Here is a 57,369-nt window from a genome sequence, read left to right as displayed (position 1 = left end):
TTGAAACCCAAAAAAACCTTAACCATAAACCATTAACCGTTAACCAAAAACCATTAACTAATATTGATAGTAGTAATGCGTGCGAAGAAAAAAATTCTTTTCCACCGATTCAGTTTTCTCAATATCAAGTTGAGGATCACAAACGCTATTCGATTCTTGAATGCGTACATGTATATCCAATTCATTACGATTTCATAGAACTTGGAAAGCAGCGTAATCCTGGTCTACCTGAACAAGATCTGATTGCCATGTTTACAAACTTCGGTGATTTCTTCTCAGCTAAGTCGGATAGCAAGAACACCCCAAGCTTATGGCTGGTGAAATGGTTTACCTGGATTCAAAACAACAAGGATGAAGTACGCCGTCTACGTGAAGCTAAGTCTCTTCCTAAAAAACAAAAGTCTTTTTCAAATTCAGCAGGTCGCACCCAGAGCGAAGTAAGCGACTGGATGTCTGAGATCGGCGGTGATGATCAGCCTGCGATGCGTGATGTGCACGAAGTGGAGGGCGGTAAATATGCGTAATGAATTAGCTCAACATGAAAATACTCAGGCCCTCCAGCAATTCAGCGAATCGGATGCACGCAAGCTGGTTGAAGACATGCTTCTCATGTACGGCAAGAAATTTACTGATCAATGGTCAGGTCTCAAGAAAGGTCAGGTTATTGAGAAGTTTGTCGAAAAACTTTCAGGCCTAACTTATGAGCAGTTTCTTCGCGGCTTAAAACGTTTGGATACAGCTGAATGGCCGCCATCAATTCCTGAGTTCAAGAACTGGTGCAAAGGTGTTTATGAATATCAGACTCCAGATGAAGCATGGTTGCAAGCTTTGAACTACGAGAAATCAAACCGTGTTTGTCGCATCAATCGTATTGCCCAGGAGGCATTCTATGCAGTGGTTGGGCCGTATGGCAGCTTAAAGCCTACCGATACTGTGCATAACGTGTATTGCAGTGTTTACAAGAGACTGATCACAGAAGCGAAAGAGCGTGGCGAACCTGATGAAGAACTAAAGGCAGTTAAGCAATTGGCCGAACCAAAGGAGCCTGATGATATTGATCATCAACCCGTGCCGAATGCAGTGGCTCAACAAGCGCTTGAAGAACTTAAAAAACGCATGAATGTGAAAAACCGTCATGTGCCAAAGCCTCAACGTCTCCAGTGCCAGCCGACTGCAATAGCTGATCCTTGGCCAGATCCTTTTGAAAACCCTGAGTCGTACTTGGAAAAATGCGAGATGGATGGGGTGAAGGTGCCTAAGGTTATTCGTGAGCAATTGGGAGGTCACTGATCATGTCAAAAGAATATGACTTTCAAACCATGGATTGGTGCCCATCGATGCATGCCGTAACCCAAGGCGAGAAAATGATTCGTATATTGCGTCAAATGATGGCTAAACGGGGCAAAACAAGCGTTTCTGATGTGATGGTACTAATGGAGGGTAATCGTCGCACTGTACAGCGTTATTTAGGTCAGTTGGAGCATGCTGGATATATCCAGAGAGATGGCGCTACACCTGCAGGCTTCACCGTAACTGAAAAGACTAAGCAGATTTTCACAGTGAAGGTGGCGGCGTGAAGGATCTAAACAAAACATTGATGTTTATTTTCATGGCAATTGGCGCCGTCGTTTTGAGGATATGGTGTGAATGACCAGCTACTCAATCGCTGAATACAAGAAAATGGTGAAAGCCACCAGACCGAAAGGGCGCTCTACACGCCCTAAGGTTAAAGGTGAAAAAGTATCAAATGAGTTTGAAGCGAAGCTGGCCAGAGAATTAAAGGCATTAAAAATCGATTTTGAGCAGGAATTCGAGTTTCACCAGGCACGGAAGTGGAGAGCAGATTTTCACTTAGTGGGTAAAAAGATATTGGTTGAGGTGGAGGGTGGGATCTGGAGTGGAGGAAGACACATAAGGGGTAAAGGCTACCTCGGGGACATGGAAAAGTATAACGCAGCAACAATGATGGGTTTTCAGGTAATACGGTTTAGTACAGATCAAGTGAAGTCAGGTCACGCGATCCAGCAGATAGTGAAAATGGTAGGGGATTTGGGATGAATGCGATGGTGAAGGTTCAAAATATTATGCAGGTGGTTGATTGGTCAAAGTACTCACTGGAAGAGTGGCTTTATCAATTTGGGGCTTGGATGAATAGCGTTTCTGGCACATGCGGTAAAAGCATAAATCCAATTGCTGTTGCTATGGATGAGGCGATTGTAAAGCAGCGCAAGTTTAAGTTGGGTGTGAGAAAGACTCGTCAAATTATTGCTGATTCCATGTTGTCAGAGGAAAAGCCAAAATTATCCAGAGTTGGGGTGGTTTGTGAGATTGATGACAATGAGGCTCGGGCAGTTCAGCGTTTAATTTTAGATATGCAAGGCCAGAGCGAAATCATGGATGAGTGGATGGATGCGATTGTTTGCCGGTATTTTTATGGGAACTCGTGGTCGCAGATGGTTACCGAAGAGCGATCTAAGCATGCGGCTGAACAAGATGTAAAGTGTGGGTTGGCTGCACTGCATTGCCGATATAAATTTATTGAATATAAGTGATTAGAACTTGACCTTCCGGAAAGCACCTGTTAAATTCGTGTTATAGTGGCGCGAAGTGTAAGTAAGTCGCACTACTGATAGAAGGCTCATCGAAAGGTGGGCTTTTTGCATTATGGCGGTTTCATTAATTTCTAGTGGTTTGAAATCGGATGCCGCCACCCAGATATAGCAACGAAAGCTCGGTCAATTGATCGGGCTTTTAATTCCCAAAATATTGCCATACCGTGAAAAGAAAAATAACTCAAAGTGGACGGTTGAAAACAGTTTCTACACATTCCTTATACTTTGTTATCGAAATTCAGGTGCTATATTTTTACTACTCCAAGAAGTTAAAGCAGTAAAAATAACTAAATGGTAAAGCAAATATTGGCCCGCCTAATTCCCCAATTAAGCGGGCTTTTTATTGTCAGGAGAAAAGTCATGCTCCGTTTATTGATGTGTTTATTTGGTCTTCATGGTGCAACTGAAATCGATTACACGATTGATGATGAAGAAATCAAGGTGTGTCGGGATTGTTTGAAGGAAGTTAAATGATCAACCATTCGTCTGAATACGCAAGAGAATGCTAGGCGGTTAAATAAATTATTTGCTAGGATTTTGTACATAAAAAGAACAATAAAATTACCGCACTGACATGTACCTGCTTAATTTGGGATAGTTAAGCAGGTTTTTTTTATTTCTAAATCGCCGGACGTATTACGGCACATAAGGCCCCGCTCAATTCTGGAGATTTGAGTGGGGTTTTTCTTTTCTTATTGGTGGTACCCATGACAGATAAAGTACAAGCTAAACAAGACTTAGAATTTTGCAGTACTGAGCTGTCTAAGTATCAGAATCTCAGCAGATCTGGATTGACGCGTCATCAAATGATAGTAATCGATGAAATTATAATTAAGCTGAAAGAACGCATTAATAATTTACGGTTCACTTTGTATGGATGAAAAGGCTTATAAACTTTTCACCCAAAAAATCCCGCCAAAAAAGAAATCGCGTGTCAGACCCCTACCCAAAGCTGGTGAAAAATACTTAGAAGCATTCGATCGATTAAAAGAAATCTTGGATCGGATGGAAATCAAATACGAAGAATATTTTCACTTTAAAAGTACGAAGCACTGGCGTTTTGATTTACACCTGGTTGGCTATCTCACATTAATTGAAATTGCTGGTGGGCCTTGGTCTGGTGGTCGAAAAGGTAAATTAGCCACAAAAGCCTGGAGTATGGATCGCTATGACCATGCTGAAGAAATGGGTTACCGCTATCAGCGTTTTGAAGTCAATGATATCAACATGGGCCGTGCAACTACCTGGCTTAGAAATTTAAAGGCATCTTATGGAACAGTTCAGACCATTCCCGCCGACGGAGCTGATTGATCAGGCTGAGGAAGAGGAAGCCATACGTTTGGCACCGGCACCAGAGCTTAAAGAATGGGTTGTGAAGAATTGGCTCACTTTAGGTGGTGAACTACATAACCCCGATCATGATCATATTGCTGAATTACTGCATGACAATGAAGAGTTCCTTGCATTCGCCTGGGCCTCATCTGCCGCCGTAGCGAAAAAACGTATGGTGCTGGGCCAATGTGAAAAGGTCATGTTTAACGTAGGTGGCTGGAAGAAAGCACGCCAGGAACAACAGATGCGAGATTGGTACGGCTTTGTACCTCAATATCTGATTACTGTGGATGCTGCTTTCTGTGAGCAAGCCTCAGATCGTGAGTTTTGTCGGCTGATTGAGCATGAGCTATATCACATCGGTGTAGAGCGTGATGAAGATGGCGAAATCATTTATAGCGATATGACTGGTTTACCTAAGCATTACCTGGCTGGCCACGATGTCGAAGTGTTCTTTGGTGAGACTAAACGATGGGGTGCAGACGAATCTGTAAAACGGCTTCTGGAAATTGCCAGGAATGCGCCGTTTGTATCTGAAACGAATATTGCTGCGTGTTGTGGTAACTGTGTGATTGGTTAATTTTTTTGCCTAGTTACCCTTACGTACTCTTACAAAGGTGAGTTTATGGCAACCCTAAAAGAGCCTGTAAAAATGTTTATAGTTCAGTCTCTTGCCTGCTTTGAAACACCTCAACAAGTAGTAGATGCTGTAAGGGAGAGATATGGGATTGAAATTGATCGTCAGCAGGTAGCCTCTTATGATCCAACCAAAGCCACGTGCAGGGGAATCAGTAAGGCTTTAAAGAAGCTATTTGAGGATACGCGCAGAGACTTCAGAGCAAATATTGAGAATATTGCGATTGCAAATAAAGCGTTTCGGCTTATGGAGCTTCAAAAGATGTATGAAGGCTCTGGCAAGAACAAACGCGCCAAGCAGAATTTACTCAAGCAAGCGTTCCAAGAGACTGATGGCCGTGTGACCAAACAGGAAATCACTGGTCCAAACGGCGGTTCAATCAAAACAGAAAATACTAATACCAATACGCATCAATTCACACCAGATGAGCTTAACGGATTATCCGCGCAAGAGCTTTCGCGTTTAGCAATTAATGGCAAGTTATGACTTATGCAATCGAAGATATAGCGCCACTAATTAAAGAGTGGACGATCAATACACGTCTGCCTGAAATCATTGAAGAAATGACCCGGCGTTACTACTACCGAATGTTGATAGAGCAGAATGAACTAAGTCGAGAGGCTGAAATCTACAAATGTAAGAATGATCCGGCTCATTGGTTTAATCACTGGGTATGGACTTATGATCCACGGGGCATGCCTTTTGGACTGCCAGCGAATATTCCTTTTGTTTTGCGTCCAGGTCAGGTCGAACTCGTTGATTGGCTGATTGAACGTGAAAGTACCCAGACCCATGGCTTAATTGAAAAAAGTCGTGATGAAGGGATGAGCTATGTAGTCCTGGGCTTTTATTTGCACCGGTGGTTATTCGTTGAAGGTTTCGCTGGTGGCGTCGGTAGCCGTAAAGAAGATCTGGTTGATAAGAAAGGCGATCCAAAAACGTTACTGCACAAATTCAGGGATATGTTTTCCAAGTTGCCGGACTGGATGAAGCCTAAAGGCTTTGTTGAGAAAGTGCATGATAACTATATGCGGATCATTAATCCGGACAATGGCGCAACGGTTACGGGTGAGGCTGGTGACAACATTGGCCGTGGTGGTCGTACCACAATGTACTTTCTGGATGAATGGGCATTCGTAGAGCGTCAAGAGGCAGTAGACGCTGCAATTTCTCAAAACACCAACGTGCACATCAAAGGATCCACTCCAAACGGTATTGGGGATAAGTTTCACCAGGATCGTTTTAGTGGACGTTACGCCGTATTCACAATGGCATGGCGTGATAACCCAGATAAGAATTGGCAGGTCGAATTTAATGGCAAGCTAATTCATCCCTGGTATGAAAAACAATTGGCCACACTAGACGATATTGTTTTAGCTCAAGAGGTTGATATTGACTATGCCGCCTCGGTAGAAGGTGTGTTGATTCCATCAGCATGGGTGCAAGCTGCAGTTGATGCTCATCTTAATTTGAATATTCAGCCTTCAGGCGAACGTATGGGTGCGCTTGATGTGGCAGATGAGGGTAAGGATAAAAACTCTTTTGCCGCACGTCATGGCATCGTACTGCAGTATTTAGATACTTGGTCAGGCGTTGGTGATGACATCTTTGGCACGACTCAGAAAGCCATTGACGCTTGTCTTGATCTACGTTTGAACTCGTTTTATTACGATGCCGACGGTCTTGGTGCTGGTGTACGTGGTGATGCCCGAGTCATTAATGAGCAGAATAGAACCAAAGGTATGCCGGAGATCGAAGCAAATCCATTCCGTGGCTCAGGTGCGGTACACAATCCTGAGCAGGAAATGGTTGAGGCGCGTAAAAACGTAGACTTCTTTGCCAATCTTAAAGCTCAGATGTGGTGGTCATTACGCATAAGATTCCAGAATACTTATCGAGCCTTACAGGGTATGCAATATGACCCAGATAATCTTATTTCGCTCTCTACTACAGACATAAACAAGCAGGAACTTGAACAGCTTAAACGAGAGTTATCACAACCCACCTATACAAAGAATGGCGCAGGCAAAATCCTAGTCAATAAGCAACCGGATGGAGCTTTATCTCCAAACCGAGCGGATGGCGTCATGATTTGCTTTAGTGATATCCGAGAGCGAAAACGGAAAAAACCCGCAGGTGCAGGTAGTCGAACCTATTAATAAGGAAAAAACATGGCAAAGTCTAAAAAGGACAAAGCGTCAAAAAAGGCTTTGTCTTATGGCAACTTATACACTCAAGAGGCAGTTACTCAATTTTTGGTGAACTTTGGCAAACAGCCAGATACAGATGAAGTGCTTCGCAAAGCAGGCATTACCCGTCATAGATTGCGTGTACTGTTAGACGATGATGAGATTGCACAAACCGCCGAAACCCGAGTGGATGCACTTCTAGCTACGCCGTTGAGAGTTGAGCCAAGTGATACCAAAGAAGCAGAGATGCTGAATTTAGTATTGAAAGAATGGTTTCATGAAATTGCTACTGGTGCTATGAATGCATTGTTCTTCGGTTATTCGGTTCAAGAAGCTGTATATGAGCTAAAGCCAGAAGGCTATATCGGTTTGCAGTGGATTGGTGAGAAGCCAATGCAGTGGTTCGAGCCTAAGAATGACGGCCGTCTGATTTATCGAACAGATGTAAGCAATGCAGAGTATGAGGTGGATCAGGTCTTCAAGTTCTTTCTAACACGTCGTAAAGCCACATACGAACAGCCATACGGTAAAGCACTATTAGCTACGCTGTATTGGCTGTTCTTCTTTAAGCAAAACGGTTTCAAGTTCTGGGCAAAATTTCTTGAACGTTTTGGGACGCCGATTTTACTGGGTAAGTGTAAAGATACTGAAACGGATGATATGAGTAGAGCCTTGTTAAATGCCCATGCTCAAAGTGTTCTATCGATTGATGCAGATGATGACGTTCAGATTCTTTCCGCACCAGGAACAAACGGTTCAGCGGGTGCAGCATTTGAGGCATTTAATAATCAGCTAATTCGCCAGATTCAAAAGGTCGTATTAGGGCAGACGCTTACCAGTGGTAATGATGGGGGTGGTAGTCGTGCATTAGGTCAAGTGCATGAAAATGTACGGATGGATAAGCTCAAATCTGATATTCGATTGGTGACACCAACACTTCAGGCTGTGGTCAATGCTTTGTGTAAGTTGAATGGTTGGGGTGCTTATGAAGTGATGCTTGGGGAAAAACCTAAACCACTGAATAAAGAGCAGGCCGAGCGCGATGCTCATCTTAAAAATGCAGGTGCTAATCTTGCCCCGCAATATTTTCAACGAGAATATGGTCTACAGGATGGTGATCTTGCTGAGTCTCCTCAATTACCAGCTAATACCCAATTCACCGCTTTACCTCACCAGGCATTCAGCTTTAAGGCAACAGCAAATAAGCTTTCACCAGAGCAGCAAGAAGTTGAAGAGTTGACTGATGCACAGGATGAATTGCAGCTATTAAAACCGGATCAGGTCAAGGAATTGGTATTCAAGTCTGATAGCCCTGAAAGCTTGGCTTATAACTTGATGCAATTGATACCTGATGCAACTCAGACGCAGTTCACGGCTAATCTAGATCAGGCTTTGTATGCAGCGGATGTGCTGGGATATGTGACGGCGAAGGATGGGCAGTGATGACTAATCATAAATGTGAATCATGTCGTAAAGGCTTTAATGGGCAGAATGGTAATGGGTACATGCCTTGCGGGTGTAGAAAAGCTATTTATGCTAAACCCCTCACACCAACAGAAAAATCTGAAGCTTACCAAAAGCTGAAAGATGCAATGGAAGTGGATTTATCTAAGAATCCTCTTTACTCAAAGCGGAATAGAATTGAGCCTATGCCTGAATTTGTTCCACCACCACCATTGATCCCTTGGAATGATACCGGGCTAAAAGTAATTCACCCATGGTTCTATCGAGCAAGTATTTACTTTGCTATCGGGGTGATGGTTGGAATTACGGGGTGTCTATATGCAACCAGTCACGTTTCTTGAGGCGCTTCGGTACGCTCACAGTAAAAAGATCGTGCTACCTGATGAGTTTTATTCAATGGACCTCAAGACCCGGCAGATGGCAACCACGGTTAGCTTTCTATCGAGTCTTGAGCAGATTGAGACAGTCATTAAGGCTGTGAATAAATCCATTGCCGACGGCGGTACTTTCAAAGATTTTCAGAAGCTGATTGAAGAATCTGAAATCATTCTGCCAAAGCACTACCTGGACAATGTTTTTCGTACCAATATCCAAAGTGCTTATGGACATGGACGATGGCAACAACAGCAACGGAATAAGGCCAAACGACAATATCTAATGTATTCGGCGATCAATGATAGTCGAGTGCGTCCTGCTCATTTAGCTTTGAATCGTATCGTACTGCCGATTGATCATCCATTCTGGCTAACACATTATCCTCCAACGGGTTTCCGCTGTAGATGCACGTGCGTAGCTTTAACAGAGAAGCAGGCATTGAAATACGGCATTACACCTGATGATCAGTTGCCTGAAATTGCCGAGGCTTTGGATTGGAGTTCTCACCCATTGCAGTTTGGTGAACTTGAATCACTGGTGGATAAAAAGATCAGTGCCTCAAGTTTGGATAAGGAATATCTCCTGGAGCAAAAGGAAGTTATTAAGGCTGAATGGACGGCGAGTAAAAAGCTGACCAGTCTGTTTGCTCCGATGGATGATAAAACTCGAGACCTGTTCGACACGGTGGCCAACACGGTCATTCCACTTGATCCAAACATTCGTCCAAGTGCGATTCGTACTTTTCTGGATTATGTGCAGGGCAATGATGCTGCACTGACCAGCTATTTAAACTCTGCTACAGGTTCTCTGGCCGATGATGTGCTTAAGCGATGGCTTAGTGCCGATATGGCAGCAATTCAGGCTGTGGCAAGCAATACGGCTTCAACCGTGGTCGGTGCTGCGACAATTCAGCAGGTAGCGGCTTATCAGATCGGACAAACAGTCCAATTGAATGCGCCGTTGCTAATAGTCGATACGGCTTCAGATATCGTGATTAAGATTGAAAATGCCAAAGGGCTAGGTATTGATCTGGACATGCTGAATGCTGGTAACGGTGTTCTCATGCCAATGGGGCTATCTTTTGAAGTGGTTTCGATTGAGGCCATTGAAGGGCAGATGGTTTATACACTAAAGCCTTTGTTGAACTAATTTTAAAATGAATATGACCGCCTTTTGGGCGGTTTTTTTATGGAGCATGAAAAATGCCAAAAGAAGAGGAACATAAGCCGAATCAGTATTGCTTCCAGATTGGAAATTTAAATGTTGACCAAGCTGAAGAAGGCAAGAAGAAGCGTACTTTCTCCGGTGTTGCATACAGTGGTGAAGTTATTACCGATCATTGGTATTGGGATCGAATCGTCTTTGATCTTGATTCAATGCAAATTAAAGGTCGAATTCCTGCGTTACTGGATCACTCAACTCGGCAACGTGCTGGAGCCATTAATAGCCATAGCATTGATCACCAGAACGGTCTAACAGTTTCAGGTGACCTAATGAGTAATGAGTTCGGTACTCAGGTTGCCCAGGACTCTGACGATGGCTTTCCATGGCAGATGTCAGTGCGCATTGAACCCTCCGCAGTTGAAGAAATTCAAGCAGGTGCATCAGTCACTGTAAATGGAAAAGTGCATCAAGGGCCTATCACGGTTTTCCGTGGTGGTCGTATTCGTGAAGTGTCCTTTTGTGCCTTAGGTGCAGATGACAATACAAACGCCGTGGCAGCCAGTCACTCCCCAAAAAACTTTAATCAACCAGAGGACACCAACGTGACCGAATTAGAGCAGGCGCAAGCCAAGGCAAAAGCATTACAAGATCAAGTTGATGCTTTGACCGAACAAAACAAACAATTTGCAGCTGCAAAACGTGAAGCTGAAATCAGTGCACTGGGTAAAGATCTGGGCAAAGAGTTTAGCGCTGAAGATGTTGAAGAAATGAAAAAGCTTGATGATTCTGCATTTGCATTCTCGGCTAAGCAACTTCGTCAATTTTCTGCAGGTAGCCAGCAACCACCAGCTACACCACAGACACAACAAACACCAAGTGTGAATCCGGCATTTGCTCACTTGTTCACTCATCAAGCCAATCCGGGGCAGGGTGGTCAAGCTCCACAAGGCTCGGCTTTAGATCAGGCATTCAATCAGTTTATGGCAGCGCAGCAACAAGGAGCTAAATCATGAGCCAAGTATTAACAGGCACTATTGAAAATAAACAGCTAGTGGTCGGTGACGGCGTACGTACAGAAAATGCCAAAGTAAAAACGGCTACAGCATATAAGCGCGGGGATTTGCTAATTGTTGGTGCTAATAATGTAGCTGACCATCCTGCGGTCACTGAAAGCGTAGTGGGGGATTGGAATGCTATTGCTGTTTCAGATTTCACAGTAGAGCAAGCTACATATCATGCTGCAAACAACCTTGAAATGCCGCTCTATGTACAAGGTGCATTTGATATTGCTGTAGTCACAGTGAATGGAACGCCGTTGGCCACTGCTCAATATGATGCAGTACGTGCACAAGCATTAAAAAACAAAATCGAACTTCGAAAAGTTGTGGGGAACTAAGACATGAGTCAAACTTTTACATTTCAAAATGCACCGGTTGAATTGCTGGATGTGCCACAACTTGTATTGTTAACAGATACCACTCAAAAAGTTGATACCTGGTTGATGGATCGCTTCTTTCCACAACGTGTTTCATACACTAAAAAAGAAGTACCAGTTGGTGAGTTAAATACAGCGACTCCACTTGCGCCGTTTGTTACCCCAACTGCAGCAGGTCGTCAAATTAAAGTGGGTGAATCTGGCAACGTGAAATTCGTTAAGCCGGCTTATCTGAAACCAATGATGACGGTGATGCCAAGTGAAGTGCAGAACACTGCTCTTATCGCACGCTTACGTCAGTTTGGTGTGATTGCCACCGGTTCAAATCGTTTGTCTGATGCGGATCTATTGCTGATTGATCAGGCTCAAAAGGCTTTATATCTTCGTCAGTCAATTGAAAACCGAAAGCTATTAATTGCGCGTGATGTGCTTCTCTACGGTAAAACTACTTTTGCTTCTGCAGACTTCCCGATGTACGAAGTGGACTATGAGCGTAATCCAGCTTGTAACTACGCACCATTAATTAAATGGGGACAGGTTGGTGCTACTCCAGTGAAAGATATTCAAGCCATGATTGACTTGTCTATCGAGCACTCAGGTACATCACCTATCATGGCCTTGACCACATCTAAGGTATATAACACCTTAACCAAGGATCCAGAGTTCAAGGAGAAGTTCATTGCGCCGTATGCTGGTATCAGTGTTCCATTAACTCCGACTTTCGATCAAGCTGATAAGCCCCAATTCCGTGGCACAGTGGATAACATTGAAATCTGGACTTATGACGTGAGTCACAATATGGGCGGCTCCTCTGATCGCTTTATTCCTGAAGACTTTTTTGGTCTTGTTTCGGATGCTAATGGATGGATTGCACATTGTGCATTGCAAAATGTTGAAGCATTTGGCCAAGCTCTGGAATTCTATTTGGGTCAATGGCAGGAAAAAAACCCTTCAAGCATTCAATTGCTTGCTGAATCTTCTCCACTTGCTGTTCCAAATAACAAAAATGGCTTAGTCGGCGGTCGTGGCTTCGTTTAAGGGGAATCAAATGCCAAAGTACATTGCAAAACAATCGATCGGACACTTTCGTCCAGGTCAGGAAATAGCGGGGCTTGAAGCTAAACAACTTCAGGCCCTTTTAGCATCTGGGGCTATTGAAGAATATCAAGAGCCGGAAGAACCTAAGGCAGACAATACCGCTGCACGCTTGGCTGAGCTTGAAAAGGCTAATGCTGAGCTGACAGCAGCAAATAAAACCTTAACCGAAGCCAATCAGACAGCAGCTGCTGACAAGGCAAAGGTAGATCAAGAAGTTACCGAGCTAAAAGCAAAAGTGGCTGAAATGGAAAAGGTGAAACCTGCTGCAAAACCTAAAGCAGACTCTAAAGCGACTGACGAAACCAAGTAGGTGATCTATGTATGCGACTAAAGATGATTTAGTCGCCCGATTTGGTAAAAACGTACTTAACCTTGCGCTCATGTTTCCTGCTGATGTTCCAGATCCATTAGAGACAGCATTGCAAGACGCTTGTGAGGAAGTGGACGGATATCTAGCAGTACGTTACCCATTACCCTTGCCCAATGTGCCTAATAATTTAAAGCGAATAGTGTGTGAAATTGCTCGCTATAAACTTTATTTCGAGGAAGCACCTGAAGCTACCGAAGTCCGTTACAGGATGGCGATAGATTTCTTAAAGGGTGTGCGTGATGGTAAAAACTCACTGGCAATTCTAGATACTAGTAACCAAATCAGCGACGACCAACCCAAAGGGCGACCTTCGACAGCGCCGGTCGGCACTTCATATACCGGTGGTGTATTTGGAGATTCTATCCTGGATCAAATGCCCAGCATGAAGTGAGGTGCTTATGGCTTTTGCAATAACCATTCAGGCAGATAGTTCACCGATTGAAGCGGTGCTTAATCAATTAGGTAACTTTGATTCTTTAAAGAACCAGTTGTTTGATGAGATTGGTGCTGGGCTTGTGAATAGTGTTCAGCATCGGTTTTTAACCGGTACTGGTGTGGATGGTAACCCGTGGAAGATTTCATGGAGAGCCAAGCTGAAAGGTGGCGAGACGCTACGTGATACTGGCCGCCTAATGAACTCCTACACACACAATGTACTTTCAAGTGGTGTGGAGGTGGGTACAGATGTTGCGTACGCACCACATCTGCATTACGGCGCAACAATCCTACCCAAGAATGGCCAATACATAACTTTTGCAGTGGGTGGCCAATATCGGAAAGTTAAGCAATCCATTATTCCGCCTCGGACTCAACTCGGCCTTGATGCTGAAGATGAAGTTATGGTTTTGGATATTGTCGGGAGTTTTATAGATGAGCACCTTCTTCGCGGTGCGTGATGAGATTGCAGAAAAGCTGAAAGAAATTCCAGAATTTCTAAAGATCTATACGCCGTTGAATTCAGTCAGTGTAACTGAGATGTCGCAGGTCACGCCGTCGGCACATGTTAATTTTGTCCGTATAGACAAGAAAGCCAGTGCAGGTCGTGGAAGCATCAACCAGATCGGCCAGCAATGGGCAGTCACGGTGGCATGTCGCAATGCTCAATCTCAAATGACCGATGGACGTGCTGTAAGTGATGAAGCGGGGCTTTTGACTGAGAAGGTGATTCAACTGCTTTCCGGTTGGCAGCCTCAAGCATCACGCACGACACTGGATTTCATATCGGTTCGGGATGGTTATAGTCCGGGCTTTGCATACATCACGATTATTTTTGAATCACAGAAATTCATTTAGGAGCCAGTCATGGCGAAACAATACAAGGCAACTCAGCCTGTCGGTCGCTTTAAAAAAGGCGATGTCATTGGCGGATTGGGTGATGCTCAGATCAAAAAATTACTGGCAGATGGTGTGATTCAGGAAGTACCTGAAGTTAAAGCTGCTCCAGCCAAGAAAACCACAGGGGATGAAAAGTAATGGCTAAAGAATATATCTCGTTGCAGGGTAAATTCTATTTATCCAAGCTAACCAATGGTATTGCTGGCGCTATGCGTCATCTGGGCAACGTGCCCGATTTTGAGCTTGAAATTAGTGCAGATGTTATTGAGCATCAGGAATCAACTTCTGGCAATCGCACAACCGACTTCACCATGGTAAATACAACCTCTGTGAATTTCTCTGGAACACTTGAAGAAGTAGACAAAGACAATCTGGAGTACATCGTATCTGGTACCAACTCTGAAGTTGTAAGCAAAGCGATTGCTGATGAATCATTAGGTACTGTGGTTGCTGGTCAGGAAATTCAATTAAAGGGTTATAACCTGTCAGAAGTGACATTTAAGGACTCTACTAGCGGCACACCAAAAACACTTACTGATGATCAGTACACCGTGGATGCTAAGTTTGGCACTGTGATTTTTCATGATGTAGCAGACCTCACGATGCCGATCCTAGCAACATACACAACTGGTGCTGTAACACATACCACTCTGGCCAATAACTTCAATGAAGAATATGAGTTGTTCTTTAAAGGGGTGAACACGGCAAATGGTAAGCACATGGCTGTGCGCTTATGGCGAACTAAAAAGTCACCTGAAACCACTTTCCCATTAATTCATGAAGAATTGGGTCAGTATGAAATCTCTGGTCAGGCCTTATCTGATGTGGGTAAAGAAACAGACCCAACACTTGGCTTGTATGGTCATATCGTAACGATTCCGGCAGCGACGGCACCTTAACCCATACAGGCACAAAGAACTCCACGGCGCTATGCGTCTTTTTTTGTGCCTGTTTTATGGTTTCCTCTCTGATCTGGATAATCAGTATATTCATGAGGCATATAAGAAGATGAGTGAGATAGCAGTGTGAGTTGGTTTCTTTTTACTTTTAGACATATGAGAAACTGTAAATCCATTTGTATAAAAAGGTTAACCCGCATAAAATGCATACAAATTTATAATATTTATTGTTCTTATGACTGCGCCTAAGCCCAAAAGCAAATTAGATGAAGTTTCGCAGGTTATTTTTAATAACCCCGATAACGTCTATTTGTCTGAGTTTCAAGCAGCACGACTTGAAAAAATGACTAGAGATGCGGAGTCTGTGGATTTTTTGCGTGCAAAAAAGCAGAGAATGCTAATTTATTATCAATCTGGACAGTATTCCAAAGCTAAGGCGGAGTTAACCTCCTTAATTCCATATATTTCAGGAAATGGCAATATATATATAACCTTGGTTGGAATGGCGGTTCGCATAGGTGCTTTTGCACAGCTAAATAAAATATTAGCCAATCTAGATGCTGAGGCGGTTTTAAGTTTGCCACAGGCTTATCGATTTCCTGTTTTAAAAAATTTAAGCACATTTTCTTTTTTTACAGGCAGGTTTGAGGAAACTATTATGAACTTTAGCCGTATAGTAGAAAGATTAAAAGTGATATCTGATGACTTAGAGTATTTAAATCTAGAAGATATTCAATATCAGATTGAATCTTTTTCAAATGCTTATGAAGCCTTAAATATTGACAGTTTTCAGATAGAAAAATTGACCATCACTTTAGAAGAATTTATTGAAAAGCATAATGTTAGAGTGCTTGGCCTAATGACATCAATGCCTAGCGGTGAATTTTTGATTGATTTGGGTATTAATAAATCTATTGAAGATATAATTTACCTCAATGATAAGTTGTTTGATGCGGTGTTTGAACAAGGTGTAATTGATGAGTTTAATGCTTTTTCTATTAATTTTTCACCAATTAATGAGGAACAATTGAAAGATGTCCTCGTGTGAAATTTTAGATTTAGCAAAAAAGTTATTTCATCAAGTAGACCACAGCGATTTACCAATGATAAGAAATATTGTTGGTAGGGCTTATTATTCTAGCTTCCATAAGGCTCAAGAGGTTGCTATTGAGCGCTATTCATGGCCGGAATCAAATAACATAAAAGGAGGCATGCATGAAAAACTATACAGCCGATTTAACAATCACGGTCTGGTAGATTTAAATAAGTGTAAAACTATTGCTCAAATCAAGAGTGACTTAATTCGTCTAAAAAAGAAGAGAGTGAATGCTGATTACAGCCTAAATGTTGTCATGACCAAGTTAGATGCAGATTACTGTATACGCACGGCTGAGTTGATTAATAGTAGATTAGAAAATATTTAACAAGACCACTCTTCGGAGTGGTTTTTTAACCCAAAAATTTGGAACTTTTCCCCCTTGGTTTTGACTATTTTGGTTATATAAAATGTACCTGCCAATAATAAGACAGAGTACTTTGCGATGACTAAAATAGAAATATTTGTCTCCATCCTAGCCGTAATAATTATTTCTACTATTATTTATCTTGTATGTCAGTAAGTTAGGAAGCTAAGAACCGCCTTTGGGGCGGTTTTTTGATAAGTGGGAGTTTCACCTGGCTATATAAGTTGAATTTTAAAAATACTTAAAATGGTTAAACATAACTTTACAAATCCACTCTCCCTAGGCTTTAGATAAGATTGAAAATTAATGTAAAGTGCTGCCCTTAAGACATGGAGAAGTTATGAAAAATTTAAGCTTATTATTTTTTATTATGATTTTATCGGGTTGCGGACACAAGGAATCTAACGGTCAGCAGCTTGATCTAGAGACAATCAAAAAGGAACAGCTTGAATTTGCAAAAGAAGCTACAAAAGAATTCATTCCCAATCCTGATTCAGCTAAGTTCCGCAATCAAATAGGAGAGTGTGGAGAGGTAAGCTATAAAGAAGCAGACGGTACAGATATTGGTTTTCAACGTTTCATTGTGCTTCAGAAAAATATAGTGCTTGTAGAAAATCAGACGGATCAAAAGCAATTTGAGTTGTCATGGAAGAGTGCTTGTACGCCAAGCTGGAAGTAATTAAAAAGCCCTTTAATTAAGGGCTTTCTTTTATTCACCAGATGATTCAGATTTTTGATCTTTTTCATTTCCATACTCTAAAGCAACCTGTTGTGCTTCAGCTGCAGCAGTGGCTTCAATTGGTGGTTCTGATGCAATAGCTACGGTGCCAGTGAATCCGAATAAAGCCAAGATTAGAATTTTCGAATACTTTTTCATTTGAATTTCCTCTACGTTTCTAAGACTTAATTTCAGTCTAGAGAATGATTTAAATCGTGGATGTAGCAGCTATGTCGGGATATGTAAGATATTCAAGGCTAGAGTTAGAAGGATCTAGTTTTGCGTAAGAATGCTTTTCTGATGAAACTTTTTGTTGAGTTGCTTAACGAAATGTTTGAATGCTTCAGTAGGTAGCTACACTCTAAAGAGCTTTCCTTAACTTCTAACTCTTTGTAACATCCAATAATTTTATTGTAATATTTGTGTTATTAATTGTTTGCTTTGCTTATCATATGAATGATGAAAAGTGGAGCACCGAAAATGCTAACAAAAACAGAAATCGTTGTTGTCATACTAATGGTACTAGCCTTAATTTTTATCGTTTATGAGATGGGACAAGGTGGTAGTTGGACTTTATAGAATTCAGCCTTTATCAAAGTTAAAAGAAAAGCACCTTCGGGTGTTTTTTTAATGTCTAAAATTTATCTCGGGATTCCACCATGAATGATTTTTTCTTAGCAACAAATCGAAGTGTCAGAGTCAATGACATCGAAGTGCGCCAGATCCAGATGAAAGACTTTGACACCTGGGCGGTGCATGCTGAAGTTTTGAAAAACTTCATCAAAGACCAAAATCATTCAGATGAGATTTTGACAGGGCTATTTAAAGCTCACGGTGTGCAAGTCATTTCGACCATGGCATGCGTTACTGATCTGGATAATGAATCACTGGTAGAACTTGCCGCTGATGAACAGGGATTTAAACAGCTACTTAAGGCAGTGCTTCTCGTTAATCAGGCATATTTCAAATATGAAAAGCCAAAGCGTGGGATCAAAAAGAAAGATGACTCCACCTGGTTTGATTCATTCCAATTTTTGGTATCAATGGGCCATCAGCATAGCGAAATCATGGAAATGACTTACGGTGCATTTCAAGGCTATATCAAAGCAGCAAACAAGCTGTATAAGCAGGGAATCTTCAACTCCGCTATTGCTGGACGTGTAGCGCAGTCCGATAAAAAAGGCTTTGAGTCATTCAAGAAAGAAATGGTTTCTGATTGATCAAGTAGCACCCTAAAGTTATGATGCGTAAATAACTATTTAGGGGGTTAGTGTGAAAAAATTATTATTAGCTTTATGTTTGGCGTCGGGGTTCGCATATGCAGATAGAACAACCACTAGCATCCGTACACCATCTGGGGATCTAGTAAAAATCGGGGATAGCCATCAGGCACTTAAAAGTAAACTTGAAGTAAGTAAACCAAGATTTTACGTTCTAGAAGATGGGCGACTTTACTGTGCAGCTACCGAATATGTAAAACAGGTAGATTTACAGGAATATACCGTCATTTTATGTCGAGATAGAATTGTGAAAATTCTTTGGCGTAATCTTTAAGCGAGATATCAAATGAAGTATTTAATTATTGGTATCTTAGTTCTGGCCTCCGGTATGTTTTATTTCATGTATCAGAGCAATAAGGCATCAGCTGAAAGATTACAACAGGCTGAAATTGCTCATCAGCAAAAATTAGAGCAGGAAAAAATTGATGCTGCAAACGCTGCCAAGTCTGCTGCAGAAAAGAAAGCTCAAGCTGAATTAGATCGCATTAAGCTTAATGAGGCTAATCAAAAGGCAGAACAGGATAAAGAGCGCGCTCAAATTGAAGTTGCCGCCCAAAAGGTTAAAGGTGGCTTAATAGATTCCGATTCAGCTAAATTTAGAAATCAAAAGGGTAGTTGTGGTGAGGTAAACGCCAAAAACAGAATGGGTGGATATACAGGCTTTTCGCGCTATATCTACTTCCCAGAAGATAAGAGTGTAATCATTGAGTCTGATGCAAAAGATGCAATATTTACACCTCAAATAATGGACAGACTTTGGTCTTCCAAGTGTAGTTAACAAAAGCACCTTCGGGTGGTTTTTTAGTACCAAAAAAGCAAAAAGCCCGTGACTCGTAATCATGGGCTTTTTTGTTTCCAACCCAAAAGGATTAAAAACCATAAATGAGCGACAAGGATAACAAATTTTCATTAAAGTTTCTAGGAGCAACAATGGAAGCAATGAACTTAAAACCAGAGAATTTTGTGAAAGTATTTTGGCACTTGGCCTTTATTGCAGTTTTTATAATGGCTGCATCTTTCCTGATACAGGTCGCCAAATTTTACTTAGGAATGTAATTGTGAATTCAATTAAATAAAGCCGACCCAATAAGAGGTCGGTTTTTTTATATCTGCTGCGCCTCTAGGCGCTTTTTTAGTACCTAAAATTTAGAGGTCAGCATGTCTGGTAAGAATTTAACATTTAAGCTGGTGATGGATGCGGATACAAAAGCTTTTGTTTCCAATATGCATCAGTCAGAGAAAGCAGCAAAGGATGCATTTGCAGCACTTAAGAATGGATCAGCCAGTGTTGTAGGTGATACCAATAGTGCAACAAAAGAGGTAGATCAGCTTGGCAACCAATCTCAAGAGACAGCTCAACAAGTAAAGCAGCTTGATAAAGAATTAGAAGCAACATCACAAGAGTTACAACAAACAGAGCAGGCTTCAAAAGGTGCGTCAGGGGAGTTGCAGGGCTTAAAAACCGGCTTTAATGCCCTAACCGGGGCTTTAGCTGCTCTTGGTATTGGCACCACGGCAATGGAAATTGCACAGACTGCCGATGAGTATAAAAACCTATCTGGTCGTCTATCAATAGCAATTGGAGAGCATGGCAATCTACAAAAAGCCATGGATGATGTTAAAAATGTTGCCATTAATACCAACTCTAATTTAACCGCAACTGGTGATCTATATTCTCGACTAACCAAGATTGGCCAAGAGATGAAGTGGCCGCAAGAACAGGCGCTTTCTTTAACTGAAACAATTAACAAAGCCATTCAGGTGGGCGGTGGATCTGCCGCATCCAATGAAGCAGCTATTACTCAACTTAACCAAGCATTAGGTTCAGGTGTGCTTCGCGGTGATGAATTCAACTCGATCATGGAGCAGTCGCCACGATTAGCTCAAGCGTTGGCTGATGGGCTTGATGTAACCACCGGTAAATTGCGCGAAATGGCTGGTGAGGGGAAGCTTACAACTGATGTTGTAACAAAGGCTTTATTAAGCCAAAGCGAAGCAATTAGTGCTGAATTCGCTAAATTCCCCACAACAATCGGTGCATCAATTGAAAATCTTAAAACTGCATGGACGGTTTATATTGGTGAGGCGGATGCTGCAACAGGGGCTAGTGCCAAGGTTGCAGAAGCAATTAAATTTGTTGCCGAGAACCTAGATACAATTGTCTCGACGCTGACATTAGCAGGGCAAGCATTTATTGCCTACAAAGCCTTGAATATCGGCATGATGTTCTTGGACAAAGCAGCTGGAATTAGAGTGGCTTCTACAGCGATTGCACAAGAAACCACAGCTGTTGTAGCCAATACTCAAGCACAAATCGCCAATGCCGCAGCAACCCGAACAGCTGCTACCGCAAAAACTCAGTTAGCTGCAGGTTCAACAGCCGCAGCCACATCAGCAGCTGCGACAGGTGGTTCCATTATGACTCTTGTGAGTCGACTGGGAGCATTAGGGGTTGCTGTTACGGCATTTGGTGTTTTGGTTCCCACAGTGTTCCAGCCAATTGGAACAGCCATTGGTGAAGGTGCAGCCAAGCTTATGGGTTATGGCAAAGCCATCGAAGAGCTTGAAAAGCAAATGGCCTTAGATGAAGCCAGAACCAAGGCTGCGGCTGAGGTAAAAGCTTCATTTGCTGCCGCCGCAGAGAAAGCGCGTGATAAGACCTATCAGCTCACTGAAGAATCCAAGAAATTAATTGCTGAATTTGATGAGTTGATTAAAAAGGGCGAGCCAACTAAAGAGGCATTGGAGAAAATTTCCAATGCCATGAAATTTGACTCAACTCAAGGGATTAACGACTCCATTACAGCTCTGATCGCACTGAAAGATCAGGGTAAAATTACAGCTGACGAATTACAAGTAAGTCTCAGAAAAGCGCTGGATGGCAAAGATTTACTTGTTTTTGAGACTAATGCGCGTGCAGCCTTTGCTGGAACATCAAAGGAAGCGGAAAAGAATGCTCAAATCACTGAAGCTGTAATGAAAGCAGCTTTGGAGCGCACAGGCTTAAGCACAGAGCAGCTACAGGGTAAATTCTCACTTGCCTTTCAATCCGCGACCAATGATGTTCAGATCATTCTCAGCAATCTTGATCAGTATAAGCAAAAAGGTATTGATACTGGATTGGCTCTAGCATCCAACCTTAACAAGGCGATTGACACCGCTCAGACTCGTGCTGAACTGGATTATGCAAAAAGCTCATTAATTGCACTTGAGAAACAAGGTTTGATTACTGGTGAGCAGGTTGCATTCGGCATAAGTTTGATTGAGAAAAAAGCTGCACAATTGCCAGCTGCCTTAAATCCTGTGGAGGCTGCATTTGCAGCACTTGGCATAAAAACTAAAGAGCAGCTAAATGATGCTGCTATTAGTGCTCAGCGAAATTTTGATGTAGTAAGCAAGAGCGGTCAAGCAACTGCTGAAGCCATTAAGCAGGCTTATATACAGATGCTAAATGCTGCTATTTCAACCGGAGATAAAGCTCAGATTGCAACAGTTCAAGCCAAAGCTGCAAGTCACGGTTTACAGGTTGAAATAAGTGAGACTGGCAAGGCCACAGTTAGGGCTAGTAACGACATGGAAGAAAGCTTACACCGTGTTCGTAATGCCACAGGAAATGCAGGTGACGGATTTGATGATCTAGGCCGTCGTGGTGTAGCCAGTGGTAATGCAACACGCGATGCATGGGAGGAAGCGCGACAGGCAGCAATGGCAGCAGTAAATGCTAATTCTGTAACTGAGCGAGGCATGGCGGGGCGAAAATCGCGTACTGAATATACGCTTGAGGGTGTGAAGCAGGCATTGCGCTCGCAAGGCTTTAGTGATGAAAAGGAAATCAACCGTAAAGCAAATGAGCTATTTAATGCGTCTGCATCGACTCGTAAAAATGCGCTTATGCAATATCAGTATGAGGCTGGTAAGAATATTCCTGGATTCGCCGTGGACTTTAAAGCTGTAAATCTAATGGCTGCAAACAACAAGGACTATATTGATCTAATGTTGAAAAATATGAGTCCATCGGTTGGCAAGACTAGCTCCAGTAACCTGAATGACTATGCGCCGTCCATTCCTTCTGCACCATCAGTTAGGGATATTGACTCTACTCCAAAGACCACAATTCGGATCGAGGCAGGTAATGGACAATATGTGGATGCTCAGGTTAATGCTGATCAAGTAAATCCATTAACCCAGATCCTTAAACAATTAGGAACACTTAAGGGTTCAACATGAAACTTATTCGCTTAGCAACATCAGAAACCGTCCCATTAGAGGACGGTTTTTTATGGCCTGATGAATTCTCATGGAAGGCCATTGAGCAAAGTCAGACCTACACCATGGATGGCACTTTGATCATTCAGGAAGGTAAAAAGAAGTCTGGTCGACCAATTACCTTGCAACCGGCAGATCCACAAATGGGCTGGATTAAGCTTCGTGAACTGCGGACTGTCCTGGAGTGGTCCAAGCTGCAGGGAGAGAATTTCAAACTGCAGTTTGAGCAGCCGCATGACAGCCGGCAATTCACTGTCAAATTTAACCACCAGGATGGCGCTTTAGAAGCCGATCCAGTGAAAGGAATTCCAGCTGTATCACTGGATGATTATTACAACGTGACCTTACGCTTTACGGAGTTAAACGATGGCGATTGAAACTAAAGATTTAGTGATTTACAAGTCTGAACGCTTGACTGATAACACGGACGGTGGCGGTAAATATTCTGGTGTAGTGGTTCAGGATGGCATTAGCAACAACCTGTTCAATGATGTGTCCGAGATGGATCGAACCATGGGTGATGTCTCCATGCGTAAAGTCTTTCCGGCGGTTACCACTGAAGACACTGATTTATTGATGGGTGCAACGGTCTTTGTATCTGAGCTGCCTGCAGATCCAAACGTCTCCGCACTGCTATTCAGCACCAAAAACTGGATCGATGAACGCCAGTCTGCCCAGAACCGGGTGGAAAACTATCTGGCAAAAGGCGGACAGATTGCCGGTACGCCTCTTGATACACACTGGCAGGGCATGTCATCACTGCAGGTCGTGATGTGGCCACAGGAAGTTGAGGCATCGGTAGGCGATACTATTGTATTGATTTCGGATGAAGGTAAAACCTTGGAGCGCGAGCAGTATGTGCGGATCACTAAAGTAGAGACACGCATTGCCAAGATGGTGATTGATAAAGAAGAAATTGAATATAAGGTCGCAACCTACGCTATCAACGACCCACTGGAAACAGACTTTGTGGGGCTATCCGCAAAACAATGGTATGAATTGCAGGCATCAAAAACCATTATCCGCGATACCCTGGTCGCTGATACCGGCCTGTATTACTCATCCACAGCGTTGGCTTCTGATGCGAATGTGGGCGAATTTACGGTAAATGCCAAAAGCATCTTTGCTCAGTTGATTCCATCAGCTCAGACCGAAACACCGATCATTGATGTGAACGCGGCTGGTGAAAGCGTGGTGCTAGTTGCAGGTAATGAAGGTACCATCACGGTCAACTATCCCGGCATGAATGTTGGTGTCAGTCAGAACCTCTATATCGGTTCAGCAGTGATTCCTTCCAGTGTGTCATTCACATTGCAAGGCCAACAGATCACCGATCAGGGTGGCCTGCTGAAAAATACTCAAGGTACTCAAGTCGGAACGATTGATTATCAGCGTGGCTTAATTCAATGGACCGCATCAGCACCAACAGGCACCGTAAGTTTGAATATTACTTTTAAACCAGCAGCTGCACCGAATCAGTATTACCAGAGTCATGCCATTCCGGTGACTCAAAATAACCAAAGCACCAACTGGACCGGAGTTTTAATTCCAATTCCTGCACCTGGTGCACTTTCGATTTCATACATGTCGCAGGGCAAGTTCTATGAGCTTAAAGATGATGGTTCAGGCCAGTTAAAGGCTGCCAGTCCATCTTTTGGTTCGGGCATGATCAATTACGAAACTGGCTCTTGGTTACTCACCACAGGTGCTTTGCCGGATGTAGACACACCGATCCTGCTGAACTGGGGTACACCGATTGCAACCTATCAACGAGCTGATTTACCTGTGCTGCCTGCAAAAATTCCATTTGAACTGGATCATCAGGCAGTGGCAGCAAATAGCCTGACGATCAGCTGGATGCTAAATGGTGTGGCCAAGTCAGCAACATCGAATGCAATGGGAAATTTAACTGGTGATGCAACTGGTTTTGTGAATAGCGCTCTGGGTATTGGTGAAATCATACCGAATGAGTTGCCGCAAAAAGGCACAATATTCACCATCACTTACGATTATGGAGACAAGAAAGAGCAGGCGGTACCGCCAGTTATTCCAAACGCAAGTCAACAGATCAATTTTACCGTAGGAACCGGCAATGCATTACAGCCAAACTCTGTGATGCTAGAAATCCCGTTAACATCAAATTTAGGTGATCAGGTCACACTAGTTGTTATTGATGATGGGCTCGGAAATCTGAAAGATGGCTTTGGTGCCACGCAGGGCACAATAAATTACACAACAGGCGCTGTGGTAATGACTCCAAGTATTGTCACTGGCTACTTCTATGAAAAAGAAGTAGCTAAGCCACCGGTAAATAGCGCAACTACCGCGACCGTTAAAATTGGCTCTAGTAGCAGTTCTGGGTCCTCATCAGCAATCCCATCAGTAACCGGAACCGCTGTAACGCAATACAAAATGCAAGTCAACCCGTGGGTTGGCTATGTTTCAGCATAATAGGTGAAATTATGACAATTTATCAGTCGCAACCAAGTAATGTGGTGCTTTCAAGTACAACATATAAAGCCTATAGCGAAACTACTGGGATTAAGGCGCATTATCGAGACACATCGGGTACCAATAGCTCAACCGAAACTGTGCAAGCAGATGCAATGAAATTTGATCTCACCTATGGCTTTAGTGAGCAGATTTTATCTGGATCGGTTCGCTTTAAACTCGGTGACAGCACCTTCATTGATAGAGATGGTTTGATTTATCGTGATATCAATCCGAGCAATGGTAGTGGTATTCAATCGGGTTTAATTCGACTTGGCACTGGTGAGATTGAACTGAGCTCATGGACACCAGGGCAAGCCAATTCACTGACACTTGAGTCGCTAATTACTACGACCGATTTACCACCAATTAATAAAATCAGCTTTAGAACACCAATTATCCCAGTTCGCCCACAGTCAATGACTATTATCGTGACATCGCTTGAATACGGTCAACTCACACTGACTGCTGATGAAAACGGTGTGATTGAAACCAGTCGTGCGCATGGTCAGGTCAATTGGGATAATGGCTTTGTCACGATTTACTTTTATACCAAAACCAAAATCACCGAAACCAACCGAGCAGACATTGAAGCAAATGATTGGTATGACCCGCTGCTGGAATATCAGGAGGGAGTCGATACTTATATCAATGTGCCGGTCTGGGTTGATGCTTCATCCGTACGCTATAACGCAGTCGCTTATACGTATATTCCACTGGATTCTGAAATTTTAGGCCTATCAGCAACTCGTTTGCCGATTGATGGCCGGGTGCCAATCTTTCGGGTGGGTGGTATTGGTATTGTCAGCTCAAGTAAAGCGCAAGAGTTGCCAAGTGCAATTGCAGGGACCACATATGACCTGAACGATCAGCGTATTTCATGGGCTGAGCTTGAAGATGCTAACGGAACGAAAGTAGCTTTCGATTTGTACACCGTTGATTATGATTATGGCCGTGTGACGTTGGGTGGTGACTTTTTGCTGGGTAATCTGGTTGCACCACTGGCAGTGAAATATCGTTATCAGGATATGGGTTTAATTCGTGATGTGCAGATCAATGGTCAGCTAACCTTCACCAAGCCCTTGACTCATAACTATGATTCAGTAGATACCATTGTGGGTTCTGCTTTAGTTATTGGTGATATGCAAGCGCGTTATACCCGTAAGTTTGTGCAGCAAGCCTGGAGTAGTGTCTGGAATGATGAGCCAACAGGATCGGGGATTTCTGCTAACTACAATGATTCACTGTATCCGCTGCAAGTCACAAACAAGGGTGCGATTCAAGAGCGCTGGGCAGTTGTTTTCACCAGTCCGGAGAACTTCTATTGTGTGGGTGAATACACAGGACGATTAACGTTAACAGGCTCGACTAATGCTGACTATGCGCCGGTTAATCCAGTGACTGGTGTGCCGTACTTCACCATTAAAAAAGAAGGTTGGGGTACAGGTTGGGCCAATGGCAATGTCTTGCGCTTTAATACAGTTGCTGCAAACTTCCCGGTATGGGTGATTCGTACAGTGAAACAGTCAGAGCCAGCGGTGCTGTCAGATCAATTCCAGATCATGCTACGCGGTGATATTGACCGCGTTGTTTAAAATTCAAATTAAAATCAATGTGACCGCTGTTTGCGGTCTTTTTTGTGGGTGAATAAAAATGGCAATGAAGCAGACGCAAACTAAATTATTTGCTTTCTCAGATGTCGGTATCGATATATCTACAGGGTCACGCGCACTTTTCCCGGATCGTTTCAAGCGTATGTTTGTGCAAGGCTATAATGTACAGACCGTTTCTAATGTCACGGTATCTGGCAATCAAGTCACACTGACTTATGGTGGTTCGCATGGCTATGTTGCAGATCGTGTTTTAAAAATTGATAGTGGTAATCTGGCAGCAATTAACAATGGTGAGTTTCACATTGATTCTGTCACAACCAATACCGTGACAATGACTATTGATGATGCACCACTATCAATTGCAGGCGGTTTTGCCACACGTGTTGCACCCTTAGGATGGGAATTGGTGTATGAGGTGGCGAACCACATCCACCTGTATAAACTAAAGCACAAAGATAATAGTGATTTGTACTTGCGCCTAGTATTTCAAACGCTCACAAATGCACGACACGGTATTGCTGTCTGTGTAGGTAAGACTGCTAATGAAGCCACAGGTGTTATCACTGATCCATTTGCATATACTGCAAACGCTGCTCGTGCTGATGCCAATAGTGACTTGGTATGGGATTTTAGATCAAATATTAATAACGATAGTCACGCCAACTGGACATATTCGCAGGGCGCATCAACCTATGGTGATGGGTATGTAATCGGCAGTCTTTATCACGTTGGTTTTACTTATAATATGTCGGTTGGTTCAAATAGAGGGAATTTTTGCGGTGTATTCCCGGTGAGCGTTCTATCTTATGATCAACTTGATTATCCGCTTGTAATAGGCGGGTATTTCGGCAGCCCCCATACAACGAATGTTTTATCCCCGACGTACTTAACTAACCAGCGAGGTTTTATTGGTCAAGTTGAGGTTATTGATGGTTCTAGTAACACAAACTTTCTTTGGTATGCTGCTGCTGCGGAGAATAGTTTATCTAGTTTTCTCGATAGTATAGGCACGTTGGCCGCCCAACCATTGCCTTTATATGAGAAATCTACAAGGCAGTTTCTTGGGGTTGCAAAAGGCATCTATAAACTGAACCTTAAGGCCAGTGTGAATTTAGTTGGTACGGGAACTGCGGATATGCCGCGCATACTAGAGGAAGCGGACTACAGCAATAAGATTCTTCATGCGTATGTAGCCAATTCTGTAAGTGCTGGTACTCAGGCGCATGTGATTATGCCAATGGAGCCAGTGTTATGAGAATTAAACTGTTCAGAGGGCAAGAGGTTAGGCGATTGCGCTTATCTCCCCCGACGCTACCTGTTCATGGTTTTGGAAAAATAAAGGGTTTAACCAAAAAAGTTGGAAATACTTTCCCGCGAGTTCAGGTCACTGCTTATCAGCGTGAAACCGGCAATAAAATCTGGCACACCCACTCGGATAAAAACGGTCAATATGCGATTCGGAATCTAGCGATAGGGCTTGAGTGCTTTGTAGTTGCACTTGATCCAAATCGTAAATATAACGCAGTAATCAGTGATGGGGTAGTGGCAAAATGATTCAAACCTCTTTAGCTGCAGGACTGGCTCAACTTCAGGCGCTGGCCAACTTTTTAGATCAAGGTAGCGCAAATGCTACCTTTGTTTTTTATGAAGATGAGAAGCCTGTAAACGTCAGTGTAGCTCCAAATAATAGCGCCAGACTGGTGACATTGACGCTGCCTAAGCCCTCAATCAAACAGGTGCATACTGATCACATAGAGTTGAATCAGACGGACGCAGCGACAGTTATCAAATCAGGTACCGCGGTTTGGGCACGTTTATTTAACGGTGAAGGGAAAGCAGTTGCTGACTTTGCAGTTGGATCCGATATCATATTGGCCAATCCTGATCTGGTGCTGGGCAGCACACTCATGATGAATTCACTGATCCTACGACCATCAACATAAATGAGGTGGACATGTGTCGAACTATATTCCACCCGATGGCCACCAGGTAAATCTTAACTTTAAAGATCCCGTCACAGGCTCTACCGATCTTAACTTCGGTGGTGATGTTCAAAATCTTGCTTCTCTCGATTCTGTAATCAGCACAATAGTCATTGCTGAGTTTAAGGCAGTCAGCTACAGCAATGATGTATTGGATGCACGGATCAATACCGGGTTTAATGCGGAATTCAGTGCGGTTACAGGCCAGATGGCTCAGCTAAATGTACAGCTGCAAACCGGCTTTATAACTGAATTATCTGCAGTCAGAATTGATCAGTATTGTGCAGTGGATGCTGTGGTTCAAACTGGATTTAATGCCCAATTCCAAGCGCTATTCGATATCAACCATCTGGTCGGGGTGTCTTATGGTTTTGATATGCGCTACCAGAAAGCGATAGCAGCCTTAAGTACGACAGAAATACCGTGGGCCAAACCAACCTTAAGAGTCTCAAATGAGGCTCTTTTTTATGATCGGGGTTTGGTGATTTCTAATCAGGCAAATATTCAGTATGAGCAGGCAGGATCATTAACCCGGGCGATTAGATCCATCCATGAGCAAGCAACCGGTTTAAGTTCTGATGCTTATATGATCTGGGAAGAAGGTGATAAACGCTTTATTCATCAGCGATATATGCATGAAGAAACTATCAAGCTGCGTCATAACCGTGAAACCGTCTGGCAGGAGATGATCCGCCTGCGCAAGACTTTTACTTATTCGCATGAAGTCGCCGATGTCTTTGAAAAGCGATTCTCATTTGAGTGGGATAAAGGCCTTGAGATTGTCACCAAGTCATATTTGCCATGGGATAAAGCCAAAGCGATTCATTACCGCAAGCATCCGGTTGTGCCTTGGCCAAAGCCTGAACCTCAGCCATATCAGGGTAGTACAGATTTAAACTTTATTTGTCTCTGTCATGATGTTGATTCACACAATGTTGTTTTAAATTTTGGTGCAGATGACTGTATTCCAGCACTGCCGAACAGGAACTGGTGGTATATCGTGAATACATTAACAGCCGAGCGATTAGATACCGGCGAGAAGATTAAAGTCATGGATGGCACCTATAGTACCAGTCGGTCTCAATGGTGCTGGACCTATTCAATCACTGTAGCTCACACTGAAAAAGATAAGCTGCAGCCGATTAACAGTCAGCCAGTGATTCTCAAAGTTATGATCAATGGGTTCGAGCATCATATTCTGCTGGAAGATCCAGAAGAGACCCGACGCTTTGCCAGTGTTTTATACACTTATCCTGGTCGAAGTGTTACAGCTCTAAATTCTGATAAATATGGGCCTTCACGCTCATTTATTCAAGATAACGAGCGAACATCCGTGCAACTGGTGCAAGCAGAATTGGATCGAGCGAATAGTGGTACCAACCTCGACTGGAAGCTAATTGAGGAATTGGGCTGGATTGTACCGGTTGAAAGCCTGAGTTATGCAGAACTGGCACCCATCGATGCAATCAAGCAGATCGTTGATGCAGGTGGTGGCTTTATCTATAGCCAGAAAGCCGGTAATACACTGACTATTTTGCCACGGTACCAGAAAGGTTACTGGGATGCGATGACAGTTGATGACTACGATATTTTACTGTCTGAAAGTTTGGTGATGCAGCAGAGCATCAAACAGAACGATGAATATATCGCTGACTTTAATGCCATCACCGTAGTGAATAGCCGTAGCGGTGAAAGTCTGAAAGTACAGCAGCGCGGCACTTCGGGTGATGTACCGTTAGAGACGGTCACTGGTCCATTGTTTAATGTGGTATCGGGTGCGAGTTTCGGCAAAAATGAACTGGTCAAAGCCAATATTCAGGAGCTGCACACTTTCTCAGATATTCCGGTCAGCCAAGAAATTGGCGAGATGCTACCGGGTAAAACGATTGCTTTTAATGGCCAGTGGTGGGGCGTAATTGATGGGGTGAGTGGCAGTTTCTCGCATAACAAGGTCAATGAAACTATTACCGTGGAGCGTATCAGCCGTGACGAATCCTCTATTTGAATTACGAAAGCTGCTTAATCCCACCCATGCGGAATATATCGGTACCATCACCTCGGTTAAGCACCCAGAGTATCGGGTGCAGATTGACGGTGGATCTGGTCCGGTACTATGTACGTCCGGTACAGCCTACAATTTAGGTACTAGAGTATTCATTTCAAACCAAGTGATCCTAAGGCCAGCACCTACTGGACAGCATTCAGAAATAGAAGTCTAAACTTAACCAAACAACAGCACCTTCGGGTGCTTTTTTATTACCAAAATTTAGGGGGCACAATGGCTGATGCGACACAAATGGCAGATGCTTCGGGACCAGTAGCAACCACTGCAGGCACTGGAATCACAATTATTTCCTGGCTTGCTACTTGGGACTGGGGTTTTTTAATTGGTGTTTCGATAGGTTTGGCCGGTCTTGCGATTAGTTTTGCAAACTACTTATCAAACAAGCAATTTCAAAAACGTAAAGATCAACGTGAGCAAGAAGAACATGAACTGAAAATTGCTAAATTGCGAGGGCAATGGGATGCAAAACAAGACTAAATATTATGTGATTGGTTCATCATTGATTCTAGCTATGGGGGTTGGTGGTCAAAAAATGATTACTGGTCCTAGCGATGAGCAAGTTCAAGCAACAGCACAAAAAGAAGGTTATACATCAAAGCCGGTTATTCCAGTCAAAGGCGACGTGCCAACCATTGGCCACGGCACCACGGTTTATCCAAATGGTGTGCGCGTCAAATTGTCAGATCCGGCGATTGATCGCAAAACTGCACTTCAATATCTCAAACTGCACATGGATAAAGATGCACAACGGTTCAATAAAACCATTTTGAATACTCCAATTTCACAGCCTGAATATGACCTGTATCTGGATTTCACGTATCAGTACGGCACTGGTGCCTGGTCTGGATCTTCAATGCTTCGCCATCTAAAAGCACGTGAATATGTCCAGGCGTGCAAGTCACTTTTGAAATGGAAGTATGTGGCCAAGCGTGACTGCAGTATTCGCTCTAACAATTGCTATGGGGTATGGACCCGGCAGGTTGAACGTCATCAAAAATGTATAGGGGCGCAATAATGGCTGAATTTAAAAAAGTAAGTAATGTTTTGCTTGAATCAAATGGGATTTATTTCATTGAGTGTCCGGGATGTAAAACCTTACACCCCATCCATGTTGGTGAGCAGCATCGTATCCGGTGGGGTTTTAATGGCAATTTAGAAAAGCCGACATTCACACCGTCATTGATGGTAAATCAAGGTCATCCAAGCCAATGCCACTCATTTATCACTGATGGGAAAATTCAGTTCTTATCTGATTGCAATCACAGTTTAGCTGGCCAAACCGTTGATTTACTGCCAGTGGAGGAATTCTAATGCCAATACTCATAGCCTTATGGAAATTCAAATACTGGATCGCAATTGCGGTCTTTTTCTTTTTATGGGTAGGGCAGATTGCATATACCAATCATTTGTCTGGGAAGATTAAAAAAGCAGACATTCTATGCAGCGACCGCATCGCTAAACTGGAAAAGCAGCACCGTGATGCAATGGATCAACAGCAAGCAGACGCAATCGAAGCGAGTGAAGATTATGAAACTGATAAAGCCGAGCTACAAACCAAAACCGAGTACATCATTAAAGAAGTGGATCGGATCGTCTACCGTGATGTCTATCGCAATAATTGCAGCGATGACGCAGGTCGCGGGCTGCTCAACGAAGCGATACATCACGCCAACAGTTCCGGTAAATCTTAAGCAACCATGTCCAAACATAAAGACCATTGAAAGCAATTCTGGTGAGGCGTGGCTGCGATGGGGTGTTGATACCGTGGCTAAATATAACGACTGTAAGGCCCGTCATGGCGCTATTGTGAAGGCCCTCATTTGAGGGCTGCACAGCTCATTCAATTACGACGAATGTGAATGTGAATATGGGGGGTATATATTAAGGCTCTTTAATTGTCCCTTATTTTTTGAAGAATTATCCCTTTGTCTATTGCAGAGGAAATAAAATGGAATTGCGGTGAATTCTGTTTAGCTTCATGAATCTTCTGTTTTGATCCCAGCATATTGAAAAGTGTTTTTCCTACCAAGTACGCGCCAGACAAAGTGCCACCACTTAACATCATATCCCCGATTGCGGTACTAGCTTCCCATAATTTAGGCCTATTGCTTTTGATATCACTAATTATGGGTTTAAGTGAATATGATGGAAATCTTGAAGCAAAAACTTCCTGATACTCAGTCACAGCTTTATCGAATTGAATAATTTCATTTTGGCGAGATAAAGCACGCCGGTCTTTATCATCAAAGGCAGAGATAGTCCTAAAAAGTTTGTATTTTGTATAATGAAGATTGTCTAGCTGCTCAATATGATCTTCCCTAAATCTCCTTAATACATCTATAGGAACATAAGTACTTGGATACGGCAGACATTTTGCTATCTCAATCCTAATTGAATCTTGTTCCAGTAGATCATCCGATTCAATGCTATTAAATCCAGCAGCAACATTATTATAAATAATCCAGTCAGAGTCTTTGGTCTGTTTTTTTACACTTTGACAAGCAATAAGAGATTCCAAGGCTAAGCGCTGAAACTGGGAACTATGCATTGATTCCGGAGGAGCATTCCTATAAAAATCAATAACACCATTGCTTTTAAACTCATTAACAACTTCATCAGAGCAATCTATATAAGGGATTTGAGTCAAGATTATATTATCCCAATATAACCCATAAAACATTAAATCCTGCCTACTTAAGTCTTTAGCAACTATACCGTTTTCATTATTAGCTGTTGTCCCTGAAAGGATAATCCCTTGAGATACTCGGCGCCTTTTAAATTTTATGATATTGCTCATTTTTAACAATTACTCTTCTTTAAATTATGCACTTTATTCAAAATAGAGATCATTTTTACTCCTTCCACCCATCCACAATATCAGCCCAATCCTGCATCATTTTTATTTCTCGACATGCTTATCATCAATCAAATACTGTCCAAAACTATCTATCCAGCCTTGAATAGATGCTTCCCACACATAAGTACGAGTTTTAAGTTTCTTCACCAGGGTAAGATCCCTAATTCCAAAATGCGTACTTCCTTCCGGTAATTCATCCCAATCTACCTTTCCATTCTCAGTAAACCAGTCTTCCCAAGCTAATTGAATATCATGAGCCACAAATCGACTATTAGAATTATCCCAGGCGAATGGATTATTGCTGTTTAGCTTATTTACATGCAGTCGCTTAAAGTATTTATTGTTTTGGTGAATCTCAATGAATACATCCAGGTGCTTTTTAATGAAATCAAACTCAACATTAATTATACCTTCATCTTCAAAGGCATCATCTTTATCAACCAATGCCATGTAGCGCTGTTTCTTACTCCATTCCTTGTAATAACTATTATAGTTATCTTCTGCAACACGGATCGCTTCCTCAAACTCCAATCGGGTACCGCGTTTTTTAAGATTCACATATCGCTTAAGGGTATTCCACGATTCATGAAGAGTGATAGTCTGTAGCTGAGGAATGGTAAAGCCATCTTCTGCATAACGGGTCGCGGCTTCATGGCGTAAATCATGGAAGCGCAAATCACTAATACCACATGCATTACATGCCCGGGTAAAGTAAGTCGACACGGTACGCGTATTCACTGGTATTAAAAGATTCTTGTCATATCCCAAGGCAAGCATTCGATCTCGGACTTCTAGCTTCATGAACTCGTCAATCATATTGATGGCCCTTGGTTCCATGTGGGCATATTTATGATTACCTAAGGATCCATTCGGATTCTTAGCATCTCTGACTAACCACTGACTATTTAGGTCATCGTAATCATCCAGGCGCAATGAACACAGCTCATCTTCACGGCGGGCAGTGTAGAGAGCAAACCACATGATCAGATGCATCGGTGTTGAATTCTTGACCCGTTTCCAGCTTTTATAGAAATAGTTGGTCAGCATTTGAAGTTCTTCGGCTGTTGGTAAGCGATCACGCTGCTTGGATCGAGTCACAATTCTAGACTTCTGTAAACCAATCATGGCTTTTTCAAATTCAATTAGTACAGTCTCTAAGGGTTCGCCCCATACAAACTCTGCATGAACGATGACAGCTTTGATATGGCTTAAGTCCTTTAAGATGGTGGCAGGTGCGACACCATCAGTTCCTTTAACTGGATCGCCTTTTCTTCGCATAATTGCATAATCAGAAAAGTCTTGTCGTGTTAAAGAATAGATATTCTTCTCAGAAATATCTAAACTAGCGATGTGCTGTAGTGCTCCTGTTTTTGTCCTGGCAAAGCTGTCTGCTTCTTCCAAATACTGAAAAATGAACTCCCTGAGCGTTTTGTGCTTTATTTGCACCGCCGGATTCAACATTTTTTCAGGGTGCAATTCGATTTCTGCTTCCGTGCGTTTGATCCAGTCCTCAGCTAATGATTTTTTGCTGAAGGTTTTTGATTGTTTGAATTCAGGGTAGCCTTGACGTTGTACACGGACTTGAGCTCTATACCGGGTTGTGCCGTCTTTTGTTTGTCGCTTAGTGACTGTTCCCATGAATTTGCACCATTAAAATATTGGGGTGCAAGTAGGGTGCAATCAAAGGACACTAAAAGTCAATACGAAGCGACTAAACGAAGTTAAACGAGGTTAAAGATTTTGAGCAAAAACAATGTAATTGAAGAATTGTTTGGAAGATCAATAGATAGGAAGCTTTGGGTGGCTCCCATGGCAGGTGTGACTGACCGTCCGTTTAGAACCTTGTGCAAGTATTTTGGTGCAGGTCATGCGGTCAGTGAAATGATGACCTCAGACAAAACTTTGCGTATGAGCAAAAAAAGTCTCTACCGTGCCAATTTTGATGGGGAGCTGGCGCCTATCTCAGCCCAGATTGCCGGTTCAGATCCACAAGATCTGGCTGAGGCTGCGCGTTATCAGGTGGCCAATGGTGCACAAATTGTTGATATTAATATGGGCTGTCCAGCTAAAAAGGTCTGCAATCGATTAGCCGGTTCAGCCTTGCTACAGGATGAAGATTTAGTTGCCCGTATCTTGGATACCGTCGTGGCTGCGGTCGATGTGCCGGTAACTTTAAAAACCCGTCTGGGGTATTTAAATGGTCATGAAAATATCATGCGGGTGGCAAAACGTGCGGAAGATGCCGGAATTGCGGCGCTGGCTTTACATGGCCGTACCCGTGAAGATATGTATTTAAATACCGCACGCTATTCCCTCATTAAAGATGTAAAAGACATGTTGAATATTCCCGTGATTGCCAACGGAGATATCGACAGTCCTGAAAAAGCCAAATATGTGCTGGATTATACCGGTGCAGATGCCATCATGATCGGACGTGCAGCACAAGGTCGTCCCTGGATTTTTCGTGAAATTGCCCATTATTTAAAAACTGGCCAATATCTGGATGCGCCGAGTATTACAGAAGTTAAGGATGTTCTATTGGGACATTTGGCTGAGCTATATGAGTTTTATGGCGAGTATTCCGGTTGCCGAATTTCCCGGAAACATATTGCCTGGTATACCAAAGGTCTGCGTTCAAGCAACGAGTTTCGTCAGAGCATGTATCAGGTAGAAAATACGGCTGATCAATATCGTATAGTACAAGATTATTTTAATACTTTACTTGAACATGGCTCAACCATGAGTGATGTTCAGGTCGAACAGGTCAATTTATTAGAGTCCAAATGATGGCAGGCTAGTAGGAGGTAATCAAGAAATATGTTTTGTGTAGAAATACTACCTTTTTTATCTTGAGCGCGTCGATTTTAGCACGCTGTTTACACTTCAGCCGGTCAAATACATAGCACAACATTTTGTTGACTTAAACCGGACAGGACTTGGATATTGCTTACTTAAACTTGTTCTATGATGGATTCATCTAATATGAACAGGAGGTGATCCTTCTTGTTTGTAGTCATCACCAAGGGAGATCTGTAATGACAAATACCAATCGTCCAGTCACAGAATTTAGCCATAAAACGTCAACGGAATTGCCACAAGAACGCAGCGAAGGCTTAAATATAGATCCTACTGATGCCAATGCACGTCCGGATTTAAATACTCCTGAAAAAGATAATCCGAATGTGCCAGATATGAATGAAGGCAAAGATAATCTGGCCGCGACCGGTGCGGGTACAGTAGGTGGTGCTGCTGTAGGGGCCGTTGCAGGTCTGGTCGGTGGTCCTCCAGGTGCAGTGGTGGGCGGCATTATCGGTGGTGTGGTTGGTGGCATTGCCGGTAATGATATTGCAACATCAGATCGCCAAAAACAGGCAGATAACTACCAGCATCCCGACCAGTTGATTGCCGAAGATAATTACTGGCGCGATGAGTATCATAATCGCCCGTATTTTAATGAAACGCGGAATAGCTACAGCGATCTAGATTATGATCGTGACTATCGCGGCGCTTATCGCGTAGGTTATGAAAACCGTGCCATGTATGATCGTGATACAGATTTTGACCATGCGGAACCTGAACTACGGACCAAGTGGGAACAGGTGAAAGGTGAATCCCGTTTAAATTGGGAAGAAGCCAAGTTTGCAGTCAAAGATGCCTGGCATCGACTTACCCGCTAAGTCCGACTGAATAAAAAACCTCTCTAATTAGAGAGGTTTTTTATGCTGATAAATTTTAGAGATGTTTCATTTCCAGCACCAGCTGATTGATCAGATCAGACGCTTCCATTTCACGAATTTGTGCCACATTTGAGCCTGCCCAGAACGCGCCATAACCCTGATCGCCTTGTTTGGCTGCAGCAGCATGTAATTGCTTGGCCAGATCATAGGTATAAGGATAAGCCGGCACATCCAGACGATCGGGTGTGTCGACATCCATATGCCAGTGGTTGATGATTCCGCGAGCAGGGCGACCGGAAATACTGGCACTGACTTGAGTGAGTGGCTTGGAAAGCAGGGCTTTACGATAAGCCTCGTTGGCATTGGACGATTTGCACTGTACAAATGCAGTGCCAAGTTGCACGGCATCGGCACCGAAATCCAGCATTTGTCTTGCCTGTTGGCCGTCCATAATCCCGCCTGCCGCTACAATCGGCAGGGAACAATGCTGTTTGATCAGTTTCACCAGATTAGAGGTTTTGACCGAAGCATCGAATTTGGTACTGAAAATTCCACGATGACCGCCGGCTTCAATGCCTTGGGCAATAATAATATCAATTCCGGCAGCTTCGATGGCTTTGGCTTCGGCAAAATTGGTCGCAGAAACCATGGTTAAAATTCCTGCCTGTTTTAAGGCTTGAATCTGATGCGGATGCGGAATGCCAAAATGAAAACTGACCGCCCGTGGTTTGGTTTCCAGCACCAGATTCAGGAAGTCATCATTGTCTTTAAAGCTCGGATAAATACAGTTTAAATGCTCGGGTGGCTGCGCCCCATATTCAATAAATTTATTTTTAAACTGTGCGATCCATGCCTGCGCGACAGCTTCATCTAGGGGCACACTGTCATGACAGAAAAAATTCACCTGAAAAGGGCAGTCTGTCAATTCTTGAGTTTTTAAAATCTGTTGTCGTGCTGCCTCGATACTGCTGGCTCCCAAACCGAGTGAACCCAAGCCGCCTTGATTGGACACTTCAGCTGCAAGTTCAGCTGTAGAGACACCTGCCATCGGCGCCAAGAAAATAGGATGTTTAATTCCGAGATTTTCTAATAAAGACATAGATTTGCTCCTTGTTATGTTTTTACTTTGCCCTTGAGTTCAAAATTAAGCAAATCATATTGGTTATTTTATTTTGAAATACTTAAACTTTGCTTAGCTGTCATTTACATTTCTCACGACACGCTATGTCGCTAGCCAGACAGATCAACTATAGCGCTGCAATTGAAGACTTTATAATAGCATTTTGGTCAAATCTTTCTGAGCTCATGTCTGATCGTATCCGTGAAAAGCTGCAAATTTTAGCCGATGCTGCCAAGTATGATGTGTCCTGTTCATCCAGTGGAAGCAATCGTAAAAATAAAGACAAAGGGGTAGGAAATACCGGCAATGGTATTTGTCATAGCTACACCGAAGATGGCCGCTGCGTTTCCTTGCTGAAAATTCTATTTTCCAATGTCTGTATTTTTAATTGCTCTTATTGTGTTTCGCGCCGTTCCAATGACGTCAAGCGAGCAGCATTTACCGTGCAGGAAGTGGTGGATTTGACCATGAACTTTTACCGCCGTAATTATATTGAAGGTCTGTTTTTAAGCTCGGGTATTTTTAAATCAGCGGATCACACCATGGAGCGGATGCTACAGGTGGTGAAAAAACTGCGACTGGAAGAAAACTTTAATGGCTATATTCATTTGAAAACCATTCCGGGTGCATCTCAGGAAATCATTACCGAAGCCGGACTATACGTAGACCGCATGAGTATTAATCTGGAAATGCCGACTGAATCCGGATTACAGAAATTTGCGCCTGAAAAAACCCATGCCGAAGTACAAAAAGATTTGGGGATTGTGCGGGATCGACTGATCCAGCTCAAAGATGAACGCAAATTGATTAAATCGGTGCCAAAATTTGTACCTGCCGGACAAACCACACAGATGGTGGTAGGCGCACATAGCGAAACTGACCAAGACATTATTTTAATGGCCGATCGGCATTACAAGGAATTTAAGCTGAAACGGGTGTATTTTTCCGGCTATATTCCGATTAACCCTGAAGAAAAAGCCTTACCGGCTGTTGGTTCAGCGCCGCCTTTGTTAAGAGAAAACCGTCTATATCAATCCGACTGGTTAATGCGTTTTTATGAATTTTCTGCCGATGAAATTGTCGATGACCAGCATCCGAATCTGGATCTGGATATTGATCCCAAACTCAGCTGGGCCTTGCGACATCCTGAAGCTTTTCCAGTTGATATTAACCGTGCCGACTATAAAATAATTTTGCGTGTACCGGGTATTGGGGTACGTTCGGCCAAAAAAATTGTACAGGCACGCCGTTTTGGTCAGATTCATATCGATCAGCTAAAACGCATGGGTGTGGCATATAACCGCGCACAGCATTTTATCCGCTGTGCTGATACGCCAAAATTTAAGAAAGATCAGCAATCGCATCAGATCCGTCAGCAAATTTTACAGTCTGGCCAATCTAAATATCAGCAGCAGCTTTCACCACAGCTTGGACTGGCATTCTGATGGCCTGTTACTGTTTTGATGGCAGCATGACCGGCTTGCTCAGTTGTGTATTTCGGGCTTTTGAGTTTAAGGAACTGAATGCCCGCATCACTGCCAATCCACAAGCACAAAATGGCCTGTTTGATGAATTTATTTATGTTAGCTCTAATGATGAGCATGGACAGCGGGTCTGGCAGGGGCTCAAGCAAAAAGTCTCCTCCAGCAGCTTGCGTACTTTTTACTATACTTTTCTGTCGGAACAAGAAGCAGCGTTTCAGATTCTATTTGATTTCGCGGTTTATGTATTTAAAAACCAGCGACCTGTCGATAAAGATTATGGTCATCATGCAGTTATCGGTATGTCGCAATGGGCCAAGCAAGTCGGACGGGAAAAGCACCGTATGGAGGCTTTTGTACGCTTTAAAAAGGCCAAGGATGGACTATTCCTGAGTCTGGTTAAGCCGGACTTTAATGTTCTACCGATTATTTCCCGACATTTTCAGGAGCGCTATCAGGATCAATCCTGGCTGATTTATGATGAGCTGCGCAATTACGGGATTTATTATGATTTAGAGCAGGTACATCAGGTCGAGATGAATGCTGAAGCAATCGATCCGCAAATCCAGATTGGGCACAGTCAGTCATTCAGTATCGAACTGGATGATGATGAATGGCTGTATGATCAGCTCTGGAAAGATTATTTTAATAGTGTGAATATTCAGACACGTAACAATATGAAACTGCATATTCAATATGTACCGAAACGCTACTGGCGTTATATGAATGAGAAAACACTTTAAACAGTACATCTGGCATCTTTCAGGCATAATAAGCGTTTATATTTAGATTGAGTGCATAGATATGAAGGTATGGCTAACGTCATTGGCGCTGCTCATTGGATTAACCGCATGCTCGAAAGAGCCACAAAAACCGGTCGTCGATCCAGTCAAATATCAGGTTCAGACAGCGCAGGAATTACAGCAACGTTTTGATGCACTCAATAGCCAATTGGCTCAGGATTTTCAGAAATTTAAAAAACTAGAAAGTATTGCTTTCTCACACCAGTTTCCTTTAGATGTGAATAATCTGCAAACTTTAAACCGTCATTTGGTCAGCAGTACGGCATTAAAACCAAGTAAAATTGCCTATTGCGATATGATGAATGCTTATTTTGCCGATATGTATCGTTTGGGGCATTATAATCTGGAACTGGTCGATGACATCCAATTGCCGAATGCTGCCAATGAAAATCTAAAAGACAATTTTTCGAATGCCGATCACTTCTATACTTTTATTCTGGATCGCTATACCACTTATCGTCAGGTTCAGCAGACCATGGGTTATGGTTGTAATTTAAAAGCCGCGCTTTAAATCTTAAAGATAAAAAAGCCCATCATTAAGATGGGCTTTTTAGTTTAAATAATTAACAACCTGTAATTTTTTCAGCTTGTGGTTTTTCTTCCGGGAAGAAAATTGGACGAAGTTTCACCCCAATACCATTACCGATAAAGGCAAACACCAGCCATAACCAGCCATGTAAACTGCCTGAAGCGATACCACTGAAATACGCGCCAATATTACAACCATAGGCCAAGCGTGCACCATAGCCGAGCATGATGCCACCGACAACAGCAGCAATGAGCGAGCGTTTCGGAATGTTGAAATTCGGGGCAAATTTACCAGCCAGACTGGCTGCCAGCAAAGCACCGAGCATGATGCCAAAGTTCATCATCGAGGTAATATCAAACCACAACGACTCTGCAAGTGCTTTGGCATTGCCAGCTTTCTGCCAATAATCCCATGCAGTTACATCAACACCCACTAAAGTGGCGCCTTTTGCACCCCAAACTGCCAGGGCAGAAGTCACGCCCCAAGGACGACCTGCAAGTGCCAACGTCGCAAAGTTGAGCAGGGTCAGAATAATCCCGCCCCAAATCAGAGGCCATGGACCACGAATAAAGCGTTTCCAGCCTTGATGCTCACTGCTTGGTTCTACTTCCAGACGACCATGACGTTTCTTTTCGAAATAAACAGTCGCCGCAGCAATCAATGCAAAAATAATAAAGCTCAGCAGCAATCCAGGCATCACGCCTAAACTCTGTACCAGAGAAATAGGTTCCAGATGCGGCAAAGCAAACCACCAGTCTAAGTGTGAGGTTGCAATCACAGAGCCGATACAGAAGAACAAGAGTGTTACCAGCATACGTGCACTACCACCACCCACGGTATACAGCGTACCCGATGCACAACCGCCACCGAGCTGCATGCCGATGCCGAAAATAAAGGCACCAATCATGACTGACATGGAAACAGGACTGACGTTACCTGTGACCGGGTTGCCAAACAATTCACCCGCACCTAAAGCCGGGAAGAATAACAATACTGCTAGAGCGAGCATAATCATTTGTGCACGCAGACCACGACCGCGACGTTCCTTGATAAAGACGCGCCAACTCGAGGTAAAACCAAATGAGGCATGGTACAGGGTCATGCCTAGCGCACCACCGATTAAAAATAACAGAGCCTGATTTAAGCCAACGATCTGATAGGCACCGATTGTACCGATTACAAGTAAAATAAAAGCCACCCAGACCGAAATATTCGACCGTTGGGAAGCAGCAGCAATGACTGACATGGGAGATTAAATTTTAAAAATAAAGGCTGGTATTCTACTGAATTTCAGCTTAAATGCAGCCCATTTTGGCCAATGAGTGAGTATTAAGTCATTCTTATAGTTGATAAGTTTTATCACTTTATCTGATTTGTGGGAGTGAATTATAAAAATAAATCTAATGGAACATCTCATTATTCTGTAATTCTCTACACTTAAGCAGCTTAAATAAATTGCAGATTTAATCGTATGGTTTTATGCCGATAGATCAGTATCGAGCATTTTTGAGTTTCTAGATTTTCAAATGAAGTACATAAAAAAGCCTGCAAATTGAATCGCAGGCTTTTTAAGCATTAAACTGAGAGCTAAAATCAGTTTTCAGCTTTTTCTCGAACATTGCCAGCACCTTCTTCAACCGCAGCTGCAGTGGCCGCAGTGGCTTTTCGTGCTGCTTCAGCAGTAGCATCTGCTGCTCGAGACGTTGCAGCAGCAGCTTCGTCAGCTGCTTGAGCTGTATTTTCCGCTGCATTATCCAAGGCTCTTTCAGTGTCTACCGCAGCTTCACGGCTTGCATCTTGCATATCATGACCGGCTTGATCTGCTGCATTTTCTAAATGCTCACCTGTCGTTGCCCCGGTTTCAGGTGCTTTATCTTTGTTACAGCCGACCAAGGCAACAGTTGCCACTAAACCTAAAGCAATCATTAATTTATTCATCGAGTAATATCCCTTGTTGTTGTATAGCTGCCAACTAATTTAACAGTCATTTCTTAAAGTTTATGCTAGAAAATAGATCAAAATTTGTTGATTAACTGTAACTTTTTTCAATACTTATGCTGCTTTAACTCGCTCAGGACTTATTTAATAAGTTGTTTTAAGTGTATTAAATGAGTCAGATCCAGAAACTAAAAAATTTCTAATTTAATAAGCATTCAAGGATGATGGAAATGAACGGGGTATATTATTAATCTTGCGATTTAAGTTGTCAGTCGTGTAAAAAAGATGATTTTAAGCAATAAAATCCCAGTCATAAAAAAAGCCCGCAGGGTGCGGGCTTTTTAAAGAGAAAATTAGAGACCAGCAGAGGCTTTAAGCGCTTCCACTTTGTCGGTTTTTTCCCAAGTAAAGGCCGTATCAGAGCCTTCACGGCCAAAATGACCATAAGCCGCAGTCTGCTTATACATTGGCTGAATCAGATCCAGCATGCGGGTAATGCCATATGGGCGTAGGTCAAAGTGCTCACGAACCAAGGCAATAATCAATTCTTCAGATACTTTTGCAGTATTAAAAGTGTTGATTGAAATTGAAGTGGGTTCAGCAACACCAATTGCATAAGACACCTGGATTTCACACTTGTCTGCAAGACCAGCCGCAACGATATTTTTTGCTACATAACGCCCTGCATAGGCAGCAGAACGGTCAACCTTAGATGGATCTTTGCCAGAGAAAGCACCACCGCCATGACGCGCCATACCACCGTAGGTATCTACGATAATTTTACGACCTGTCAAACCACAGTCACCGACAGGGCCGCCAATCACGAACATACCCGTTGGGTTGATGTGGAATTTGGTCTCTGCATGGAACATATCGGCAGGAATGATTTTCTTCACGATTTCTTCAATCACAGCTTCTTTAAGATTGGCTTGTGAAATTTCAGGATCGTGTTGAGTCGACAAAACCACAGCATCTAAACGAACAGGTTTGCCATTTTCATAAGCAAAGGTCACTTGGCTTTTCGCATCTGGGCGTAACCAAGGCAAAGTTCCATTACGACGAAGCTCTGCTTGTTTTTCCATTAAGCGATGTGCATAGGTAATTGGCGCAGGCATTAAAACGTCAGTTTCACGGCTAGCATAACCAAACATCAAACCTTGGTCGCCGGCACCTTGATCTTCAGGTTTCTGACGGTCTACACCCTGAGCAATTTCAGGTGACTGTTTGCCAATCATGTTGATTACGGCACAGGTCGAACCATCAAAACCCAGATCAGAATGGTGATAACCAATACCGTTCACGGTATGGCGTACTACCGCTTCAAAATCGATATTGGCCGTCGTTGTGATTTCACCGGCAAGTACAACCGCACCTGTTTTTACAAGCGTTTCACAAGCAACCCGTGCATAAGGGTCTTCTTTTAAGATTGCATCCAAAATAGCGTCACTGATTTGGTCAGCCATTTTATCTGGATGGCCTTCGCTTACAGATTCCGAAGTAAATACAGCGTACTCGCGCATAGTCCTATCACAGTTAATTTTAAAGACCCGATATGTTACATCGAGTTGCGCTCTAGGACTAGCTTAACACGACAAAATTGGTCGAAATTGTTTCAAATTATTGTGTTTTTAATTGATTAATAGAATTAAAAAAATTGATATGTCGATTTAACCGTCATTGCTGATTTGGCAAGGAGCGACAAATTAATCCGGATTTTCCCAGATGTAGCAAAATTAAACAGTTATATTCTCGAATAAATTTTAAAAGATCGCTGATTGGAAAAATATAAAGCTAAAATCTGAGCAATTTTCAGGAAAGTGATTATTACATTAATACGCTCGCATGTGATTCAACATGATTCGACTAGCTGTATTGTTGTTGCATCGGCTTCTCTGCATATTAGGCCTAAGGTTTCACTACTGGCCGGTTAAGCATGGCCAAGATTCTTTTTGTATGGGCTTCTTGAAGTAAGACTGTACGGAGATAAGTCATGATGTATCAAAAGGCATTTACCTTAATTGAGGTGATGATTGTACTGACGATGATAGCGATTTTAGCCACCATGGCGTTTATGAGTTATCAGGGCTATGTGGTACGTGCTCAACTGGCTGAAGTGTTTGAGCAGGCTGGCACATATCGAACTCAGTTCATTGCCTCAGATCAGCATTGTGATGCTGGACGCGAGATTGGGGGGAATACACGATATATCGAAAAAGTGGTGATTAATGCAACATGCCGAATTGAGTTTAAGCTGCGACAGCAAGGCCTAGATGCAGCGATTCGGGGTAAATCAATTGCATTTGATGTCTATACGGGAAAATGCTTCTCGACTGATATTTATCAGCGCTATTTACCTAAAAGCTGCCAAGGGCGCTAAGCACGCTTGCTGCTTATGATTGAGCCTAAATAGATGTAAGCTTTTCATCTAAAAAATACATAGTTGATTGATCTATTGATAAGAATGAATCATCAATGCTTTCCATCATCAACGAGAAAATTATATGACACATCTCTCTTTAAACGGATGGAGCCGACTTTAGATTAAAAACGAAATAACAGTCAATTCTAAAAAATGCAGGGTTGAAAAGCTCAATCAGACAACAATATGCTAACTATCATGTCTAATAAATCCCTCGCAAAAGTGACCAGAGAAAACAGAACTAGAGAGAAAAATGTGGAATAATTACCCGATAAGGAAATACAAGACTAATAAACTGATAAATGTTGTTGCTTAGTCTTTACCCCTCGCTGTTTTTTTAAGACAATAGACTATAGTTTTGAAAGTCTTTTCATCATTTCCTATTTCTGAATATTTTGGACTCTGATTTATGACAACCCCGCTTAATGAACGTCGTATTGCAAACGCAATTCGTGTATTGGCAATGGATGCTGTGCAAAAAGCAAACTCAGGACATCCAGGTGCTCCAATGGGGATGGCAGATATCGCTGATGTGGTTTGGCGTGAATTCCTGAACCACAACCCGACCAACCCGAATTGGGCTAACCGTGACCGTTTTGTATTGTCAAATGGCCATGGCTCTATGCTTCAATATGCACTGCTTCATTTAACGGGCTACGATCTTTCGATTGAAGATCTAAAAGCATTCCGTCAACTTCATTCTAAAACACCTGGTCACCCGGAATTGGGTTATGCACCCGGGATTGAAACGACGACTGGTCCTCTAGGTCAAGGGATCGCCAATGCTGTTGGTTTTGCGCTGGCTGAAAAAACCTTAGCCGCACAATTTAATAAAGATGACCTTCAGGTTGTGGATCACTTTACTTACTGCTTCCTGGGCGATGGCTGCCTGATGGAAGGTATTTCACATGAAGTGTGTTCATTGGCAGGTACCTTAGGTCTTGGTAAGTTAATTGCCTATTATGACGACAATGGCATCTCGATTGATGGTGAAGTAGAAGGCTGGTTCTCTGACGATACCGAACAACGCTTCTTGGCTTACGGCTGGCAAGTACTTAAAGTAGATGGTCATGATAGCGAAGCGCTTCGTGCTGCAACTTTAGCAGCTAAAGCTGAAACTGCTAAGCCAACCATCATTATCTGTAAAACAGTGATTGGTTTGGGTTCACCAAACAAGCAAGGTAAAGAAGACAGCCATGGTGCGCCACTCGGGCATGATGAAATTGTCTTGACGCGTGCAGCATTAGGCTGGACTGACGAAGCATTTGTTATTCCTGAAGATGTGTATGCAGCTTGGGATGCCAAAGACAAGGGCGCTAAAACTGAAGCAGCGTGGAATGAAACATTTGCTGCCTATGCTGCAAAATATCCGACTGAAGCGGCAGAGCTAAAACGCCGTATGTCAGGTGATTTGCCAGCGGACTTCGTTGCAAAAGCAGATGCTTATATCGCTGAAGTGAATGCTAAAGCTGAAACCATCGCGACACGTAAAGCAAGCCAAAATGCATTGCAAGCACTGGTTCCATTATTGCCAGAAGTGCTAGGCGGTTCTGCGGACTTGGCTGGTTCTAACCTGACGCTGTGGAAAGGTGCGCAAGGTGTACAAGACAATGCAGCGGGTAACTACGTACATTATGGCGTGCGTGAATTCGGTATGACTGCAATCGCCAATGGTGTTGCGCTGCATGGCGGTTTCATTCCTTATGTGGCTACATTCCTGATGTTTATGGAATATGCACGTAATGCAGTACGTATGTCTGCCTTGATGAAGCAACGTGTGATTCATGTGTACACACATGACTCTATTGGTCTCGGTGAAGATGGTCCTACGCATCAGCCAATCGAGCAAATTGCATCTTTACGTGGTACACCAAACCTGAATACCTGGCGTCCATGTGACACCGTTGAAGCTGCAATTTCTTGGAAGTCTGCATTGACTCGTTCTGAGGGTCCGACAGCATTAATCTTCTCTCGTCAAAACTTAGCTTTCCAAACCCGTACTCAAACACAAATTGAGAACGCTGCGAAAGGTGGTTATGTATTGGCTGAAGAAAAAGGCGAATTAAAAGCGATTATTATTGCAACAGGTTCAGAGGTTGCTTTGGCAATGGAAGCTTATGCACAGCTTGAGGGCGTGCGTGTTGTGTCTATGCCATGTGCTGAAGAATTCATGAAGCAAGATGCAGCGTACCGTGAAGCAGTTCTTCCATCCAATATTCGTGCGCGTGTTGCGGTTGAAGCAGCGCATGTAGATTATTGGTGGAAATTCGTTGGTCTAGATGGTCGCGTAATTGGTATGAGTACTTATGGTGAATCTGCACCTGCAAAAGACTTGTTCCAGCACTTTGGTATTACCACTGAAGCCGTTGTTGCAGCAGTAAAAGAAATTACTGCTTAATCAGCCCTTTAAAAGTTTAAAATGGCGTCCCAGTTTTGGGGCGTCTTTTTGTTTTTTGGTCTTTTTAGCTCTGTTTTCATGTGACAAGAGTTGAAGAGTTCTCTTGATAATTGAATGCAAAAAAGTGAGATAAACATGAGCTTGTACGAGCAAATTAGCGAAGAAATTACTCTGATGGATGCAGGCGAACAGAAATGGATCGGACAGGATCTACCTCTTGAGGCCATGATGGCGGTTGAGTTAATGCTGCAAGAACTCGCGGAAGAAAAAGTCATCAAAGTCCGTCGTAAAAACCATGAAAAGACGACTGGCCTAAAACAGGTTGATCGTATTCTGGTTGAAAAACTGTAAAGCTAAAATACTAAAAAGTCCCTGATTGGGGCTTTTTTTATGCCAGATGATTTTTGTCTGGAAGTTGCTTATCAAAACCAGATGAGATAAAGATAAGTTTATAACCCGCTATAGAACTCAGCACCCTATCGAAACGGTTTATTTTGATGAAATAGGCAAAAGAAGTTGGTAAACATGAAAATAAATTCCCAGATTCAGATCAAATCTTTAGAGCAAATATCACAGTACCAATGGCTGCCTTTATGGCAAGAATATCAGGCTTTTTATCATGCGAAGATCTGTGATGAGGTCAGTGAAAATACCTGGGCGAAATTACACAGTACTGAGCTAGATTCGATGTATGGCTTTGCCGCATTGCTTGATGAAAAAGTGGTGGGCATTGTACATGTGGTCGAGCATGACAGCAGTTGGACGCTACGACCTTATGCTTATTTGCAGGATTTATTTGTGCCTTCGCAGTATCGAGGTCAAGGTATCGCTTGCAAGTTGATTGAACACGTTTATCAGGTGGCAGAACAGCGTAATTGTGACCGCGTTTACTGGCTTACGCATGAATCAAATCGTCAGGCACAAATGCTCTATGATAAAGTGGCCAAAAAGACCGGATTTATCCAGTACCGTATGGATTAATAATAGAAATTTAAAAAATAACTTACAAATTTATCGTTTCATCGCTGCAACAAAACGTTTTATCTTTAGAGCTGTAAATATTTCTTAATTCTATACACTGAATAACATCCAAAACGAGAGATAAAAACATGAATTTCAAAACATTAGCATTAGGCTTAGCGGTTTCATCTGTAGCAACATTTTCTATTGCAAAACCAGTAACCTATACAATTGACCCGACCCATACTGCAGCCGTATTTAGCTGGGATCATTTCGGTTTTTCTACGCCATCTGGTAATTTCTCTGATATTCAGGGCAAAATCGTGGTAGACAATAAACAACCGGCAAAGTCAGCTGTGCATGTGACAATTCCAGTATCCAGTATTAATACCAACGTGACAGCTTTAGATGATCACTTAAAGAAAGCAGATTTCTTTGATGCAGCAAAATATCCAAACATCAGCTTTAAAAGTACCAAAGTAGAAACACAGGACAAAAAGAACTTCAAAATTACTGGTGACTTAACTATTAAAGGCGTGACCAAACCTGTGGTATTGGATGCTGTTTTAAACAAACAGGCTGAACATCCAATGATGAAAGTTCCAGCAATTGGTTTCAATGCAACCACTTCATTTGACCGCTCTGCATTTGGTTTAGGAGCAAACGTACCGAGTGTGGGTGATAAAATTACTGTTCAGATTACCACTGAAGCCACTGTACCTGCGCCTACAAAGAAATAAGATTCTCTGTATGGGTAGTATGAAAAAGCACCTGATTCAGGTGCTTTTTTATCAAATAAAATGACTTAGATCTAATCACGATTCAGAATCAGCAGACAGCCAAAACTGATAAAGATCCCGCCTGTAACTCCATCAATCCATTTGGCAAATTTTTGATAATAAGTCGTCATTTTCGGCATTGAAAAAATAATGGCTACAACCGTAAACCAGAGCAAACTTTCGATAAAGACCAGAGCTAAAAGAGAAGACTGTTCTGATAGTTTTGCATTAGGGCTAATCGCCAATGCAAATACGCTGCTAAAGTAAATCAGGGCTTTGGGGTTGGCCATGTTGGTGAAAAAACCTTGCAGCAATAATTTAAGATACGACGGCTGAACGATAGAAAGAGCTTCTGCTTTCGAATTTGTTAACGGTAGAGGTGTCTTAAAGCTCGACTTCAACATCAAACTGCCCAGATAGAGTAGATATAATCCACCCAATAGCATTAAGACCTGCTGTAACCAGACCATTTTCTGAAATAAAAAATGCAGGCCGCCAAGTGCGCAAATTGACCAGACCAGAATGCTCAATGAAATGCCGAGGGCTGCACATAAAGCATGCTTTCTGGACTGCCGGATGGCACTTTGGGTGACAAAGAAAAAGTCCGGCCCTGGACTAATCAGGGCAAAAAAATGAATCACGGCAATGCCGAATAATGCGCTCATAATGTTTCTACAGTCGAGAGGAAGAGTTTAGCCTGGAATGTATCTGAGATTAGGATACGATATTTAATTGCGCCAGATATTGCTCTAGTACAGTTTGCGAGGTAGTTTCCAGTACAGGCGCAAACTGAAGATTGGCAGCGCGTAGTGCAGGAATATCAATTTTAGCCTGACTCAATTCACAGCTATGGCCAATCAGCCATTTTTCCAGACTATCACTGGCGACTTCAGGATGGAATTGTAGTGCCAGAATATTACTGCCTATACGAAAGGCCTGATTTGCATAAAGCTCAGTACTTGCCAGTAATTCAGCCTGTTCAGGTAGGTCAAAGGTATCACCGTGCCAATGTAGCACTTCAATATTTTCCAGATTTCGCAGTGGATTATTCTCGATAGCTGCAAGACTGAGCTTAGACCAGCCCATTTCTTTGCTCTGTCCTGCATAGACTTTGGCACCAAGCGCATGCGCAATCAATTGAGCACCCAGACAGATTCCTAAAGTGGGTAAATTCTTATCCAAACGTACTTTAAGCAGGTCTATTTCTGCTTGTAAGAAAGGAAAGTTTTCTGTTTCATAAACCCCAATTGGGCCACCGAGAATTACGGTTAAACCAGGATGCTCATACGCCTTACGCAGGTCATCAATCCCGGCTTCAAAATAGCGGACACGTAGCCCCAGCTGATAAAATACATCTTCCCAAGCACCGAGGTCTTCAAAAGCGAGATGTTGGATTGCATATACAGTATCGGGGAAATGGTCCAGGTTCAGCATGGTCATTTAATCTAAAACGGGAAATATTTATTTAACGTCATTCTGTAAAAAAATAGAAGTCTTTTTAATCCCGTAATTTATGAAGCAAGATATTCTCAATCTGAATAGTGAATCCTGGTGCAGGATTCTGAACCGGCTTTGTATCATTATGCAGCTCAATTTTCACTTTCCTCCAGAAAGACAGTAGAGTAGAGGCGAATATAGAATAAAAAAATTGAGGAAGAAAAATGCACAATATCTGTCTCTATATCGATAAAAAACGTATCAGTCCCTATGTCATGTCAGTTTACGTCGCTTTAAAAGAAAAAGGCCTGAATTTTCAGGAAAAAACGGTTGATCTAGATCAACTGGAACAACAAAGCATGGCATATCGCAGAATTTGCCCCAGTAGAAAAGTCCCTTGTCTGGTGATGGATGATTTTCATTTATTTGAATCTTGGGCGATTACAGAATATCTGGAAGATGCTTTTCCAGCGCCAGATTATCCAGCTTTATACCCCAGAGAGAGTCAGGCCAGAGCAAAATGCCGTGCAGTTCAGGCTTTAGTCAAAACTGATTTTATGGCAATCCGCCAGGCCATGCCTTCAGACTCAATCTTTGTTCCACCTAAAGGACTTTTTATTGCATCAGCCGAAGTCTTGCAAGATATTCAGCGTTTATTGGCAGTCACAGAGAGTTTGCTCAGTGAATGCTGGCTGACTGAACAGTGGTCAATTGCAGATTTTGATCTGGCCTTTATGCTGCACCGCCTGCTTAGCCAGCAGATTGAACTGCCTGATAAAATTCAGGTATATATCCAGCGAAATTTCCAGCGTGCTTCAGTTCAGGCGTGGCTAACAGAAAATGAAAAGCTCAAGCTTTAAGCTGCCAAAACTTATCAACTAGAGGATACAAAAAAGACTTAAATAGATAAAAATCAAGCGTAATATAAATCAGAACTGTGTGGAAAATTACGAGAAATAATGTCCTTGTTGCATCATTATTAAGGAGTGCGGGGTGGGGAATTCACATCATCATGAGCATAGTCATGTCACTGTGACTGCGAAAAATATCAAAAAATTATCGATTGCTCTGGCACTCACGACCAGTTTTTTAATTGTGGAAGTGATCGCCGGCTTTATGACGCAAAGTCTGGCCTTGCTTTCTGATGCAGCACATATGTTTATCGATGCTGCGGCACTGGCCATTGCGCTGGCGGCCATCAAGGTTGGGCAAAAACCGGCAGATAATAAACGCACTTTTGGTTATCAACGCTTTGAAATTCTGGCTGCCTTATTTAATGCCTTGATGCTCTTTGTGGTGGCGATTTATATTTTATTTGAAGCCTATCAACGTTTAAGTAATCCTCCAGAAATCCAGAGTCTGGGGATGATGGTTGTGGCGAGCTTAGGACTCATCATTAACCTGATTTCGATGAAAATTCTGGTGTCGAGTAGTCAGGAAAGTCTAAATATCAAAGGGGCTTATCTGGAGGTGCTGAGTGATGCATTGGGGTCAGTCGGCGTGATGATCGGGGCGCTGCTGATTTATTTTACTGGCTGGATGTGGGTAGATACACTGATTGCCGTATTGATCGGATTTTGGGTTTTGCCACGCACCTGGATTTTGCTCAAACAAAGTATCAATATTCTGCTGGAAGGAGTGCCAGATGAAATTGATATTGAAAAACTGCGTCATGATCTTTTAGCACTCGAAGGCGTACAAGATATTCATCAGCTTAAAGTCTGGGCGATTACTTCCAAAAAAGTCATGTTGACGGTACATTTGGTTGCACCGAATGTAGATTATCAGAAACTGCGTCATCAGGCTTTTGAAATGTTGAGCCATCAGCATCATATTACTGAAATGACTTTACAGATTGAGGCAGAAAATTGTCCACCGGAACAACGAGAGCATTCGACCCATCAGCACTGAAATATAATCATCTGAGCATCGCAGGGCTTAATTGTTTTTTAGAAGTGAACGGATGACATCCAAATAACTTGGTGGAGCATCGACATACTGACGCTCTCTTAACATTTGATGCATTTTCGCCAGCTTTTGATGCGGAACAGCGGCCATTAAATGATGTTCAATATGATAGTTCACATGAATCGGTGCCACAAAAGCCCGTGCCAGATAACCTGCGCGGGTTGTACGGGTATTGCTGAGGGCAGAATAACTGGTTTCCAGACCCGCATGTTCAGCCATTGCGCGAATACGGATAAATAAAGGGAATGGTGTGATATAAGCCAAAGGCCATAGCAAATACAGCTTAGGATGGCCACTGGCCCAAAGCACAGAGAAAATCGTGGCATTCGCGAGCAGCATACCTGAACTGTTTTTCAGCAGATTTTTGGCCAAATCTACCTTGCTACGATCACCACGTGGAATAGGCTTGGGATCGTTGGACACACTCCATTCCAGAAGCTCCAAATCCATCAATACCCGACCTGCCAGAAATTTAAGTCCAGATTGCCCGTTTAAGTCGCGAAAGAATTTTCGGAATAATGAGCTTTGAGTAATGGGGAAGTTTTTTACCAGGCCTAAATCCGGGTCGTCTGGTTGAGAGGTTTTAGCATGATGTTTCAAGTGATAAGTACGATATTTGCTGACCTCATTCCAGATTGGGCGTGCACACAGCCAATCGGTTAAATGTGTATTTAGCCATTTGGTTTTAAACAGGCTATGGTGTGAGGCATCGTGCATCAAAATCGCCATGGCCAGCTGACGACCTGCCAAAATCGCCAATGCCACTGCACACATTAAAAATTTTCCCCAAATGGGCAAATATTCCCAGCTATAGGCCACTGTACCGAAGGTCATCACAATCACAGCCCAAGTTGAAGCTATAGACCAAGCACCATGTAAGTCAGAAGTCGTGGTGAGTTCTTTAATTTCTTCGCGGCTAAAAAATTCGGTGACACTGAGCTTAGTGTTCATTGTTTTGCCTATTGCGTTCTTATCATTACTTTCAATATATTTGTCCTAAATATTACAGTCAATTTATTTTTGTGAATAAATATGAAATAAGTTATACACCCTGATTGTTAAAATATTGTTGCCATAAAAATTGCCCCTGTTTTTCTATTTTACGAACCGCCAGTTCAAATTGTTGCCGAGCTTCGGCATCTATCCATTCTGCAGGAAGTAGGGGATCGGCACGTAAACTAAATAAGGCAGATTTACCGAGATAGAAGGCAGTTTTTGCTGCATCAGGTAAAGGCAAGCTTTGAGAGTAATCAAACCATTGATGAATGTCTTGATTCACCTCCAGATAAGTTTGATGTAAGGCTTGAACATCCCAAAGTGCACTGACATCTATTTCCTGATCTATCTCACTGACTTGAAAAAAACGTGCATCTGGATCTAATCCAAACTGGATTGCAGCCGCTTTTAATTCGGTTAAGCTCAGCATTAAGTTGTCTGGACGAATAAAAACATTCTGCTCCATTTCCTGAAAGCCATAATAACCTAGTGCTTTTTCCCGTTTGGATAATGCAGTGCGATCTACACGTCCCAAAGCACCGGTATAAACCAGTACATATTTTCCATTCCACGCGGTCGCCATTTGCATATTGGGATGCTTGTTTAAACTGATAAAAGAAGTATCAAATTTTTTTTCTAGCAATTGATACACGCCGCGCTCTACAGCTTGAATGATATTTTCCTGATTCAATCGGGCTACAGCAACTCGCAGGCTATTGTGAGAAATGCTTAATAGATCTCCTGCACATAGCATCTGTTTAATGCTGGCGGTGGAATTTTGAGACGCATATAACAAGTCTAAAACCAGATGACGGGCATTCAATTTATAAGTCATGAATTAATAACATTGTTAGAAATCGGATATTTAGTTGACGATAGCAGTTCAGATAAAATAAACCAAATAAATTCAGACTAGGGCGTGTCCTCATTTGAAAAATTGGTTTTAAATACTTAAAATCCTCCTTTAAGCTCTTTTGATTTCTATATTTTTTCAATGGCACGTACTCTTCTCACCGATGATATCTGGCAGCAAATTCAAGATACTATGCGATTACACGGTTGTTACTGTTCAAAGAATAGTAGAAATATCATGGAAGCGATCTTATGGAAACTGCGTACAGGCGCCACATGGCGTGATATTCCCCAAGAATTTTGTCCTTGGCAAACTGCTTACAATCGCTTTAATCGTTGGGCAAGCAAGGGATTGTGGGATAAATTTTTTTTAGATTACGAGGCGTCTTGGATCAAGAATGGGTATTCATTGACGGAAGTTACATACGCGTGCATCAACATGCAAGTGGAGCTCGGCATGGTTTCGAAAGAGCAATTGGACAATCACGTGGTGGACGAACAACAAAAATACATCTTGCAACCGACGCGAATGGATTACCGATTGATTTTAAAATCACTGGGGGTGACGTCCACGACAGTCAAGTTGCAAAACAACTGATTGATACGGTAGACGAGGCAACTTATCTCATTGCTGATAAGGGGTATGATGCTGAGCACATTAGAATATATGCCAAGAACAAGAATATGATTCCCATTATTCCATTGAGATCAAACAGTAAGAGATCGAATAAGGAATTTGATAAATATCTATATAAATTAAGACATTTAGTTGAAAATGCTTTTGCGAGATTAAAACATTTCCGTGCTATTGCAACTCGATTTGATAAACTGGCACGCAATTATAAATCTATGATTCGTATAGCCTGTATATTTATTTGGTGCAAAGCCAAATGAGGACACACCCTAAAGTATTTCAAAAATTTAATGCAGAGTATAAAAATAGTTTTTTATATAATATATATTTTTAATTTGTTTTTAATAATCATAAAATTTATAGATTAATTGCAGCATAGTTGTGTAATTTTTAAATATATTTAATATGTTCTATAAGCTAAAAATTAAGAACTAAATTATTTACTTGCTTATCAAGTGTATATTAATCATTTAAAAAATGAGCTTTAGAAAAACTTAACTATATGGCCATCATAGTATAGATGGTTAAAAATAACTTTATAAAATATATAATTAATACTTGAAAAGTGGGGTGAATCACAGTTTAATCCAACTAATATGCTTGGTTTTTTGAGGTTTTTTATGCAGGTTCAAGTTATTTCAAAAGTTGAAGGTAGTAATCAATTAATAAAAGAGTATCTGGAAAAAATAGAACTCGATAAAGATTCTGTAGTTCTAGTAGATGTAAAAATTGAAGATATAGAAAAAATAGAATATATAAATAACCAAGCAGTAATTACTTTGAAAAGTGGTGAAATAATATTGGTTAATCAATTTAATCCGAAAAAGAGTTCATTGATTTTTAGAAATGAACAGTCGGAAATGTTTTTATATGACTTCGAAACTCTCGACTATAATCCTATCGATAAAATTGAACCATTATTATACGGCCACTCAGAAAGTGCATTTATCAATATTTGGCCAATAGCAGGTTTGGGAATAGCGGGCATAGGGTTAATTGCGGGGATAACTGATAATAAAAATAGTAATACTGAAAGTGCCGAACCTAGTCATCCTATAGACGAGCCTACAGATGAAGATAGTTCAGAAGAACCTCCGGTAGGTAGTAATCCGGGTAACTTGGAACCAGAGGAGCCTAAAGATGAAGGAACAGAAGGAGAAGAGCCAAAAATTCCTGTTGATAGTAATCTTAATGGTAAAGATGGGGTGGATGGTAAGGATGGCGAAAATGGTAAATCCGCACTGGAGCTATTAATAGAAGCGGGTGAGCTAAATGCTGATGCGGATATTAATGATCTGATTGATTATTTGAAAGGTAAAGACGGAAACAACGGTAAATCCGTATTAGAACTTCTTATTGAAGCCAAAGAATTACCAGAGGGTTCTACTGTAAATGATCTGATCGAGTTTCTGAAAGGTAAAGACGGTAGTAATGGTAAAGACGGCACTGTGGTGACGATCGGGACCAATGGCAACTGGTTTATTGATGGTGTAGACAGTCAAGTGGCTGCAGCAGGTAAAGACGGTTCAGTTGTAACGATCAATAAAGACAACAACCACTGGTATATCGATGGCGTTGATACAGGTGTTGTTGCCGTTGCACAAAATGGTAAAGACGGCACTGTGGTGACGATCGGGACCAATGGCAACTGGTTTATTGATGGTGTAGACAGTCAAGTGGCTGCAGCAGGTAAAGACGGTTCAGTTGTAACGATCAATAAAGACAACAACCACT

64 protein-coding genes and 1 pseudogene (1 of these 65 only partly in view) are annotated in these 57,369 nt (G+C 42.4%); 54 read left to right on the top strand and 11 right to left on the bottom strand.

Annotation, left to right across the window (positions count from 1 at the left end; all coding sequences use genetic code 11):
• The 24 genes from FTV29_RS04315 to FTV29_RS04200 form a co-directional block, all read left to right on the top strand.
• Positions 1-524, top strand: the 3' portion of a protein-coding gene (locus FTV29_RS04315; RefSeq protein ID WP_180075160.1) for a YdaU family protein. The gene continues 412 nt to the left of window position 1, outside the view; only the last 524 of its 936 coding nucleotides appear in the window; the start codon falls outside the window, past its left edge; its stop codon occupies positions 522-524.
• Entirely contained in the window at positions 517-1,290 is a 774-nt protein-coding gene (locus tag FTV29_RS04310) for a hypothetical protein (RefSeq protein WP_180075159.1), read from the top strand. Before FTV29_RS04315 ends, FTV29_RS04310 begins: the two co-directional genes overlap by 8 nt.
• A gap of 2 nt (positions 1,291-1,292) precedes the next feature.
• Positions 1,293-1,577 (top strand): helix-turn-helix domain-containing protein, encoded by a 285-nt coding sequence (locus FTV29_RS04305; protein ID WP_174894564.1) that lies wholly within the window; start codon positions 1,293-1,295, stop codon positions 1,575-1,577.
• 70 nt (positions 1,578-1,647) lie between these two features.
• Entirely contained in the window at positions 1,648-2,058 is a 411-nt protein-coding gene (locus FTV29_RS04300; protein ID WP_180075158.1) for a DUF559 domain-containing protein, read from the top strand.
• Positions 2,055-2,552, top strand: coding sequence for a hypothetical protein (locus tag FTV29_RS04295; protein WP_180075157.1), 498 nt, complete (start codon positions 2,055-2,057; stop codon positions 2,550-2,552). The genes FTV29_RS04300 and FTV29_RS04295 overlap by 4 nt, the downstream gene beginning before the upstream one ends.
• Before the next feature lie 933 nt (positions 2,553-3,485).
• Positions 3,486-3,923, top strand: a complete 438-nt coding sequence (locus FTV29_RS04290; RefSeq protein ID WP_180075156.1) for a hypothetical protein — start codon at positions 3,486-3,488, stop codon at positions 3,921-3,923.
• Complete coding sequence (locus FTV29_RS04285; protein WP_180075155.1) at positions 3,883-4,524, top strand: putative metallopeptidase; 642 nt, start codon at positions 3,883-3,885, stop codon at positions 4,522-4,524. Before FTV29_RS04290 ends, FTV29_RS04285 begins: the two co-directional genes overlap by 41 nt.
• A 45-nt stretch (positions 4,525-4,569) precedes the next feature.
• On the top strand, positions 4,570-5,067 hold the full coding sequence (locus FTV29_RS04280) for a DUF2280 domain-containing protein (protein WP_180075154.1): 498 nt from the start codon (positions 4,570-4,572) through the stop codon (positions 5,065-5,067).
• The gene (locus FTV29_RS04275; RefSeq protein WP_180075153.1) at positions 5,064-6,740 is read left to right on the top strand and encodes a terminase; all 1,677 of its coding nucleotides are present in this window, start codon (positions 5,064-5,066) and stop codon (positions 6,738-6,740) included. The genes FTV29_RS04280 and FTV29_RS04275 overlap by 4 nt, the downstream gene beginning before the upstream one ends.
• A 12-nt stretch (positions 6,741-6,752) precedes the next feature.
• A complete protein-coding gene (locus FTV29_RS04270; protein ID WP_180075152.1) occupies positions 6,753-8,213 on the top strand; it encodes a DUF935 family protein in 1,461 nt (486 codons plus the stop codon).
• Positions 8,213-8,575, top strand: coding sequence for a hypothetical protein (locus FTV29_RS04265; RefSeq protein ID WP_180075151.1), 363 nt, complete (start codon positions 8,213-8,215; stop codon positions 8,573-8,575). The genes FTV29_RS04270 and FTV29_RS04265 overlap by 1 nt, the downstream gene beginning before the upstream one ends.
• The gene (locus tag FTV29_RS04260; protein ID WP_180075150.1) at positions 8,553-9,758 is read left to right on the top strand and encodes a phage minor head protein; all 1,206 of its coding nucleotides are present in this window, start codon (positions 8,553-8,555) and stop codon (positions 9,756-9,758) included. The genes FTV29_RS04265 and FTV29_RS04260 overlap by 23 nt, the downstream gene beginning before the upstream one ends.
• A gap of 53 nt (positions 9,759-9,811) precedes the next feature.
• The gene (locus FTV29_RS04255) at positions 9,812-10,786 is read left to right on the top strand and encodes a hypothetical protein (protein WP_180075149.1); all 975 of its coding nucleotides are present in this window, start codon (positions 9,812-9,814) and stop codon (positions 10,784-10,786) included.
• The gene (locus FTV29_RS04250; RefSeq protein WP_180075148.1) at positions 10,783-11,169 is read left to right on the top strand and encodes a hypothetical protein; all 387 of its coding nucleotides are present in this window, start codon (positions 10,783-10,785) and stop codon (positions 11,167-11,169) included. The genes FTV29_RS04255 and FTV29_RS04250 overlap by 4 nt, the downstream gene beginning before the upstream one ends.
• A 3-nt stretch (positions 11,170-11,172) precedes the next feature.
• Entirely contained in the window at positions 11,173-12,246 is a 1,074-nt protein-coding gene (locus tag FTV29_RS04245; protein ID WP_180075147.1) for a major capsid protein, read from the top strand.
• 10 nt (positions 12,247-12,256) lie between these two features.
• Positions 12,257-12,616 carry a hypothetical protein gene (locus FTV29_RS04240; protein ID WP_180075146.1) on the top strand — a complete coding sequence of 120 codons (360 nt, stop codon included), beginning with the start codon at positions 12,257-12,259 and terminating at the stop codon, positions 12,614-12,616.
• 7 nt (positions 12,617-12,623) lie between these two features.
• Positions 12,624-13,067 (top strand): gp436 family protein, encoded by a 444-nt coding sequence (locus FTV29_RS04235; protein ID WP_180075145.1) that lies wholly within the window; start codon positions 12,624-12,626, stop codon positions 13,065-13,067.
• Positions 13,068-13,074: 7 nt separating this feature from the next.
• Positions 13,075-13,572, top strand: a complete 498-nt coding sequence (locus FTV29_RS04230; RefSeq protein ID WP_180075144.1) for a phage virion morphogenesis protein — start codon at positions 13,075-13,077, stop codon at positions 13,570-13,572.
• Complete coding sequence (locus tag FTV29_RS04225) at positions 13,547-13,969, top strand: hypothetical protein (protein WP_180075143.1); 423 nt, start codon at positions 13,547-13,549, stop codon at positions 13,967-13,969. The genes FTV29_RS04230 and FTV29_RS04225 overlap by 26 nt, the downstream gene beginning before the upstream one ends.
• A gap of 9 nt (positions 13,970-13,978) precedes the next feature.
• On the top strand, positions 13,979-14,149 hold the full coding sequence (locus FTV29_RS04220) for a hypothetical protein (protein ID WP_180075142.1): 171 nt from the start codon (positions 13,979-13,981) through the stop codon (positions 14,147-14,149).
• Positions 14,149-14,910, top strand: coding sequence for a hypothetical protein (locus FTV29_RS04215; RefSeq protein WP_180075141.1), 762 nt, complete (start codon positions 14,149-14,151; stop codon positions 14,908-14,910). Before FTV29_RS04220 ends, FTV29_RS04215 begins: the two co-directional genes overlap by 1 nt.
• A 235-nt stretch (positions 14,911-15,145) precedes the next feature.
• The gene (locus FTV29_RS04210; RefSeq protein ID WP_180075140.1) at positions 15,146-15,958 is read left to right on the top strand and encodes a hypothetical protein; all 813 of its coding nucleotides are present in this window, start codon (positions 15,146-15,148) and stop codon (positions 15,956-15,958) included.
• Entirely contained in the window at positions 15,945-16,334 is a 390-nt protein-coding gene (locus tag FTV29_RS04205; RefSeq protein WP_180075139.1) for a hypothetical protein, read from the top strand. The genes FTV29_RS04210 and FTV29_RS04205 overlap by 14 nt, the downstream gene beginning before the upstream one ends.
• 379 nt (positions 16,335-16,713) lie before the next feature.
• Entirely contained in the window at positions 16,714-17,052 is a 339-nt protein-coding gene (locus FTV29_RS04200; RefSeq protein ID WP_180075138.1) for a hypothetical protein, read from the top strand.
• 30 nt (positions 17,053-17,082) lie between these two features.
• Here the strand turns inward: FTV29_RS04200 and FTV29_RS04195 are convergent, their stop codons facing one another.
• Entirely contained in the window at positions 17,083-17,250 is a 168-nt protein-coding gene (locus FTV29_RS04195) for an MrpF/PhaF family protein (protein WP_180075137.1), read from the bottom strand.
• 500 nt (positions 17,251-17,750) lie between these two features.
• Between FTV29_RS04195 and FTV29_RS04190 the strand changes: the two genes are divergently transcribed.
• The 16 genes and pseudogenes from FTV29_RS04190 to FTV29_RS04120 all read left to right on the top strand — a co-directional run bounded on the left by FTV29_RS04190 (position 17,751) and on the right by FTV29_RS04120 (position 32,478).
• Complete coding sequence (locus FTV29_RS04190) at positions 17,751-18,311, top strand: hypothetical protein (RefSeq protein WP_180075136.1); 561 nt, start codon at positions 17,751-17,753, stop codon at positions 18,309-18,311.
• A gap of 346 nt (positions 18,312-18,657) precedes the next feature.
• A complete protein-coding gene (locus tag FTV29_RS04185) occupies positions 18,658-19,149 on the top strand; it encodes a hypothetical protein (protein ID WP_180075135.1) in 492 nt (163 codons plus the stop codon).
• Between the two features lie 104 nt (positions 19,150-19,253).
• Entirely contained in the window at positions 19,254-19,427 is a 174-nt protein-coding gene (locus FTV29_RS04180) for a hypothetical protein (protein WP_171255725.1), read from the top strand.
• Between the two features lie 102 nt (positions 19,428-19,529).
• Positions 19,530-22,598 (top strand): tape measure protein, encoded by a 3,069-nt coding sequence (locus tag FTV29_RS15095; RefSeq protein WP_257224446.1) that lies wholly within the window; start codon positions 19,530-19,532, stop codon positions 22,596-22,598.
• Positions 22,595-23,014 (top strand): hypothetical protein, encoded by a 420-nt coding sequence (locus FTV29_RS04170; RefSeq protein WP_180075134.1) that lies wholly within the window; start codon positions 22,595-22,597, stop codon positions 23,012-23,014. The genes FTV29_RS15095 and FTV29_RS04170 overlap by 4 nt, the downstream gene beginning before the upstream one ends.
• Positions 23,004-24,405 (top strand): annotated as a pseudogene (locus tag FTV29_RS04165) (hypothetical protein); the annotation flags it as partial. The gene FTV29_RS04170 and the pseudogene FTV29_RS04165, both read left to right, overlap by 11 nt.
• Positions 24,406-25,099: 694 nt before the next feature.
• Positions 25,100-26,722, top strand: a complete 1,623-nt coding sequence (locus FTV29_RS04160) for a hypothetical protein (protein WP_180075133.1) — start codon at positions 25,100-25,102, stop codon at positions 26,720-26,722.
• A 58-nt stretch (positions 26,723-26,780) separates the two neighbouring features.
• Positions 26,781-27,995 (top strand): hypothetical protein, encoded by a 1,215-nt coding sequence (locus FTV29_RS04155; RefSeq protein ID WP_180075132.1) that lies wholly within the window; start codon positions 26,781-26,783, stop codon positions 27,993-27,995.
• 35 nt (positions 27,996-28,030) lie between these two features.
• Positions 28,031-28,294 (top strand): carboxypeptidase regulatory-like domain-containing protein, encoded by a 264-nt coding sequence (locus tag FTV29_RS04150; RefSeq protein ID WP_180075131.1) that lies wholly within the window; start codon positions 28,031-28,033, stop codon positions 28,292-28,294.
• Positions 28,291-28,683 carry a hypothetical protein gene (locus tag FTV29_RS04145; RefSeq protein ID WP_180075130.1) on the top strand — a complete coding sequence of 131 codons (393 nt, stop codon included), beginning with the start codon at positions 28,291-28,293 and terminating at the stop codon, positions 28,681-28,683. Before FTV29_RS04150 ends, FTV29_RS04145 begins: the two co-directional genes overlap by 4 nt.
• Positions 28,684-28,696: 13 nt before the next feature.
• Positions 28,697-30,727, top strand: a complete 2,031-nt coding sequence (locus FTV29_RS04140) for a hypothetical protein (RefSeq protein WP_180075129.1) — start codon at positions 28,697-28,699, stop codon at positions 30,725-30,727.
• Positions 30,708-30,941: a hypothetical protein gene (locus FTV29_RS15090; RefSeq protein WP_081408798.1), complete on the top strand. Its 234-nt coding sequence runs from the start codon at positions 30,708-30,710 to the stop codon at positions 30,939-30,941. The genes FTV29_RS04140 and FTV29_RS15090 overlap by 20 nt, the downstream gene beginning before the upstream one ends.
• Positions 30,942-31,000: 59 nt before the next feature.
• Entirely contained in the window at positions 31,001-31,264 is a 264-nt protein-coding gene (locus tag FTV29_RS04135) for a hypothetical protein (protein ID WP_180075128.1), read from the top strand.
• Positions 31,248-31,802, top strand: a complete 555-nt coding sequence (locus FTV29_RS04130; RefSeq protein ID WP_180075127.1) for a glycoside hydrolase family protein — start codon at positions 31,248-31,250, stop codon at positions 31,800-31,802. Before FTV29_RS04135 ends, FTV29_RS04130 begins: the two co-directional genes overlap by 17 nt.
• The gene (locus tag FTV29_RS04125; RefSeq protein ID WP_180075126.1) at positions 31,802-32,098 is read left to right on the top strand and encodes a DUF6527 family protein; all 297 of its coding nucleotides are present in this window, start codon (positions 31,802-31,804) and stop codon (positions 32,096-32,098) included. The genes FTV29_RS04130 and FTV29_RS04125 overlap by 1 nt, the downstream gene beginning before the upstream one ends.
• Positions 32,098-32,478, top strand: coding sequence for a hypothetical protein (locus tag FTV29_RS04120; protein ID WP_180075125.1), 381 nt, complete (start codon positions 32,098-32,100; stop codon positions 32,476-32,478). Before FTV29_RS04125 ends, FTV29_RS04120 begins: the two co-directional genes overlap by 1 nt.
• A gap of 200 nt (positions 32,479-32,678) precedes the next feature.
• On the opposite strand, the gene FTV29_RS04115 is transcribed toward FTV29_RS04120, so the two are convergent.
• Positions 32,679-33,584, bottom strand: coding sequence for a hypothetical protein (locus FTV29_RS04115; protein WP_180075124.1), 906 nt, complete (start codon positions 33,582-33,584; stop codon positions 32,679-32,681).
• Positions 33,585-33,686: 102 nt separating this feature from the next.
• Positions 33,687-35,282, bottom strand: a complete 1,596-nt coding sequence (locus tag FTV29_RS04110) for a tyrosine-type recombinase/integrase (protein WP_180075123.1) — start codon at positions 35,280-35,282, stop codon at positions 33,687-33,689.
• A gap of 129 nt (positions 35,283-35,411) precedes the next feature.
• Between FTV29_RS04110 and dusB the strand changes: the two genes are divergently transcribed.
• Both dusB and FTV29_RS04100 read left to right on the top strand, forming a co-directional pair.
• Positions 35,412-36,431 (top strand): tRNA dihydrouridine synthase DusB, encoded by a 1,020-nt coding sequence (gene dusB / locus FTV29_RS04105; RefSeq protein ID WP_257224475.1) that lies wholly within the window; start codon positions 35,412-35,414, stop codon positions 36,429-36,431.
• 248 nt (positions 36,432-36,679) lie between these two features.
• Positions 36,680-37,321, top strand: coding sequence for a hypothetical protein (locus FTV29_RS04100; RefSeq protein WP_180075121.1), 642 nt, complete (start codon positions 36,680-36,682; stop codon positions 37,319-37,321).
• A 55-nt stretch (positions 37,322-37,376) separates the two neighbouring features.
• Here the strand turns inward: FTV29_RS04100 and FTV29_RS04095 are convergent, their stop codons facing one another.
• Positions 37,377-38,420 (bottom strand): nitronate monooxygenase family protein, encoded by a 1,044-nt coding sequence (locus FTV29_RS04095; RefSeq protein ID WP_005096634.1) that lies wholly within the window; start codon positions 38,418-38,420, stop codon positions 37,377-37,379.
• A 206-nt stretch (positions 38,421-38,626) separates the two neighbouring features.
• On the opposite strand from FTV29_RS04095, the gene FTV29_RS04090 reads away from it, so the two are divergent.
• From FTV29_RS04090 to FTV29_RS04080, 3 genes are all read left to right on the top strand, one after another.
• Positions 38,627-39,886, top strand: coding sequence for a putative DNA modification/repair radical SAM protein (locus tag FTV29_RS04090; RefSeq protein WP_180075120.1), 1,260 nt, complete (start codon positions 38,627-38,629; stop codon positions 39,884-39,886).
• Complete coding sequence (locus tag FTV29_RS04085) at positions 39,886-40,665, top strand: TIGR03915 family putative DNA repair protein (protein ID WP_005096637.1); 780 nt, start codon at positions 39,886-39,888, stop codon at positions 40,663-40,665. The genes FTV29_RS04090 and FTV29_RS04085 overlap by 1 nt, the downstream gene beginning before the upstream one ends.
• Positions 40,666-40,726: 61 nt before the next feature.
• Complete coding sequence (locus FTV29_RS04080) at positions 40,727-41,236, top strand: hypothetical protein (protein WP_005096639.1); 510 nt, start codon at positions 40,727-40,729, stop codon at positions 41,234-41,236.
• A gap of 52 nt (positions 41,237-41,288) precedes the next feature.
• Here the strand turns inward: FTV29_RS04080 and FTV29_RS04075 are convergent, their stop codons facing one another.
• The 3 genes from FTV29_RS04075 to metK form a co-directional block, all read right to left on the bottom strand.
• The gene (locus FTV29_RS04075; RefSeq protein WP_180075119.1) at positions 41,289-42,500 is read right to left on the bottom strand and encodes a YeeE/YedE family protein; all 1,212 of its coding nucleotides are present in this window, start codon (positions 42,498-42,500) and stop codon (positions 41,289-41,291) included.
• A 347-nt stretch (positions 42,501-42,847) separates the two neighbouring features.
• The gene (locus FTV29_RS04070) at positions 42,848-43,192 is read right to left on the bottom strand and encodes a hypothetical protein (RefSeq protein WP_005096643.1); all 345 of its coding nucleotides are present in this window, start codon (positions 43,190-43,192) and stop codon (positions 42,848-42,850) included.
• Between the two features lie 353 nt (positions 43,193-43,545).
• Positions 43,546-44,712: a methionine adenosyltransferase gene (gene metK, locus FTV29_RS04065; protein WP_005096646.1), complete on the bottom strand. Its 1,167-nt coding sequence runs from the start codon at positions 44,710-44,712 to the stop codon at positions 43,546-43,548.
• A gap of 473 nt (positions 44,713-45,185) precedes the next feature.
• Here metK and FTV29_RS04060 point away from each other — a divergent pair, with 473 nt between their 5' ends.
• From FTV29_RS04060 to FTV29_RS04040, 5 genes are all read left to right on the top strand, one after another.
• Positions 45,186-45,569, top strand: coding sequence for a prepilin-type N-terminal cleavage/methylation domain-containing protein (locus tag FTV29_RS04060; protein ID WP_180075176.1), 384 nt, complete (start codon positions 45,186-45,188; stop codon positions 45,567-45,569).
• 451 nt (positions 45,570-46,020) lie between these two features.
• On the top strand, positions 46,021-48,009 hold the full coding sequence (gene tkt, locus FTV29_RS04055; protein ID WP_074382885.1) for a transketolase: 1,989 nt from the start codon (positions 46,021-46,023) through the stop codon (positions 48,007-48,009).
• Positions 48,010-48,144: 135 nt separating this feature from the next.
• Entirely contained in the window at positions 48,145-48,360 is a 216-nt protein-coding gene (locus FTV29_RS04050; protein WP_005096650.1) for a hypothetical protein, read from the top strand.
• A 174-nt stretch (positions 48,361-48,534) separates the two neighbouring features.
• Complete coding sequence (locus FTV29_RS04045; RefSeq protein WP_005096652.1) at positions 48,535-48,990, top strand: N-acetyltransferase; 456 nt, start codon at positions 48,535-48,537, stop codon at positions 48,988-48,990.
• Positions 48,991-49,118: 128 nt separating this feature from the next.
• A complete protein-coding gene (locus FTV29_RS04040; protein ID WP_180075118.1) occupies positions 49,119-49,709 on the top strand; it encodes a YceI family protein in 591 nt (196 codons plus the stop codon).
• Between the two features lie 71 nt (positions 49,710-49,780).
• Here the strand turns inward: FTV29_RS04040 and FTV29_RS04035 are convergent, their stop codons facing one another.
• Complete coding sequence (locus tag FTV29_RS04035) at positions 49,781-50,413, bottom strand: threonine export protein RhtC (protein ID WP_005096656.1); 633 nt, start codon at positions 50,411-50,413, stop codon at positions 49,781-49,783.
• Between the two features lie 49 nt (positions 50,414-50,462).
• On the bottom strand, positions 50,463-51,182 hold the full coding sequence (locus tag FTV29_RS04030; protein WP_074383170.1) for a glutamine amidotransferase: 720 nt from the start codon (positions 51,180-51,182) through the stop codon (positions 50,463-50,465).
• Between the two features lie 227 nt (positions 51,183-51,409).
• On the opposite strand from FTV29_RS04030, the gene yfcF reads away from it, so the two are divergent.
• Together yfcF and FTV29_RS04020 are read left to right on the top strand one after the other, a co-directional pair.
• Positions 51,410-52,045, top strand: coding sequence for a glutathione transferase (yfcF, locus tag FTV29_RS04025; RefSeq protein WP_159138184.1), 636 nt, complete (start codon positions 51,410-51,412; stop codon positions 52,043-52,045).
• Between the two features lie 133 nt (positions 52,046-52,178).
• The gene (locus tag FTV29_RS04020; RefSeq protein WP_180075117.1) at positions 52,179-53,096 is read left to right on the top strand and encodes a cation diffusion facilitator family transporter; all 918 of its coding nucleotides are present in this window, start codon (positions 52,179-52,181) and stop codon (positions 53,094-53,096) included.
• 27 nt (positions 53,097-53,123) lie between these two features.
• On the opposite strand, the gene FTV29_RS04015 is transcribed toward FTV29_RS04020, so the two are convergent.
• The gene (locus FTV29_RS04015) at positions 53,124-54,104 is read right to left on the bottom strand and encodes a fatty acid desaturase family protein (RefSeq protein ID WP_180075116.1); all 981 of its coding nucleotides are present in this window, start codon (positions 54,102-54,104) and stop codon (positions 53,124-53,126) included.
• Positions 54,105-54,195: 91 nt separating this feature from the next.
• Positions 54,196-54,984, bottom strand: a complete 789-nt coding sequence (locus FTV29_RS04010) for a hypothetical protein (RefSeq protein ID WP_180075115.1) — start codon at positions 54,982-54,984, stop codon at positions 54,196-54,198.
• A gap of 159 nt (positions 54,985-55,143) precedes the next feature.
• Between FTV29_RS04010 and FTV29_RS04005 the strand changes: the two genes are divergently transcribed.
• Positions 55,144-55,895 (top strand): IS5 family transposase gene (locus FTV29_RS04005; protein ID WP_370981754.1). Its coding sequence is split into 2 segments (ribosomal slippage): positions 55,144-55,378 and positions 55,378-55,895, totalling 753 coding nucleotides; the frame shifts between segments, so codons are not numbered across the junction.
• Positions 55,896-56,255: 360 nt separating this feature from the next.
• On the top strand, positions 56,256-57,369 hold a 1,114-nt coding region (locus tag FTV29_RS04000), incomplete at its 3' end, for a hypothetical protein (protein WP_218946045.1).

The sequence above is a fragment of the Acinetobacter sp. YH12254 genome, from assembly GCF_013417415.1.
Classification (GTDB): Bacteria; Pseudomonadota; Gammaproteobacteria; order Pseudomonadales; family Moraxellaceae; genus Acinetobacter; species Acinetobacter pseudolwoffii.
The sequence above is the reverse complement of the archived record's forward strand: the minus strand, read 5'-3'. Positions and strand labels throughout refer to the sequence as shown.

Coding starts and splice junctions, on each gene's coding strand:
- FTV29_RS04225 (WP_180075143.1), top strand. CDS start 13,547: ATGAGCACCTTCTTCGCGGTGCGTGATGAGATTGCAGAAAAGCTGAAA.
- FTV29_RS04015 (WP_180075116.1), bottom strand. CDS start 54,104: ATGAACACTAAGCTCAGTGTCACCGAATTTTTTAGCCGCGAAGAAATT.
- FTV29_RS04305 (WP_174894564.1), top strand. CDS start 1,293: ATGTCAAAAGAATATGACTTTCAAACCATGGATTGGTGCCCATCGATG.
- metK (WP_005096646.1), bottom strand. CDS start 44,712: ATGCGCGAGTACGCTGTATTTACTTCGGAATCTGTAAGCGAAGGCCAT.
- FTV29_RS04095 (WP_005096634.1), bottom strand. CDS start 38,420: ATGTCTTTATTAGAAAATCTCGGAATTAAACATCCTATTTTCTTGGCG.
- FTV29_RS04285 (WP_180075155.1), top strand. CDS start 3,883: ATGGAACAGTTCAGACCATTCCCGCCGACGGAGCTGATTGATCAGGCT.
- FTV29_RS04180 (WP_171255725.1), top strand. CDS start 19,254: ATGAGCGACAAGGATAACAAATTTTCATTAAAGTTTCTAGGAGCAACA.
- FTV29_RS04270 (WP_180075152.1), top strand. CDS start 6,753: ATGGCAAAGTCTAAAAAGGACAAAGCGTCAAAAAAGGCTTTGTCTTAT.
- FTV29_RS04245 (WP_180075147.1), top strand. CDS start 11,173: ATGAGTCAAACTTTTACATTTCAAAATGCACCGGTTGAATTGCTGGAT.
- FTV29_RS04275 (WP_180075153.1), top strand. CDS start 5,064: ATGACTTATGCAATCGAAGATATAGCGCCACTAATTAAAGAGTGGACG.
- FTV29_RS04255 (WP_180075149.1), top strand. CDS start 9,812: ATGCCAAAAGAAGAGGAACATAAGCCGAATCAGTATTGCTTCCAGATT.
- FTV29_RS04050 (WP_005096650.1), top strand. CDS start 48,145: ATGAGCTTGTACGAGCAAATTAGCGAAGAAATTACTCTGATGGATGCA.
- FTV29_RS04300 (WP_180075158.1), top strand. CDS start 1,648: ATGACCAGCTACTCAATCGCTGAATACAAGAAAATGGTGAAAGCCACC.
- FTV29_RS04250 (WP_180075148.1), top strand. CDS start 10,783: ATGAGCCAAGTATTAACAGGCACTATTGAAAATAAACAGCTAGTGGTC.
- FTV29_RS04170 (WP_180075134.1), top strand. CDS start 22,595: ATGAAACTTATTCGCTTAGCAACATCAGAAACCGTCCCATTAGAGGAC.
- FTV29_RS04090 (WP_180075120.1), top strand. CDS start 38,627: ATGTCTGATCGTATCCGTGAAAAGCTGCAAATTTTAGCCGATGCTGCC.
- FTV29_RS04220 (WP_180075142.1), top strand. CDS start 13,979: ATGGCGAAACAATACAAGGCAACTCAGCCTGTCGGTCGCTTTAAAAAA.
- FTV29_RS04135 (WP_180075128.1), top strand. CDS start 31,001: ATGGCTGATGCGACACAAATGGCAGATGCTTCGGGACCAGTAGCAACC.
- tkt (WP_074382885.1), top strand. CDS start 46,021: ATGACAACCCCGCTTAATGAACGTCGTATTGCAAACGCAATTCGTGTA.
- FTV29_RS04080 (WP_005096639.1), top strand. CDS start 40,727: ATGAAGGTATGGCTAACGTCATTGGCGCTGCTCATTGGATTAACCGCA.
- FTV29_RS04010 (WP_180075115.1), bottom strand. CDS start 54,984: ATGACTTATAAATTGAATGCCCGTCATCTGGTTTTAGACTTGTTATAT.
- FTV29_RS04085 (WP_005096637.1), top strand. CDS start 39,886: ATGGCCTGTTACTGTTTTGATGGCAGCATGACCGGCTTGCTCAGTTGT.
- FTV29_RS04280 (WP_180075154.1), top strand. CDS start 4,570: ATGGCAACCCTAAAAGAGCCTGTAAAAATGTTTATAGTTCAGTCTCTT.
- FTV29_RS04230 (WP_180075144.1), top strand. CDS start 13,075: ATGGCTTTTGCAATAACCATTCAGGCAGATAGTTCACCGATTGAAGCG.
- FTV29_RS04215 (WP_180075141.1), top strand. CDS start 14,149: ATGGCTAAAGAATATATCTCGTTGCAGGGTAAATTCTATTTATCCAAG.
- FTV29_RS04210 (WP_180075140.1), top strand. CDS start 15,146: ATGACTGCGCCTAAGCCCAAAAGCAAATTAGATGAAGTTTCGCAGGTT.
- FTV29_RS04115 (WP_180075124.1), bottom strand. CDS start 33,584: ATGAGCAATATCATAAAATTTAAAAGGCGCCGAGTATCTCAAGGGATT.
- yfcF (WP_159138184.1), top strand. CDS start 51,410: ATGCACAATATCTGTCTCTATATCGATAAAAAACGTATCAGTCCCTAT.
- FTV29_RS04045 (WP_005096652.1), top strand. CDS start 48,535: ATGAAAATAAATTCCCAGATTCAGATCAAATCTTTAGAGCAAATATCA.
- FTV29_RS04310 (WP_180075159.1), top strand. CDS start 517: ATGCGTAATGAATTAGCTCAACATGAAAATACTCAGGCCCTCCAGCAA.
- FTV29_RS04145 (WP_180075130.1), top strand. CDS start 28,291: ATGATTCAAACCTCTTTAGCTGCAGGACTGGCTCAACTTCAGGCGCTG.
- FTV29_RS04130 (WP_180075127.1), top strand. CDS start 31,248: ATGCAAAACAAGACTAAATATTATGTGATTGGTTCATCATTGATTCTA.
- FTV29_RS04125 (WP_180075126.1), top strand. CDS start 31,802: ATGGCTGAATTTAAAAAAGTAAGTAATGTTTTGCTTGAATCAAATGGG.
- FTV29_RS04155 (WP_180075132.1), top strand. CDS start 26,781: ATGGCAATGAAGCAGACGCAAACTAAATTATTTGCTTTCTCAGATGTC.
- FTV29_RS04265 (WP_180075151.1), top strand. CDS start 8,213: ATGACTAATCATAAATGTGAATCATGTCGTAAAGGCTTTAATGGGCAG.
- FTV29_RS04295 (WP_180075157.1), top strand. CDS start 2,055: ATGAATGCGATGGTGAAGGTTCAAAATATTATGCAGGTGGTTGATTGG.
- FTV29_RS04205 (WP_180075139.1), top strand. CDS start 15,945: ATGTCCTCGTGTGAAATTTTAGATTTAGCAAAAAAGTTATTTCATCAA.
- FTV29_RS04290 (WP_180075156.1), top strand. CDS start 3,486: ATGGATGAAAAGGCTTATAAACTTTTCACCCAAAAAATCCCGCCAAAA.
- FTV29_RS04060 (WP_180075176.1), top strand. CDS start 45,186: ATGTATCAAAAGGCATTTACCTTAATTGAGGTGATGATTGTACTGACG.
- FTV29_RS04110 (WP_180075123.1), bottom strand. CDS start 35,282: ATGGGAACAGTCACTAAGCGACAAACAAAAGACGGCACAACCCGGTAT.
- FTV29_RS04160 (WP_180075133.1), top strand. CDS start 25,100: ATGACAATTTATCAGTCGCAACCAAGTAATGTGGTGCTTTCAAGTACA.
- FTV29_RS04240 (WP_180075146.1), top strand. CDS start 12,257: ATGCCAAAGTACATTGCAAAACAATCGATCGGACACTTTCGTCCAGGT.
- FTV29_RS04260 (WP_180075150.1), top strand. CDS start 8,553: ATGCAACCAGTCACGTTTCTTGAGGCGCTTCGGTACGCTCACAGTAAA.
- FTV29_RS04235 (WP_180075145.1), top strand. CDS start 12,624: ATGTATGCGACTAAAGATGATTTAGTCGCCCGATTTGGTAAAAACGTA.
- FTV29_RS04075 (WP_180075119.1), bottom strand. CDS start 42,500: ATGTCAGTCATTGCTGCTGCTTCCCAACGGTCGAATATTTCGGTCTGG.
- FTV29_RS04195 (WP_180075137.1), bottom strand. CDS start 17,250: ATGAAAAAGTATTCGAAAATTCTAATCTTGGCTTTATTCGGATTCACT.
- FTV29_RS04100 (WP_180075121.1), top strand. CDS start 36,680: ATGACAAATACCAATCGTCCAGTCACAGAATTTAGCCATAAAACGTCA.
- FTV29_RS15095 (WP_257224446.1), top strand. CDS start 19,530: ATGTCTGGTAAGAATTTAACATTTAAGCTGGTGATGGATGCGGATACA.
- FTV29_RS04030 (WP_074383170.1), bottom strand. CDS start 51,182: ATGCTGAACCTGGACCATTTCCCCGATACTGTATATGCAATCCAACAT.
- FTV29_RS04120 (WP_180075125.1), top strand. CDS start 32,098: ATGCCAATACTCATAGCCTTATGGAAATTCAAATACTGGATCGCAATT.
- FTV29_RS04185 (WP_180075135.1), top strand. CDS start 18,658: ATGAAGTATTTAATTATTGGTATCTTAGTTCTGGCCTCCGGTATGTTT.
- FTV29_RS04040 (WP_180075118.1), top strand. CDS start 49,119: ATGAATTTCAAAACATTAGCATTAGGCTTAGCGGTTTCATCTGTAGCA.
- FTV29_RS04200 (WP_180075138.1), top strand. CDS start 16,714: ATGAAAAATTTAAGCTTATTATTTTTTATTATGATTTTATCGGGTTGC.
- FTV29_RS04035 (WP_005096656.1), bottom strand. CDS start 50,413: ATGAGCGCATTATTCGGCATTGCCGTGATTCATTTTTTTGCCCTGATT.
- FTV29_RS04190 (WP_180075136.1), top strand. CDS start 17,751: ATGAATGATTTTTTCTTAGCAACAAATCGAAGTGTCAGAGTCAATGAC.
- FTV29_RS04070 (WP_005096643.1), bottom strand. CDS start 43,192: ATGAATAAATTAATGATTGCTTTAGGTTTAGTGGCAACTGTTGCCTTG.